General features: G+C 62.1%; 53 protein-coding genes and 1 pseudogene (1 of these 54 running past the window's edge). 22 read left to right on the plus strand and 32 right to left on the minus strand.

Annotation, left to right across the window (positions count from 1 at the left end):
- Positions 1-90: 90 nt before the first annotated feature.
- Positions 91-648: a hypothetical protein gene (locus GOX53_RS21920; RefSeq protein ID WP_171180193.1), complete on the minus strand. Its 558-nt coding sequence runs from the start codon at positions 646-648 to the stop codon at positions 91-93.
- 208 nt (positions 649-856) lie between these two features.
- Here GOX53_RS21920 and fumC point away from each other — a divergent pair, with 208 nt between their 5' ends.
- The 4 genes and pseudogenes from fumC (at position 857) to GOX53_RS21940 (ending at position 3,325) form a co-directional block, all read left to right on the plus strand.
- The gene (fumC, locus tag GOX53_RS21925) at positions 857-2,251 is read left to right on the plus strand and encodes a class II fumarate hydratase (RefSeq protein WP_171180194.1); all 1,395 of its coding nucleotides are present in this window, start codon (positions 857-859) and stop codon (positions 2,249-2,251) included.
- Positions 2,251-2,438, plus strand: a pseudogene (locus GOX53_RS21930) (DUF4169 family protein). Before fumC ends, GOX53_RS21930 begins: the two are co-directional and overlap by 1 nt.
- Positions 2,435-2,656: a ribbon-helix-helix domain-containing protein gene (locus tag GOX53_RS21935; RefSeq protein ID WP_171180196.1), complete on the plus strand. Its 222-nt coding sequence runs from the start codon at positions 2,435-2,437 to the stop codon at positions 2,654-2,656. The pseudogene GOX53_RS21930 and the gene GOX53_RS21935 overlap by 4 nt, the downstream one beginning before the upstream one ends.
- 60 nt (positions 2,657-2,716) lie before the next feature.
- Positions 2,717-3,325 (plus strand): DNA-3-methyladenine glycosylase I, encoded by a 609-nt coding sequence (locus tag GOX53_RS21940; protein ID WP_171180198.1) that lies wholly within the window; start codon positions 2,717-2,719, stop codon positions 3,323-3,325.
- A gap of 136 nt (positions 3,326-3,461) precedes the next feature.
- Here GOX53_RS21940 and GOX53_RS21945 read toward each other — a convergent pair whose 3' ends face one another.
- From GOX53_RS21945 to GOX53_RS21960, 4 genes are all read right to left on the minus strand, one after another.
- Positions 3,462-4,349 (minus strand): fructose bisphosphate aldolase, encoded by an 888-nt coding sequence (locus tag GOX53_RS21945; RefSeq protein WP_171180200.1) that lies wholly within the window; start codon positions 4,347-4,349, stop codon positions 3,462-3,464.
- Between the two features lie 71 nt (positions 4,350-4,420).
- Positions 4,421-5,770, minus strand: coding sequence for a cytochrome P450 (locus GOX53_RS21950; protein WP_171180201.1), 1,350 nt, complete (start codon positions 5,768-5,770; stop codon positions 4,421-4,423).
- Complete coding sequence (locus tag GOX53_RS21955; RefSeq protein ID WP_171180204.1) at positions 5,767-7,008, minus strand: hypothetical protein; 1,242 nt, start codon at positions 7,006-7,008, stop codon at positions 5,767-5,769. Before GOX53_RS21955 ends, GOX53_RS21950 begins: the two co-directional genes overlap by 4 nt.
- Before the next feature lie 135 nt (positions 7,009-7,143).
- Positions 7,144-7,896 (minus strand): cytochrome c biogenesis CcdA family protein, encoded by a 753-nt coding sequence (locus tag GOX53_RS21960; RefSeq protein WP_171180206.1) that lies wholly within the window; start codon positions 7,894-7,896, stop codon positions 7,144-7,146.
- A gap of 116 nt (positions 7,897-8,012) precedes the next feature.
- On the opposite strand from GOX53_RS21960, the gene GOX53_RS21965 reads away from it, so the two are divergent.
- Positions 8,013-8,246: a sulfurtransferase TusA family protein gene (locus GOX53_RS21965; RefSeq protein WP_171180208.1), complete on the plus strand. Its 234-nt coding sequence runs from the start codon at positions 8,013-8,015 to the stop codon at positions 8,244-8,246.
- Positions 8,247-8,286: 40 nt separating this feature from the next.
- Here GOX53_RS21965 and GOX53_RS21970 read toward each other — a convergent pair whose 3' ends face one another.
- The 6 genes from GOX53_RS21970 to purC all read right to left on the minus strand — a co-directional run bounded on the left by GOX53_RS21970 (position 8,287) and on the right by purC (position 16,594).
- Positions 8,287-11,073, minus strand: a complete 2,787-nt coding sequence (locus tag GOX53_RS21970; protein WP_171180210.1) for a ribonuclease E/G — start codon at positions 11,071-11,073, stop codon at positions 8,287-8,289.
- A 555-nt stretch (positions 11,074-11,628) separates the two neighbouring features.
- Positions 11,629-12,963, minus strand: a complete 1,335-nt coding sequence (locus GOX53_RS21975) for a sigma-54 dependent transcriptional regulator (protein WP_171180212.1) — start codon at positions 12,961-12,963, stop codon at positions 11,629-11,631.
- Between the two features lie 15 nt (positions 12,964-12,978).
- Complete coding sequence (locus tag GOX53_RS21980; RefSeq protein WP_171180214.1) at positions 12,979-14,757, minus strand: ATP-binding protein; 1,779 nt, start codon at positions 14,755-14,757, stop codon at positions 12,979-12,981.
- Positions 14,758-14,793: 36 nt separating this feature from the next.
- Positions 14,794-15,462 carry a phosphoribosylformylglycinamidine synthase subunit PurQ gene (gene purQ, locus GOX53_RS21985; RefSeq protein ID WP_171180217.1) on the minus strand — a complete coding sequence of 223 codons (669 nt, stop codon included), beginning with the start codon at positions 15,460-15,462 and terminating at the stop codon, positions 14,794-14,796.
- A 53-nt stretch (positions 15,463-15,515) separates the two neighbouring features.
- Complete coding sequence (purS, locus tag GOX53_RS21990) at positions 15,516-15,746, minus strand: phosphoribosylformylglycinamidine synthase subunit PurS (protein ID WP_171180219.1); 231 nt, start codon at positions 15,744-15,746, stop codon at positions 15,516-15,518.
- A gap of 92 nt (positions 15,747-15,838) precedes the next feature.
- Positions 15,839-16,594, minus strand: a complete 756-nt coding sequence (gene purC, locus GOX53_RS21995) for a phosphoribosylaminoimidazolesuccinocarboxamide synthase (protein WP_171180222.1) — start codon at positions 16,592-16,594, stop codon at positions 15,839-15,841.
- A 187-nt stretch (positions 16,595-16,781) separates the two neighbouring features.
- Here purC and GOX53_RS22000 point away from each other — a divergent pair, with 187 nt between their 5' ends.
- Together GOX53_RS22000 and bmt are read left to right on the plus strand one after the other, a co-directional pair.
- Positions 16,782-17,102 carry a DUF1476 domain-containing protein gene (locus GOX53_RS22000; protein ID WP_171180224.1) on the plus strand — a complete coding sequence of 107 codons (321 nt, stop codon included), beginning with the start codon at positions 16,782-16,784 and terminating at the stop codon, positions 17,100-17,102.
- 124 nt (positions 17,103-17,226) lie between these two features.
- Positions 17,227-18,243 carry a betaine--homocysteine S-methyltransferase gene (gene bmt / locus GOX53_RS22005; protein WP_171180225.1) on the plus strand — a complete coding sequence of 339 codons (1,017 nt, stop codon included), beginning with the start codon at positions 17,227-17,229 and terminating at the stop codon, positions 18,241-18,243.
- A gap of 109 nt (positions 18,244-18,352) precedes the next feature.
- Here bmt and GOX53_RS22010 read toward each other — a convergent pair whose 3' ends face one another.
- The 11 genes from GOX53_RS22010 to GOX53_RS22060 form a co-directional block, all read right to left on the minus strand.
- Positions 18,353-19,912: a trypsin-like peptidase domain-containing protein gene (locus GOX53_RS22010; protein WP_217351878.1), complete on the minus strand. Its 1,560-nt coding sequence runs from the start codon at positions 19,910-19,912 to the stop codon at positions 18,353-18,355.
- 42 nt (positions 19,913-19,954) lie between these two features.
- Positions 19,955-20,731, minus strand: a complete 777-nt coding sequence (locus GOX53_RS22015; RefSeq protein ID WP_171180229.1) for an enoyl-CoA hydratase-related protein — start codon at positions 20,729-20,731, stop codon at positions 19,955-19,957.
- Positions 20,732-20,807: 76 nt separating this feature from the next.
- Positions 20,808-21,263, minus strand: a complete 456-nt coding sequence (locus tag GOX53_RS22020; protein WP_171180230.1) for a cytochrome c-type biogenesis protein — start codon at positions 21,261-21,263, stop codon at positions 20,808-20,810.
- Positions 21,260-23,224, minus strand: coding sequence for a heme lyase CcmF/NrfE family subunit (locus GOX53_RS22025; RefSeq protein ID WP_171180232.1), 1,965 nt, complete (start codon positions 23,222-23,224; stop codon positions 21,260-21,262). The genes GOX53_RS22020 and GOX53_RS22025 overlap by 4 nt, the downstream gene beginning before the upstream one ends.
- Positions 23,225-23,300: 76 nt before the next feature.
- Complete coding sequence (locus tag GOX53_RS22030) at positions 23,301-23,879, minus strand: holin family protein (protein ID WP_171180234.1); 579 nt, start codon at positions 23,877-23,879, stop codon at positions 23,301-23,303.
- Positions 23,870-24,481: a holin-associated N-acetylmuramidase gene (locus tag GOX53_RS22035; RefSeq protein ID WP_171180235.1), complete on the minus strand. Its 612-nt coding sequence runs from the start codon at positions 24,479-24,481 to the stop codon at positions 23,870-23,872. Before GOX53_RS22035 ends, GOX53_RS22030 begins: the two co-directional genes overlap by 10 nt.
- 141 nt (positions 24,482-24,622) lie before the next feature.
- A complete protein-coding gene (gene ccmE / locus GOX53_RS22040; protein ID WP_171180237.1) occupies positions 24,623-25,069 on the minus strand; it encodes a cytochrome c maturation protein CcmE in 447 nt (148 codons plus the stop codon).
- Positions 25,070-25,076: 7 nt separating this feature from the next.
- Complete coding sequence (argC, locus tag GOX53_RS22045) at positions 25,077-26,105, minus strand: N-acetyl-gamma-glutamyl-phosphate reductase (protein ID WP_171180239.1); 1,029 nt, start codon at positions 26,103-26,105, stop codon at positions 25,077-25,079.
- Between the two features lie 93 nt (positions 26,106-26,198).
- The gene (locus GOX53_RS22050; RefSeq protein WP_171180240.1) at positions 26,199-27,008 is read right to left on the minus strand and encodes a glutamate racemase; all 810 of its coding nucleotides are present in this window, start codon (positions 27,006-27,008) and stop codon (positions 26,199-26,201) included.
- A gap of 8 nt (positions 27,009-27,016) precedes the next feature.
- Entirely contained in the window at positions 27,017-27,895 is an 879-nt protein-coding gene (locus GOX53_RS22055) for a lysophospholipid acyltransferase family protein (protein ID WP_171180241.1), read from the minus strand.
- 78 nt (positions 27,896-27,973) lie between these two features.
- Positions 27,974-31,393, minus strand: coding sequence for an indolepyruvate ferredoxin oxidoreductase family protein (locus GOX53_RS22060; RefSeq protein ID WP_171180242.1), 3,420 nt, complete (start codon positions 31,391-31,393; stop codon positions 27,974-27,976).
- A gap of 171 nt (positions 31,394-31,564) precedes the next feature.
- Here GOX53_RS22060 and GOX53_RS22065 point away from each other — a divergent pair, with 171 nt between their 5' ends.
- The 7 genes from GOX53_RS22065 to grxD all read left to right on the plus strand — a co-directional run bounded on the left by GOX53_RS22065 (position 31,565) and on the right by grxD (position 39,712).
- Complete coding sequence (locus GOX53_RS22065) at positions 31,565-32,470, plus strand: LysR family transcriptional regulator (RefSeq protein WP_171180243.1); 906 nt, start codon at positions 31,565-31,567, stop codon at positions 32,468-32,470.
- Positions 32,471-32,755: 285 nt separating this feature from the next.
- Positions 32,756-35,020, plus strand: coding sequence for a mechanosensitive ion channel family protein (locus GOX53_RS22070; protein WP_171180244.1), 2,265 nt, complete (start codon positions 32,756-32,758; stop codon positions 35,018-35,020).
- Between the two features lie 27 nt (positions 35,021-35,047).
- Entirely contained in the window at positions 35,048-36,187 is a 1,140-nt protein-coding gene (locus GOX53_RS22075) for a BamA/TamA family outer membrane protein (protein ID WP_171180245.1), read from the plus strand.
- A gap of 87 nt (positions 36,188-36,274) precedes the next feature.
- On the plus strand, positions 36,275-38,434 hold the full coding sequence (gene purL, locus GOX53_RS22080; RefSeq protein WP_171180247.1) for a phosphoribosylformylglycinamidine synthase subunit PurL: 2,160 nt from the start codon (positions 36,275-36,277) through the stop codon (positions 38,432-38,434).
- Between the two features lie 169 nt (positions 38,435-38,603).
- The gene (locus GOX53_RS22085; RefSeq protein ID WP_171180249.1) at positions 38,604-38,840 is read left to right on the plus strand and encodes a BolA/IbaG family iron-sulfur metabolism protein; all 237 of its coding nucleotides are present in this window, start codon (positions 38,604-38,606) and stop codon (positions 38,838-38,840) included.
- Between the two features lie 229 nt (positions 38,841-39,069).
- Positions 39,070-39,363, plus strand: a complete 294-nt coding sequence (locus GOX53_RS22090) for a hypothetical protein (RefSeq protein WP_171180251.1) — start codon at positions 39,070-39,072, stop codon at positions 39,361-39,363.
- The gene (gene grxD, locus GOX53_RS22095) at positions 39,350-39,712 is read left to right on the plus strand and encodes a Grx4 family monothiol glutaredoxin (RefSeq protein WP_171180253.1); all 363 of its coding nucleotides are present in this window, start codon (positions 39,350-39,352) and stop codon (positions 39,710-39,712) included. The genes GOX53_RS22090 and grxD overlap by 14 nt, the downstream gene beginning before the upstream one ends.
- Here the strand turns inward: grxD and GOX53_RS22100 are convergent, their stop codons facing one another.
- The 3 genes from GOX53_RS22100 to GOX53_RS22110 are packed head-to-tail and all read right to left on the minus strand — an operon-like array spanning position 39,713 to position 41,423.
- On the minus strand, positions 39,713-40,039 hold the full coding sequence (locus GOX53_RS22100; protein ID WP_254446696.1) for an MliC family protein: 327 nt from the start codon (positions 40,037-40,039) through the stop codon (positions 39,713-39,715).
- A gap of 23 nt (positions 40,040-40,062) precedes the next feature.
- A complete protein-coding gene (locus GOX53_RS22105) occupies positions 40,063-40,458 on the minus strand; it encodes a cell division protein ZapA (protein WP_171180255.1) in 396 nt (131 codons plus the stop codon).
- The gene (locus GOX53_RS22110; protein WP_171180256.1) at positions 40,458-41,423 is read right to left on the minus strand and encodes a hypothetical protein; all 966 of its coding nucleotides are present in this window, start codon (positions 41,421-41,423) and stop codon (positions 40,458-40,460) included. Before GOX53_RS22110 ends, GOX53_RS22105 begins: the two co-directional genes overlap by 1 nt.
- 232 nt (positions 41,424-41,655) lie before the next feature.
- Here GOX53_RS22110 and tkt point away from each other — a divergent pair, with 232 nt between their 5' ends.
- Positions 41,656-43,677, plus strand: a complete 2,022-nt coding sequence (gene tkt, locus GOX53_RS22115) for a transketolase (RefSeq protein ID WP_171180257.1) — start codon at positions 41,656-41,658, stop codon at positions 43,675-43,677.
- Positions 43,678-43,812: 135 nt separating this feature from the next.
- Here the strand turns inward: tkt and GOX53_RS22120 are convergent, their stop codons facing one another.
- Positions 43,813-44,784: a DUF808 domain-containing protein gene (locus tag GOX53_RS22120; protein WP_171180258.1), complete on the minus strand. Its 972-nt coding sequence runs from the start codon at positions 44,782-44,784 to the stop codon at positions 43,813-43,815.
- A 180-nt stretch (positions 44,785-44,964) separates the two neighbouring features.
- Here GOX53_RS22120 and gap (GOX53_RS22125) point away from each other — a divergent pair, with 180 nt between their 5' ends.
- The 3 genes from gap (GOX53_RS22125) (at position 44,965) to gap (GOX53_RS22135) (ending at position 47,254) form a co-directional block, all read left to right on the plus strand.
- On the plus strand, positions 44,965-45,966 hold the full coding sequence (gene gap, locus GOX53_RS22125; protein ID WP_171180259.1) for a type I glyceraldehyde-3-phosphate dehydrogenase: 1,002 nt from the start codon (positions 44,965-44,967) through the stop codon (positions 45,964-45,966).
- A 76-nt stretch (positions 45,967-46,042) separates the two neighbouring features.
- The gene (locus GOX53_RS22130; RefSeq protein ID WP_171180260.1) at positions 46,043-46,186 is read left to right on the plus strand and encodes a hypothetical protein; all 144 of its coding nucleotides are present in this window, start codon (positions 46,043-46,045) and stop codon (positions 46,184-46,186) included.
- A 69-nt stretch (positions 46,187-46,255) separates the two neighbouring features.
- Positions 46,256-47,254 (plus strand): type I glyceraldehyde-3-phosphate dehydrogenase, encoded by a 999-nt coding sequence (gap, locus tag GOX53_RS22135; protein ID WP_171180261.1) that lies wholly within the window; start codon positions 46,256-46,258, stop codon positions 47,252-47,254.
- A gap of 13 nt (positions 47,255-47,267) precedes the next feature.
- Here gap (GOX53_RS22135) and coaD read toward each other — a convergent pair whose 3' ends face one another.
- The 3 genes from coaD to GOX53_RS22150 form a co-directional block, all read right to left on the minus strand.
- Positions 47,268-47,759, minus strand: a complete 492-nt coding sequence (gene coaD, locus GOX53_RS22140; RefSeq protein WP_171180263.1) for a pantetheine-phosphate adenylyltransferase — start codon at positions 47,757-47,759, stop codon at positions 47,268-47,270.
- A 114-nt stretch (positions 47,760-47,873) separates the two neighbouring features.
- Complete coding sequence (locus tag GOX53_RS22145) at positions 47,874-48,311, minus strand: CBS domain-containing protein (RefSeq protein WP_171180265.1); 438 nt, start codon at positions 48,309-48,311, stop codon at positions 47,874-47,876.
- Positions 48,312-48,371: 60 nt separating this feature from the next.
- Positions 48,372-49,274: a LysR family transcriptional regulator gene (locus tag GOX53_RS22150; protein ID WP_171180267.1), complete on the minus strand. Its 903-nt coding sequence runs from the start codon at positions 49,272-49,274 to the stop codon at positions 48,372-48,374.
- 103 nt (positions 49,275-49,377) lie between these two features.
- On the opposite strand from GOX53_RS22150, the gene GOX53_RS22155 reads away from it, so the two are divergent.
- Positions 49,378-50,877 carry a CoA-acylating methylmalonate-semialdehyde dehydrogenase gene (locus GOX53_RS22155; protein ID WP_171180269.1) on the plus strand — a complete coding sequence of 500 codons (1,500 nt, stop codon included), beginning with the start codon at positions 49,378-49,380 and terminating at the stop codon, positions 50,875-50,877.
- 209 nt (positions 50,878-51,086) lie between these two features.
- Positions 51,087-51,668: a L,D-transpeptidase gene (locus GOX53_RS22160; protein WP_171180287.1), complete on the plus strand. Its 582-nt coding sequence runs from the start codon at positions 51,087-51,089 to the stop codon at positions 51,666-51,668.
- Between the two features lie 73 nt (positions 51,669-51,741).
- Here GOX53_RS22160 and GOX53_RS22165 read toward each other — a convergent pair whose 3' ends face one another.
- From GOX53_RS22165 to GOX53_RS22175, 3 genes are all read right to left on the minus strand, one after another.
- Positions 51,742-52,233 carry a fasciclin domain-containing protein gene (locus GOX53_RS22165; protein ID WP_171180289.1) on the minus strand — a complete coding sequence of 164 codons (492 nt, stop codon included), beginning with the start codon at positions 52,231-52,233 and terminating at the stop codon, positions 51,742-51,744.
- A gap of 126 nt (positions 52,234-52,359) precedes the next feature.
- Positions 52,360-53,394: a fatty acid desaturase gene (locus GOX53_RS22170; RefSeq protein WP_171180291.1), complete on the minus strand. Its 1,035-nt coding sequence runs from the start codon at positions 53,392-53,394 to the stop codon at positions 52,360-52,362.
- A gap of 192 nt (positions 53,395-53,586) precedes the next feature.
- Positions 53,587-54,432, minus strand: coding sequence for a class I SAM-dependent methyltransferase (locus GOX53_RS22175; protein ID WP_171180270.1), 846 nt, complete (start codon positions 54,430-54,432; stop codon positions 53,587-53,589).
- A gap of 140 nt (positions 54,433-54,572) precedes the next feature.
- On the opposite strand from GOX53_RS22175, the gene GOX53_RS22180 reads away from it, so the two are divergent.
- Positions 54,573-55,688: a carboxylate-amine ligase gene (locus GOX53_RS22180; RefSeq protein ID WP_171180272.1), complete on the plus strand. Its 1,116-nt coding sequence runs from the start codon at positions 54,573-54,575 to the stop codon at positions 55,686-55,688.
- Positions 55,689-55,894: 206 nt separating this feature from the next.
- On the plus strand, positions 55,895-57,035 hold the 5' portion of the coding sequence (locus tag GOX53_RS22185) for an acyl-CoA dehydrogenase family protein (RefSeq protein WP_171180274.1). It continues 2 nt past the right edge of the window; 1,141 of the gene's 1,143 nt are visible here — the first part of the coding sequence; it begins with the start codon at positions 55,895-55,897; the stop codon is cut by the window's right edge — 1 of its three bases falls inside, at position 57,035.

Here is a 57,035-nt window from a genome sequence, read left to right on the forward strand (position 1 = left end):
GGAACTACTTCAAGGCTGCCGGCTATGTCTCAGGTTAATGGCGGGAGGCTTTAAGTGATACTCGGCGTGTAAAGTTCTTCGCAAAGTGCTTTACTGCTTTTGCAGGAAGGTCTCGACCGACCGCGCCTTTTCCCCGTTGCGCAGCCGGGAAAAGGATAGGTTCAGACCGTTCTCTGCCAGCGTCCGGTCGAATTGTTGCAACTCGTAGCCGCCTTGGTCGTCCACGAACAGCGAATAGACTGTCAGCACATCTCCGTCGATCCGGCCCCAGACAAAGGGTTCGCCCTTCATCGGGTCAAGCTGCACCGCATGGCCGAACACATTGCGCCGCATCGCCGCTGAAAAGATGCCCGAGCGGTCCGTGGGCAGGAAATCGACCGAATACTTGCTTTCTTTCACCCGTCCGTCGGCCTTGTAGGTGATGGTGGCCCAGCTGACATTAAAGCCATCCTTGGTCTCTGAGATTGAAACGCTCATATCCCGAGGCGTGGCCGTACCGTCGACATCTACGACCTCGGCCGATCCCAGATAGTCACCGATGAAGGGTGCGATATCCCCTGCCTGCACCGGGATGGCAAAGCCCAGCAATAGGCCCAAGGTCAGAAACCATCGGGTCAGGCCCGTCCGGATCAGGGTCAATGCGCGCATCAGGACCTCCATCGCCATTGCACAGAATATCTTACAGGGGTCGGGTCCGGGCACAATGACAACTCGGCGTGAGGCCAACGAAAAATTGACGCGCCTCCTTGCCTATACCTTGGCCGCGCTTGCGCATAAGGTGCGCGCAACTGGCCGATTGCGCGATGGCCGCGCTGCGGTTAAACGGCATACGACTGCATACCAGACGGAGTGACAGATGTCTCAGACCCGCACCGAAACCGACAGCTTTGGCCCGCTAGAGGTTCCGTCCGACAAGTATTGGGGCGCGCAGACCCAGCGCTCGATCATGAACTTTCCCATCGGGTGGGAGAAGCAGCCTGTGGCCATCGTGCGTGCGCTGGGCGTGATCAAGAAAGCCTGCGCCATGGCCAACAAGGACAGCGGCAAGCTGGATGCGAAACTGGCCGATGCGATCATTCAGGCCGCAGGAGAGGTGATCGAGGGCAAGTTCGACGACAACTTCCCGCTGGTGGTGTGGCAGACCGGCTCGGGCACCCAGTCGAACATGAACTCGAACGAGGTGATCGCCAACCGCGCCATCGAGATCCTTGGCGGCGTGATCGGTTCCAAGGACCCGGTGCATCCGAACGATCACTGCAACATGGGGCAGTCCTCGAACGACACCTTCCCCACCGCCATGCATATCGCCACCGCGATGAGCGTGCGCGACGTGCTGCTGCCGGGGCTGGATAAACTGGCCGCAGGGCTTGAGCAGAAGGCAGAAGAGTTCAAGGATATCATCAAGATCGGCCGCACCCACACGCAGGATGCCACACCGCTGACGCTGGGCCAGGAATTCGGCGGCTACGCGCATCAGATCCGCCAGGGCATCGCCCGCGTCAAAGCCTGCCTACCGGGCATCTACGAGCTGGCACAGGGCGGCACTGCCGTGGGCACCGGGCTGAATACCCAGAAAGGCTGGGGCGAGACCGTGGCCGCCAACATGGCCGACATCACCGGCCTGCCTTTTGTCACCGCGCCCAACAAGTTCGAGGCGCTGGCCGCCCATGACGCCATGGTCTTCCTGTCTGGCGCTTTGGCCACCATTGCGGGCAGTTGCTACAAGGTCGCCAACGACATCCGCTTTCTGGGGTCTGGTCCCCGCTCGGGCCTGGGCGAGTTGATCCTGCCTGAGAATGAACCGGGCTCGTCGATCATGCCGGGCAAGGTTAACCCGACGCAAGCCGAGGCGCTGACACAGGTCGCGGCCCATGTGATGGGCAACGACGCGGCGATCAAGTTCGCAGGTTCGCAGGGTCATTTTGAGCTGAACGTCTACAACCCGATGATGTCCTACAATCTGTTGCAATCCATCCAGCTTCTCGGCGACGCCGCCGACAGCTTTACCGAGCGGATGCTGCTGGGCATCAAGGCCAATGAACCGCGCATCGACAAGCTGATGAAGGAATCGCTGATGCTGGTCACCGCACTGGCCCCCACCATCGGCTATGACAACGCCACCAAGGTCGCCAAAACCGCGCACAAAAACGGCACGACGCTCAAGGAAGAGGCCATCGCGCTTGGTTTTGTGGATGAGGCAACCTTCGACGCCGTTGTCCGCCCCGAACAGATGATCGGGCCCAAGGGCTGATGGCGGGGTCTGGTTCAGGGCCGGTTAACCTGAACGGGTACCGGAAAGAAAAAGCACGGGCCAAAAAAAGGCCCGCGCGGATCAAAATTCAATCGCTTTCGGGCGCAGCAAAGCCGAAAAGGACCTCGACAAGGCCCGGGCCGCCAAGGAACGTCGGGATCACGACGGGCATGAGTTAGACAAATGAGCGGACGCCCGGTGAAACGCTCGCTCACGCTCAAGGGGCACAGAACCTCGGTCTCGCTCGAGGATGAGTTCTGGCAGGCGTTTCGCGATATCGCGAAGAAAAAACAATTGCCTATCAACGTATTGGCATCCGAAATTGATGTAGATCGAGATCCCGAAACCGGTCTCGCCTCGGCCATCCGCGTCTTTGTTCTGAACTGGTACCGAACCCGGCAATGACATCTTGCAAATCTTTTGGTTTCGTGGCCCAATCACACGAGAACAAAACGGGAATATACCATGAGTGCGACAGTGACCGGCCCGGACGGGCGCCCACGGTGCAGTTGGTGTCAAGCCGCGCCCGAGTTTTTCGACTATCACGACAAGGAATGGGGTTATCCGGTCGGCAACGATCAACGCCTGTTCGAAAAGCTGTGTCTTGAGAGCTTTCAGTCCGGCCTCAGCTGGCGCACCATCTTGGCCAAGCGCGAGAACTTTCGCGCGGCCTTCCATGGGTTCGACTACGACAAGGTGGCCGAATTCACCGATGCGGATGTCGAGCGCCTGCTGCAGGACGCGGGTATCATCCGTCATCGCGGCAAGATCGAAGCGGTGATCAACAACGCTGCCCGCGCGCAGGAGTTGGTGGCGCAAGAGGGCTCAATCGCAGCTTACGTCTGGCGCTATGAGGCGCGGCCCGAGGATCTGCCCGAACCACAGACCGCCTCGACCTCACCCGAGTCGGTGGCGATGTCCAAGGACCTCAAGAAACGCGGCTGGAAATTCGTGGGACCCACGACGGTCTTTGCCTTCATGCAAGCGATGGGGTTGGTGAACGACCACGCGACAGGCTGCGTGATGCGCGAGAAGGCCGCGCAGATGCGGCAGGACTTCACCAAACCTGAGTAGAACGGCGGTCGGACTTCGCCGGTCCCAAGCCGCTTGCAAGCGGCTAAAGCGGTTTTCAAACCGCTTGTTTCAAGGCGTTTGCAAACACCTTGGCCCCCGCCCGCGCCACGGCGCGAACGGGGTTGACACACCAAAATCAGACTGAGGCCTGATAGATCTTGTCGATATTACTGCCGAGCGCTGAGTTGAACTCTGCATCCGACTGCTGTTTCGACAGCCCCTCGGTCAGCGCGCGCGAGAAAGAGGCGATCATCTTGCCGTTCTGGCCCAGCAGATCACAGGCCTCATCGGTCGAATAGCCACCCGACAGCGCCACCACACGCAGTACGCGGGGATGATCGGCCACCTCGTCGAATAGGTTGGCTTTACTGGGCAGGGTCAGCTTCAGCATCACGTCCTGCCCCTCTTCCAGCGCATCGAGGTTCTTCAGCAGCTCTGCCTTCAGGATATCCTCGGCCTCGACCTTGGTTTCCGAATGAATGTTCACCTCGGGTTCGATGATCGGAACCATACCCGCCGCCACGACCTCACGCGCTACGTCGAACTGCTGTGCGACCACGGCGGCGATGCCCTCGGCATTGGCCTCATGGATCACCGAACGTTCCTTGGTGCCGAACACCCCCAACGGAGCCGCCTTGGCCAGCGTCTCGGCCAGCCCCGGGATCGGCTTCATCACCTGCGCACCGTTGACCTGCTCTTCCAGACCCTTGTCGATCTTCAGGAACGGCACCACGCCTTTGACGGACCACAGATAATCGGCCACCTTGCGGCCCTCGATCTCTTCGCCCAGCGTGCGCTCGAACAGGATCGCGCCGATCACCTTCTCCTTGGTAAAATCGTCCGCCAGAATGATCCGCGCGCGCATGTTCTGGATCTCGGCAAACATCTCCTCATCCGAGCTGTACTGCGCCGCATCCACGCCATAAAGCGCCAACGCCTTCGGAGTCGATCCACCACTCTGGTCCAGAGCGGCGATGAAACCCGCACCATTCGTCATCTGTTCGCGCTGATCTGCTTTGGACATATTGCTTTCCCGTTCAATTGATTCCGCTTTTGAAACCCGCATACAGCATGGTTTCCAACGATGGTAGTTTGTTAGCGCTCAACCACGCGCAACCAGATGCCATCGCGTGCCCGTATGGTCAGATGGGCAACCGGCACCGGGTCACGGCCCTCGACCCGCTCAAAGCGGAAATGGCGCAACAGCATGGACAGGATCAGAGGGCCCTCGACCATGGCAAACCCGGCACCCGTGCAGACGCGAGGACCGGCGGAAAACGGAATATAGGCCGTGCGCTGACATTGTTTGCCATTCTCGGTCTGCCACCGGGACGGGTCGAACTCATCCGGACGTTCCCAGAGTCGCTCATGCCGGTGCAGGTGCCAGGGGCTGAGCACGATCTGCGCGCCCCTTGGCACCTCGCGATCCCGAAAGCGTTCCGGGCATGTAGCCTCGCGCACCATCATGGGCACCGGCGGATAGAGCCGCAGCGCCTCGCGAAACACATCTCGGCTGATGCGTAGTTTCGACATCACCGAAAACGAGCTGTCATCCAGCGCCTTTGCCTCCTCAGCCAGCCTGTCCTGCCATTCGGGGTAGATCGCCATCAGACAGAGCGCCCAGGCCAGCGCCGAGGCGCTGGTTTCGTGCCCGGCAAGGAAAAAGATCGCAACCTGATCGACCATCTCATCGGTATCGAAACGATCACCGGTCTGCGGATCGGCCGTGGTCATGATCTTGGTAGCCAGATCGTCAGGCGCGGTACCGTCTTCGATCCGCGCTATGCGCTCGGTTGTGAGTTGTCGGATCAGATCTCGGATCTGGGCTGCATTGTCCCGCGTTGCGCGCGAATGGAACCGGGGCACCCAGCGCGGCACCGGGATGAAGGCGGCCAGGTTCAGAAGCGGCTGCTCGCGCTGATAGGCGCGAAAGCGGGTGAACACACGGGCGGCCACCTCATGCTCGATGGGGATCGAGAACAGGGTGCGAAAGATCACATCCGCCGCGGCGTGGCTGGTAACCTCCTCGATCTCGGTCACCTGCCCCACCTGCCCCCGCAGCCGCGCCACACAGGCCTCGGACGCAGCCCACATCGCCGGGAATGTATCCTTAAGCCGCCCACCCTCGAAGGCCGGGTCGATGATGCGGCGCTGGCGCTTCCAGGTCTCGCCATTGGTCAGAAACACCGACTCGCCCAGCAGCGGGCGCAACCCCTCACGGATGCGGTCGGATTTGGGGAAATCGTCGGGGCGGGTCTTCAGAACCGTCTCGACCAGTTCCGGCTGGTTAATCAGGTATGAGCGGAAAAAGGGCGTGCGGAACTCGGCCATCCACGCCCGGTAGAGACGCGCGGGCTGCGCCGACAGGATGTCCTGCCGGAACAGTTTCAGGTACCGCCAGAGCGAGACCTTGTCCGGGCGCGAGGGCGGTTTCGGCGGCCTCATGCGGGCGCCATCGAGGTATATTTGCTGACTGCCACGTCGATCCGCGATTTCGACGGCGCGCGGTTTTCGTAGCGCTCGGCCAGTGTCAGCGGCCCGGCGGTGATGCGGAAATAATCGTAGTCCCCGGGTTGGTCGAAAGCGCAGAGATACTGAAAATGCAGCCGGAAAAAGCGCCAGCGCAACTCGGCCCAGCGATCCGGCGACAGCGTCTGAGTGAAGGCTGCGGAGAAGACCAGCGGCCAGCGTTTACCCTCCGCCGCCACCCCGCTCACCGTCACCGGATCGCACAGCGCAAAGGCGCAGCCGTCGCCGGGGGCCGACACATCGACCCAAGCCAACTCCTCACGAGTGCAGAGGTAATGCAGATCGGCCCGCAAGCGATGCGCCTCAGGCAGAAACGACACCATCGGCACCACCTGCCCCAGCGACAAAAACCCCAGCGCCGGGCCATCTGCTGGCACACGCCCCGCCCGGATCAGATCGGCCAGCACCGACACCCCCAGATGCGCGCCCGAGCTGTGGCCCACCACCAGCACCTCATCCACTTCCCCGGCCAGCGCCCCTGCAATCAGATCGCCGAACTCGGCCATTCGCACCTCGAGTTCGGGCGGATTGGCCCCGCCCGATTGTGCCGAATAGGCATAGTCATGCATCAGGTAGTACGCGAACAACTTACCGTCCCGCGCCCGGAACCAGCGCAGGATCAGAACCGCAACGCCTAAGCCAGCCATTAGCCCGACCGCACGCAGCGCCACCCCCGGCAACCAAGGCTCAGCCAGCGTAACCAGCGATGCCAACGCCCAGCCAGCCAACGCTGCCAGCACCAATTGTAGCAGCAGCATCCCCACCGGATAGAGTGCCGCGATCACCGGCCCCTTGCGCAACCGCATCAGCCGCCACAGCGCGCCCGACACCACATAAATCCAAGCCGTCCGGGCCAGTTGCAGATAGGTTGCAGGGATTGAGTTGGACATGCTCTGCCGCACGATATCCGACCAGACCAGCGCCTCGATATCGGTTTCGGTTGTCACCCCATCCTGCATGGACGTCACAAGCCAGCCATAAGGCCCCTGCCCGCTTTTAGATTTCAGATCAAGTTCATAGCCCGAAATCTTCGCCTGCGCCGCGCCCTCACTCCGATAGAGTTCGCGATATCGGCGCGGATGAATCGGATCGTAGCCGGGAATATAGAACACCCGGCGGCGGCGCACCTGTTTCTGCGGCGTCTGACTGCTCATGGCCTTGTCCTCTGCCGCGCAGCCTAGCGCAGCAACCCGGGAAGTTTAACCCCGTGATCTTCTTCTGTTTATAAATATCCTCGGGGGGAATCGTGCATCGCACGATGGGGGGCAGACAGCCCCCCCTTGCCACGCTCAGCCAAGCGTGGCGAGGCCGGGGAAAGTCTCCAGCAGCCACCAACTGAACTCGGTAAAGAGGCCCGAAATCAGCATGACGCCGACAAACAGCAAGAGCGCGCCCATCGCCTTTTCGATCTTGCCCATATGCGGCTTGATCCGGTTCATCACGGACATCGAGCGGTTGAGGAACATCGCCGCCAGCAGGAACGGAATACCCAGCCCCGCCGCATAAACCCCCAGCAGCAGCGTCCCCCGCGCCACCGAGGCCTCAGACGCCGCCAGCGATAGGATCGCACCCAGCTGCGGGCCGATGCAGGGCGTCCAGCCAAAGGCAAAGGCCAGCCCCAGCAGATAGGCGCCAAAGACCGAGCCTCCGGCATCGCCGGTCTCCATCCGCGCCTCGCGATCCAGTAGCGGAATGCGGAACACACCCAGGAAGTGCAGCCCGAAAATAATCACCACCGCACCTGAGATCTTGGCGAAAAGCACCTGATTCGACAGCACAAAGGCGCCAAAAGCCGAAGCGGTGAACCCCAGCAACAGGAACACCGTCGACAGGCCCAGCACGAAAAACAGCGCCGTCAGCGTCGCCTTGCGCCGTGCCCGGGCCTGATCCTGCATCTCATTGATCGTCACCCCGCTCATGTAGGCGAGATAGGGTGGCACGATCGGAAGAACGCACGGGCTGAGAAAGCTGATCACCCCGCCGAGCATCGCGATGAACATGGCGGGCAGCAGTCCCGCGTCGATGATGTCTATTCCGAACATGTCTTTGCACATATGTCATCCGCGCAGCCGCGTCACGATGCCATGCGGTCACATCCTCGTGGTCCGCGAGGGGCCACCCGCTGGACAGGGGCGGCGCGGACGAATATCTGCGGGATATGAGTGACGTGACCGAAACACTGGACGCGTTGGGCCTCTTGTGCCCTCTGCCCGTCCTCAAGGCCCGCAAACGGTTGAAATCCCTGCCGCAAGGGGCGCTGCTGCGTGTGCTGGCCGATGATCCGGCGGCAATCGTGGACGTGCCCCATTTCTGCGCCGAGGCAGGTCACGCACTGGTCTCGCAAGGTGAGGAAAACGGGCACCAAACCTACCTGATCCGCAAGGGCGGATAAGAAAAAGGCGGGCTTCACAGCCCGCCTTTCATTCGCTCGCCTAGTTTCCCAGCGACCACCATCCGCGCCGTTTCGGCTTGGGCGGTTCCGCCGGTTGCGCAGGCTCTTCAGCCACGGTTTCCAGCACCGGCTCGGCCTCCTGCGGGGCTTCGGCCGCTTCGGGCTCTGCAACCTCTTCCTGAGGCTCTGCCACCGGCTCAGACGGCTCATCCTCGGGCGCGGCTTCCGATTGCTCGGCTGCGACCGCAGGCTCTTCGCTGGCTTCAGCTGCCGGTTCTTCCTCGACGACGGCCTCTACAGCCTGCGCCTCCTCAACCGGCGCCTCCGCCATCTCTGGCTCGGTCACGCTGTCTGCAGCAGGCTCCTCAGCAGGTGCAGCGGCGTCCTCGGCCACGGCCTCAGCAGCAGCTTCTTCTTTCTTGGCCTTGCTCTTGCCGCGCGACGAACGGCGCCTCTTGGGCTTGGGCTTCTCAGCCGGCTCATCCTTATCCGTCGCAGCGTCGGCGTTGGCCTCTTCGCCCGCTTCATCCTCGGCAGTCGCACTTTCGTCCTGCGCCTCGGTCACCTCGGGCGTATCTGCTCCGCCACCACCCTTCTTGCGGCGACGGCGACGGCGCTTGCGCTTGGGCTTGGGCTCCTCCTCGGACGGAACCACTTCTTCCTCGACCTCATCGGCAGCATCGACCTGATCCATGATCGAGGCATCCACCGACACCACCGGCGCGCTGGCCACCGGCACTACCCGGCTGGCGGTCTTGAACTTCTCCATCGAGAAATCGGGGCTCACTAGATGGATATCGCCCTCGATCCGCACCGAAAGGCCATAACGCGCCTCGATCTGCGCGATATGCTCGCGCTTCTGGTTCATCAGGAAGTTGGCGATACCGACCGGGCAACGCACCAGCACCTCGCGGCTCCGGCGGCGGGTACCCTCTTCCTCGATCTGTCGCAGGATGGTCAGCGCCATATTGTCGTCCGAGCGGATCAGGCCCGTGCCGTGGCAGGACGGGCACGGCTGCGTCGTCGCCTCGATCATGCCGGGGCGCAGACGCTGGCGGCTCATCTCCATCAGGCCAAAGCCCGAGATCCGGCCCACCTGGATGCGGGCACGGTCGGTCTTGAGCTTCTCCTTCATCCGCTTTTCGACCGCCGAGTTGTTCTTGCGCTCGTCCATGTCGATGAAGTCGATGACGATCAGACCGGCAAGGTCGCGCAAACGCAGCTGGCGCGCCACTTCCTCGGCAGCCTCCAGGTTGGTCTTGAGCGCGGTTTCCTCGATCGAGCCTTCCTTGGTGGCCCGTCCAGAGTTCACGTCGATTGCCACCAGCGCCTCGGTCACGCCGATCACGATATAGCCGCCGGATTTCAGCTGCACCGTCGGGTTGAACATCGAGCTCAGGTAGCTTTCTACCTGATAGCGCGCGAACAGGGGCAGAGCCCCTTCGTACCGCTGCACGTTCTTGGCGTGCGACGGCATGATCATCTTCATGAAATCCTTGGCGATGCGATAGCCCGCCTCGCCCTCGACCAGAACCTCGTCAATGTCGCGATTATAGAGGTCGCGGATCGAGCGTTTGATCAGATCGCCCTCTTCATAGATCTTCGCGGGGGCGATGGATTTCAGGGTCAGTTCGCGGATCTGCTCCCACAGCCGCTGGAGGTATTCGTAGTCGCGTTTGATCTCGGCCTTGGTTCGCTTGGCCCCAGCCGTGCGGACAATCAGGCCTGCGCCGCTGGGCACGTCGATCTCGGACGCGATTTCCTTGAGCTTCTTGCGGTCGGCCACATTGGTGATCTTGCGGCTGATGCCACCGCCACGGGCGGTGTTGGGCATCAGCACGCAGTAACGGCCTGCGAGCGACAAGTAGGTCGTCAGCGCCGCGCCCTTGTTGCCGCGCTCTTCCTTGACCACCTGCACCAGCAGTACCTGGCGGACCTTGATGACTTCTTGAATCTTGTAGCGGCGCGGACGCGGCTTGCGCGGCGGCCGGATATCCTCGCTATCGTCTTCGTCAGCGACAGATTCGATGCTGTCATCCTTGGACGAGGCGTCAGCCCGGGCCTTGTCCTCGTCGTCCTCTCCATCATCGTCATCGCCTTCGTCGGCGTCGCCGTCACTCTCGTCTGTGGTGTCGGCTGCAGCATCTTCGCTAGCCGCTTCCGCCTCGGGCTCTTCACCCGGGGTTTCCTCGTCACTCTGAGAGGTTGCTTCTGTTTGGCTGCCTGAATCCGATGCGGTTTCAGCAGTTTCCGAGCTGTCCTCCGCAGAGGCATACGCCTCAGCGGCGTCAACCGGCTCCTCAACCGGCGTTTCCGCCACCAATTCCATCGGCGAGGTGCCTTCGGGCACGTCGTGGTCCTCTGCCTCGTCACCATCGGCCAGGTCGATGGTTTCCATGCCGCTGGGTTCCGACGAAACATCCTTGGTTTCGACCGGATCGTCGGTTTTCACATCAGCTGCCTTGGTGCGCGAACGCGACCGGCGTTTGGATTTCGGCTTGGGCTCGTCCGCCTCGTCGCGCGCCTTCATCGCCTCGGCATAGGCGCGCTCCTCCTCCATCAGCGCCTCACGGTCGGCGACGGGGATCTGGTAGTAATCCGGATGGATTTCGGAAAAGGCGAGGAACCCGTGGCGGTTACCGCCATAGTCCACAAAGGCCGCCTGAAGCGAGGGTTCGACCCGGGTTACCTTTGCGAGATAGATGTTTCCTGCAAGCTGGCGCTTGTTTTCGGATTCAAAGTCGAACTCCTCGACCTTGTTTCCGTCCACCACCACAACGCGAGTTTCCTCTGCGTGGGTGGCATCGATGAGCATTTTCTTTGCCATGTGTCCTTGGTGCACCGCGCCAAATGCGCTGACCTGCCCGGCCCTGGTGGACCGAGTGTTTTGGGAATGTCGCTTTCGGGACGGTGTCTTGTCAGGGCGATATCGGACGGCGCGCGGCAGGGTCTGGCACTCTGGCCCCCTGCTCGTTCACTCAATGGTTGCGCGCGCGTCATCGCGGTTCTTCTCCGACAGGCGCGAAAGATGCCAGCGCCTGCCCATTTATTCCTCTCACCCGCAACTCCGGGAGAAGGCACACTATTGCCCCGAAAACGGGGCACAATCGGTCTGCTTTGCCGTTTCAACGGTCATCGCCAACTGCGGCAGAGCAGCGAAACTCAAGAACGGGGCTTATGGGACGTCAATCGGGCCCGGCCCGTCGGTACACAATAAGGGGAGAGTTGTGGAAAAGACAATGGCCAAATCCCGCCTTACGCAATTCCAAATGCAGGCGCGCGCCTCTGCCCCTTCTTCTGTTTGAAAATATCCCGGGGGTGGATTGGCCCAAAGGGCCAAGAGGGGGCTGGCCCCCTCCCCGCCCGGACCGTTTCGCAGCCGTCAGAGGTAATCCGACCGCTGCAGGCCGTATTTGGCCATCTTCTCGTTCAGCGTCCGGCGCGGCAGGCACAGCTCCTCCATAACGGACGCGATTGAACCCTTGTGACGGCGCATGGTGTTGTCAATCAGCATCCGCTCGAACGCCTCGACATATTCCTTCAGCGGCTTGCCTTCGGTGGTCATCACCGGCTGCATCTCTTCATGATCCGACATAAGGAGCGAGGCGATGGTTCCCGATCCGCGTCGCGCCTGCAGCACCGCGCGTTCGGCGATGTTGATCAACTGACGCACATTCCCCGGCCAAGGCGCCTGCAACAGTTGCGCAGCCTCCTGAGCGCTGACCTGCGGCGCGTCACAGCCATACTCCTCGGCAAACTGCTCAGACAGACGGGTGAACAGCGTCAAGATGTCCTCGCCCCGCTGACGCAGCGGCGGCATGGTGATGCGTAGCGCGGCCAGACGGTAGAACAGATCCGGGCGCAGCGCGTCCTCGCAGGTCTTACCCGCCTCCTGCAGGTTCGAGATCGCCACGATCCGAGTCTCGGCAGGCGTGCCCTGCTCGTTCATCACGCTCAACAGCCGCGCCTGCAACGTGTCGCTCAGCGCCTCGATATCCTCGAGCACCAGCGTGCCGCCGCGCGCCTCTTCGATGGCGGGCAGTTGCGCGTCTTCGGGCAGCATCGGACCGAAAAGGCGCTTGGACAGCGTCTCTTCCTCAAGTGCCGCGCAGGAGATCAGCACGAACTTCTTGCCTGCCCGACTTCCCACCGCATGCAGCGCATGCGCCACCAGCGTCTTGCCGGTGCCGGTCTCGCCGTCGATCAGCACATGGCCGTCGGCCTGCCCCAGGTCCAGAATGTCCTCACGCAGACGCTCCATCACCGGGCTGGCGCCGATCAGCTTGTTCATGATTTGCGCCCCGCCCGACAGTTCGCGGCGCAGGGCGCGGTTGTCCAGCGTCAGACGCCGGGCATTGCTGGCACGCTTGGCCAGTTCCGACATCCGATCCGGGTTGAAGGGTTTTTCAAGGAAATCGAACGCACCAACGCGCATCGCCTCGACCGCCATCGGCACATCGCCATGGCCGGTGATCATGATCACCGGCAGGGTGCTGTCGGCGCCCATCAGCTTTTTGAGGAACTGCATCCCGTCCATGCCCGGCATCTTGATGTCCGAGATTACGATGCCCGGATATTCCGGCCCCAACACCTTGAGCGCCTCTTCCGCGCTGGCAAAGGTCTCGGTGTCGTAGCCGGACAGGGCAAGCCATTGGCTGATCGACTGGCGCATGTCCTGTTCGTCGTCAACAATGGCGATCTTCATGGCCTGTGCCATAGTCATTCCTCGTCTTTATTCAGCGGCCTCAAGGCCATCTTTCTCAAGTATCGGCAGCTGCATCTCGAAAACCGCGCCCCCGTGTTGCGCGTTCCGGGCCGTCAGCCGCCCCCCGTGGTCGTTCACGATCCCGGAGGAGATGGCAAGCCCCAGCCCGACCCCGTCCCCCGGCTGCTTGGTGGTGTAGAAGGGCTCGAACAGGCTCTCGATGTCCTCGATGCCATGGCCGTTGTCGCGCACCGTCAGGATCGCGGTCTCGCCCGCCGCCAGGATGATTTCGACATCCGGGTCCGCCACCGATTTGGTGGCATCGAGCGCATTGCGCAGCAGGTTGACCATGACCTGTTCGATCCGCATCCGGTCGCCCATCACCAGCACCGGTTCCTCGGGCAGGATCTGGGTGATCTTGACCTGCCGCTGGCGCAGCTGCGGCTCCATCATCGACAGGGATGAGGCCAGCGCATCGCCAAGATTCACGGGGCTGAACGCATCCGCCCCCTTGCGCGCATAGGACTTGAGCTGCCGTGTAATCGCCCCCATCCGCTCGATCAGTCCATCGATGCGGCCAAAGCTCGCCAACGCCTCTTCGGGGCGGTTGCGGCGCAGCAGCAGGCGCGCACCTGCCAGGTAGGTCTTCATCGCCGCCAGAGGTTGATTCAACTCGTGGCTGACCGCCGCCGACATCTCGCCCAGAGCGGCCAGTTTCGAGCTTTGGGCAAGGGTTTGCTCGGCAACTTCCAGCGTCTTTTCAACCCGTTCCCTCTCAGCAATTTCCCGCTGTAGCCTGGCGTTAAGTGCGCGAAGCTCCGCCGACTCGCGCTGGAACAACGCCATTCGCAACGCCGTTCGGCGGCTGAGCGCATAGAAGGCCAGCGCCAACAGAATCGCAAAGCCCATGATTTCCAGCGCCAGCACCCCGTTTACCCGCTCGCGGATCGACGCGTAGGTGGTGAACGAGGTCATCTGCCAGCCGCGGAACGGAATGCGGGTTTCCATCCGCATCACTGCCTCGCCCTGCAGGTAGGCGTCCGCGGGAACCGCGGTCCAATCGGTGGTAGCCCGGATCGCGCGCTGGATGGCGCTCTGTGCCGGCTGCCTAAGAAGGGCCGCGTTTTCATCGAGGCCGCGCCATTGCGGCTCAGTGGACAGAATGATCGTACCGGTGCTGTCGGTGACCATCACCGCGTCCGAGATACCCGCCCAGGCACGTTCGAACTTGTGCAGGTCCACCTCGACCACGATGACACCCAGCACCCCGGCCCCTGCTTCAAGCCTGCGGGCATAGGTAAAGCTGTACCCGCCCGCCTCGCGCGGGATTACCGAGAAAATCGTGGCATTTGAGCGTACGGACTCGACGAAATAGGGTGCACCGCGATGCATCTCGCCCAGCCGGTTGCGATCCGTTGCGGCCACACTCCGCCCATCCCGGTCCAGCAGCATCAGCGAGGCGGCGCCGATTTCTTCGACAAAAGAGATCAGCCGCTGGGTCGACAGAGAGAAGTTGTTCGATTGCAATGCCGAGATCAGCGTGGGATCGCGCGCCAGAAGCTGCGGAACGATGGCATTGCGCCGAAGTTCGCTCAGCAGGTTGCCGGAATAGAGCGCCAGCCGCAGCTCGGCCCGGTTGCGGGTGCTTTCGGTGAATCTGTTCGTCAGCAGACGATTGGTGATCCAGACGGTCGCGGCAGTCGCCACCAGCAGCACTGCAACCACCGTCCGCAGCCGCCAGCCAATAGACCCGGCTCGCAGCCAGGACCAACGCGACGGGCGCGCAAGATGTTCGTCTGCACTCATGGCCCGAAGCTAAGCCGCCGGGGCCGGCTACTCAAGTCACGCGGGCGTCAGAACACCCGCCAATGCGCGGAAGAGCGCCGCCCCGTCGGTGCCGCCATGGCCCGGATCGGCGGCACGCTCGGGATGCGGCATCATCCCGAGAACGCGCCGGTTTTCCGACAGGATACCGGCAATATCGCTGCACGACCCGTTCGGATTCTCGGTATAGGTGAACGCGATCCGGTCCTGATCGCGCAATGCGGACAATGTCGCGTCATCGGCGAAATAGTTTCCGTCGTGATGAGCAATCGGAATGCCGATCACGTCGCCCGCATTATAGCCTTCGGTAAAGGCGCTGGCCGAAGTCTCGACCTTCAGCCCCACGGTGCGGCAGATATACTTAAGCCCCGCATTGCGCAGCAGAGCGCCGGGCAGGATGCCGGTCTCGGTCAGGATCTGGAAGCCGTTGCAGATACCTATGGCATAGCCGCCGCGCTCGGTATGCTCGACCAACGCCTTGCAGATCGGCGATTGCGCCGCGATGGCGCCGCAGCGCAGGTAGTCACCATAGGAAAACCCGCCCGGCACGCCGACGATGTCCACGCCCGCTGGCAGTGCTGCATCCTTGTGCCAGACCATCTCAACCTGAAACCCGGCCTGCTCAAAGGCCACGGTCAGATCACGATCGCAGTTCGATCCGGGGAATACGACAACGGCTGCACGCATGGCAGAACCTCCTGGGTCTCAAATTCGGGAATGACGGAGATGCCGCCCGGGCATCAGACCAGCTTGATCTCGTAGCGCTCGATCACGGTGTTGGCGAGCAGTTTTTCACACATCTCGGTCACATCCGCCTCAGTCGCGCCCTCAGCCAGTTCCAGGTCGATCACCTTGCCCTGACGTACGCCTTCGACCTTGTCGAACCCCATGGCCCCCAGCGCATGGCGCACCGCTTCACCCTGCGGGTCCAGCACTCCGTTTTTGAGCATCACATGCACCCGTGCCTTCATCTCGTCTCGTCCCTCAAGTCTGCAAAGAAGCCCATGCCGCTTCTTCTTGCCAAAAATACGCAAAACCCGCGCCCGCCACCGGGCGCGCGGCCTCAGTTGATCAGTGTGGGCTTGGCCACCGCGCTCTTGGGCATCACGCCCAGACGCCGCGCCACCTCGGAATAGGCGTCGGTCAGATTGCCCAGATCGCGGCGGAACACATCCTTGTCCAGCTTCTGTCCCGTCTCGATGTCCCATAGGCGGCAGCTGTCGGGGCTGATCTCATCGGCCACCACCAGACGTTGGAAATCGCCGTCGTAAATTCGGCCGATCTCGATCTTGAAATCCACCAACCGGATGCCGACAGCCAGCATCACCCCGCTCAGGAAATCGTTGACCCGCAGCGCCAGGCTCAGGATGTCGTCCATGTCCTGTTGTCCGGCCCAGCCGAACGCGGCGATATGCTCTTCGGTCACCAGCGGATCGCCAAGGCTGTCATCCTTGTAGCAATATTCCACGATCGGGCGCGGCAGCTGGGTGCCCTCGGCGATGCCAAGACGCTTGCTCATCGAGCCGGCGGCATAGTTGCGCACGATCACCTCGAGCGGGATGATCTCGCAATTGCGCACCAGTTGCTCGCGCATGTTCAGGCGGCGGATGAAATGGGTCGGCACACCGATCTGATTGAGGCCGGTCATGAAGAACTCGCTGAGGCGGTTGTTAAGCACGCCCTTGCCTTCGATCACGTCCTTCTTTTCCGCGTTAAAGGCGGTGGCGTCGTCCTTGAAATACTGCACGATGGTGCCCGGCTCGGGGCCCTCATACAGGATCTTGGCCTTGCCTTCGTAAATCTTCTTGCGACGCGCCATGAGCGACCTTTCCAGTCTGAGGTGAGGGAATGAGTCCCTCTCCGTGGGGCCCTCATAGTCCAAGCCCCCCTGTCCCGCAAGTTCATGCGACCCGAGGGGCTTTGACGCAGCGCAAATCCCTTGCACCGGGCGTCCCGTACAGTCATATCATCAGGAAAGAAGTTGTAACCCACGAGGTCCCCAACCAATGACCACATTCGACGAACGTGAAGCCGCGTTTGAAAACAAGTTCGCGCATGACGAAAAGATGCAGTTCATTGCCCGGATGCGCCGAAACCGCTTTATGGCCGTATGGGCCTCGACCCTCAAAGGCGAACCTGTTGAAAAAGCTCGGGATTATGGTCAGGAACTGGTCCGCGCCGACCTGCAGAACGTCAGCGAAGACGATGTCGTGGAGGCGGTGAAGGGTTACCTGGGTGACCTCGCCGACGAAGCGAAGATTCGCGAGAAGATGGCGGAGCTGCTGGTCGAAGCCAAGGAGCAGGTCATGTCAGAGGCCGAGATCTAAGGTTGCCGCTGCCCTCCTCATGATCTTCATGAGATTTATGAATTTGCTTTGACACCCCGTCCGTGAGAGACGGGGTGTCTCACATTTGGCACCCTTCGGGTGCCGTGCATCGGGATTCAGAAAAATGACCAACGCCTTTGCATCCATGCTCGACAGTCATGATGTCATCCTCGCCGATGGCGCAACCGGAACCAACCTGTTCCAGATGGGGTTGCAGTCGGGCGATGCACCCGAGCTTTGGAACACCGACGAGCCGGATAAGATCATCGCACTCTATCGGGGCTCGGTCGATGCGGGCAGCGATCTGTTTCTGACCAACACCTTTGGCGGCACCGCCGCCCGGCTCAAGCTGCACGACGCACAAGACCGGGTGCGCGAGTTGAACCAGGCCGGGGCTGAACTGGGCCGCGCCGTGGCCGACAAGGCCGGGCGCAAGGTGATCGTGGCGGGTTCGGTCGGCCCGACGGGTGAGATCATGGAGCCGGTAGGCGCCCTGACGCACGCCCATGCCGTCGAGATGTTCCATGAACAGGCCGAGGGCCTGAAAGAGGGCGGCGTTGACGTTCTGTGGCTCGAAACCATCTCGGCACCGGAAGAGTTCCGCGCTGCCGCGGAGGCATTTGCTCTGGCCGACATGCCCTGGTGCGGCACCATGAGTTTCGACACTGCAGGCCGCACCATGATGGGCGTGACCTCGTCAGATCTAGCGCAACTGGTTGAGACCCTGCCCAACCCGCCGCTGGCCTTCGGCGCCAATTGCGGCACCGGCGCGTCGGATATCCTGCGCACCGTGCTGGGCTTTGCGGCACAAGGCACCGAGCGTCCGATCATCTCCAAGGGCAATGCAGGCATTCCGAAATATGTCGATGGCCACATCCATTATGACGGCACGCCCGATCTGATGGGGCACTACGCCGCCATGGCGCGGGATGCAGGCGCCACGATCATCGGCGGCTGCTGCGGCACCATGCCGGACCATCTGCGCAAGATGCGCGAGGCGCTGGACACCACCGCGCGCGGCGAACGCCCGACACTGGATCAGATCACCTCGGCGCTGGGGCCGTTCACCTCGGCCTCAGACGGCACCGGTGATGAGGCCGCAGCCCCCGAACGGCGAGGCCGCCGTCGCCGCCGGGCCTGAGGCGCGACATTCGACATTTCGCGACCAAGGCGTTTACAAACGCCTTGAAGCGGTTTCGAAACCGCTTAAGCCGCTTCCAAGCGGCTTCCTGGCCCTGAATTCAATGGACTTATTGACTTTCGACCGCAGCGCCCAGCAGGGCCCGGACCTGCGCCACCGGTACACCGAGGTTCGAGCCGCCAAACTCCGGGATGATTGCCGCGTTCACAGCCACCACCTCTCCCCGCAGGTTCAGGACCGGCCCGCCACTGCCGCCATGGGTGGTCTCGGCATCATAGACCACCGCCGCCCCGGTTGCCTGTCCGACGATTCCCCGGCTGGACAGGGGCGACATCCGCCCCGCCTCAGAGAGGCGCGCGGCCACCTGCCAGAACCCGGTTTCGCCCTTCTCGCGCAAGGCCTCGACAAATGCCTCTCCCGACTGTGCCAGCAGCGACATGAGGCCAGTCGGATAGCCCATCACCAGCACCTCCTGCCCGGGCAAGGGCACCTGCTCGGCCAGAGACAACCCCTCGGGCAACACCTCCTCGCCCACCGGCACCAACAGCGCCAGATCGGCGGTGTCGCTCAATGCCCTGACCGACAATTCCATCGGGCCGACACGCTCCGGGAAATAGGCGACAAAGCGGATCATCACCGGCTCCATCGCCGCACCGCCCATGCGCACCCCGGGCTCATCATCCCAGGGCAGCGCCACGTGGCGGTTGGTGACGATCACGCCTTCGTCGCGCAGCACAAAGCCGGTGCCGTTAAACTGCACTTCGGCCACAGGTCCGTTGCCTTCGACCGACAGCATCGGCCGGCCATTGGGCAACCGCATCGGCACTCCATCTCCGTCCACAACCTGCCGCAGCATTTGCTCGCTTTCGCGATGGCGCAGCCCGTACCCGCCCTGCAGGAACGCCACTGAACCTGCCGCTCCACCGATCACCCGCATCTCGGCGCCCGAACGTGCCTCGAGCGTTTCCAGCCGCTCGGCATTGACCGTGAGCCGTGCGCGCAACTCCTCTTGCAAGGCTGTCAGATCGCCGGGCCGGATCGTGTCGCGCTGGGTCTCGGAGAGCGCCGCCGCCACTGCATCGACCTGAAACTGGCGACTTTCGATCTGCGCACGCAGGCTCCGGTCGGTTCGGAATTGCAGCGCCACCGCGATGGCCAGCGCCACCAGAGCCGCCAGCACCCCGGCCCGAAACAGCAGCGCGCCATCCGAGGTCACCCGCCCGGCCAACCCGGCGCAGGCGCCTACAGCGCGGCGCGGCAACGACCGGCGGCTGCTGCGCAGGTAGGACACGGTATCGCCCAGAATTTCTCCAATGGTTGGCTTTGGCCGGGTCTGATCGTCGTAGACCCGGAACCGGGACAGCGGGCCGGTCTCGCCAAACTCAATCATGTCGCCCTGCGCCAGTGGCGCCTGCGTCACCTGCTGGCGGTTGACCCACAGTTCGGCCCCCTCGGCGGCATCGACCGAGAACCGCTCACCATCGCGCAAGACCCGCGCCATATGTTGCCCCTCGGGCAGTTGCGCACCGGGCAGCAGAACGCGCAGACCGCCATCGCCGTCCAGCCAGATGTCCATGGCATCGGAGGTGATCCAGGAATAATGGCCGCGATTGCGTCCGGTCAAATGTTCCAGAACAGCGGCACAGGGGCTGGGCGTCGGGGCGGTCATGTCGTCCACATGACGGCCCCTCAGCCCGCGTTTGTCAACGCCTCAGCGACCCTCGAATTTCGCGGGCCGTTTTTCGAGGAAGGCCACCACGCCCTCGGAAAAATCACGCGTGCGGCCGCACTCGCCCTGCAAATGCGCCTCGGCTGCGAGTTGGTCCGGCAAGTTCCGATCATACGTCCCCCGGATCGCCTTTTTGATTGCCGCAAAACCAGCTGTCGGGCCATTTGCCAGATAGGCGGCCCGTTTGCGCCAATGGGCGTCGAAATCGTCATCGGCCACCGCCTCCCAGATCAAGCCCCAATCGTCGGCCTGCCGGGCGCTGATCTTGTCCGCAAAGAGTGCGGCACCCATCGCCTTGGCCATACCCATCTGGCGCGGCATGAACCAGGTGCCGCCCGCGTCGGGCATCAGGCCGATCCGCGCGAAGGCTTGCAGGAAATAGGCGCTTTCGGTGGCGATCACCACATCGGCACACAGCGCCAGATTGGCCCCGGCGCCCGCTGCCGGGCCGTTCACCGCCGCAATCGTCGGCACTGGGCAGTCATAAACCGCTTCGAGCATCGGCTCATATTCATCCCGCAGCGACCGCTCCAGATCGATCTTGCCGGTGCTCGACGCATCGCCCAGATCCTGACCGGTGCAAAAGGCGCTCCCGGCGCCGGTGAGCACGACGGCGCGTGCATCTTGTGCAGCGGCATGCATGGCATGGGTGATCTCGGCCCGCATCTGCGCGGTCAGCGCGTTCATCTTGTCCGGGCGGTTGAGCGTCAGGACGGCCAGAGCGTCGGTGATGTCGAGCCTGATGGTGTCATACTGCATGGGAAGCCCCCTCGCCTGCATTCCGTTTGGCGGCAAACTGGCGCAAGTTGACGTCCGGGGAAAGTGGAACCGCGCGTCACTCGTCGAGAATTTGGCGCAAACGCTCTTTCTCGGCCTCGCTCAGCGCAGCGTTCTCCTGACCCGCAGGCACCCGCGCCCGGGCGCGCAGATAGCCCCAGCCCACGCCCGCAGCGATCAACAGCATCACCGGGCCCGCCAGCCACAGAAACCAGTTGGCACCCGACGTTGTGGGCTTCAGCAGCACGTATTCGCCATAGCGATCGACGATGAAGGCCATCGCCTCTTCGTCGCTGTCACCCGCCACCAGCCTTTCCCGCACCAGTAGGCGCAGGTCGCGGGCCAGATCGGCATTGCTTTCGTCGATGCTCTCGTTGCGGCACACGAGGCAGCGCAGTTCCTTGCTCAGCTCGCGCGCGCGTTCCTCGAGCACCGGATCGTCCAGCACTTCGTCCGGCTGCACCGCCCAGAGCGGGCTGGTCAGCAGCATCAAGATCACGACCAGACGTTTCATTCCGCGGGCACTCCCTTTGCGGGGGTCTTGCGTGCGCCCGCGGCTACGCGGAATCGCCGGTCGGACAGGCTGAGCGCGCCGCCAAGCGCCATCAGGATCGAACCGGCCCAGATCCAGTTCGCGAACGGTTTGATGTAGGTCCGCATGGTCCAGCTGCCGTCATTCTGCCGGTCGCCGATCACCACGTAGACATCACGCAGGATGCGGTAGTCGATGGCCGCCTCGGTCGTGGGCATCCGGGCCACCGGATAGTCGCGTTTCTCAGGGTTCAGCGTAGCGATCTGGCGCCCGTTGCGTTCCAGCTTCACGAAGCCCATGGTCGAGTAGTAATTCGGCCCCTGCACCCGCTGCACGTCCTCGAGGGTCAGGGTGAAATCCCCCACCTCGAACGGCTCACCCATGCGGGCAACACGGATATCCTCAACCTCCCAGGCCATCAGCCCGGCAATGGCGAACATGGTGACGCCCAGCCCGGTATGGGCCACCGCCTTGCCCCAATCGGCGCGCGGCAGGCGCATCATGCGGCGCAAGCTGCCCTTGCGCCCAGTGCGGGACCACAGGTCGATCACGGCACCAAAGGTGATCCAGGCCCCCAGGAACAGTCCCACCGGCCCCAACGCACTACGCTCGGTCTGCATTGCCCAGACCAGCAGCGCCAACGCCAGCGCCAGAACGAACGCATAACGCAACGACCACGCCACCCGGCCCAGCCTGCCCCGCTTCCACGGCAGCATCGAGCCCAGTGGCAGGATGATCCCCAGCGCCACCATGAAGGGCGTGAAGGCCGAGTTGAAGAACGGTGCACCCACCGAGAGTTTGCGGTCAAACCCCATCTCGGCCACGATGGGCCAGAGGGTGCCGAAGAACACCACGAAACAACTGACCGCCAGCAGGATGTTGTTCACCACCAGCGCGCTTTCGCGGCTGACCATGCCAAAGACACCCTTGGCCTCCATCGCCTGCGCCCGCGCTGCAAAAAGCGTCAGCGCGCCGCCAACAAAGATGGCGAGAATGAACAGGATGAAGACGCCCCGCTCAGGATCGTTGGCAAACGCATGGACTGAGGTCAGCAGACCCGAACGCACGATGAAAGTGCCGACCAGCGAAAAGCCAAAGGCGATGATAGCCAGCAGGATGGTCCAGCTTTTTAGCGCCTCGCGTTTTTCCACCACGATGGCCGAATGCAACAGCGCCGCCGCCAGCAGCCAGGGCATGAACGAGGCGTTCTCGACCGGGTCCCAGAACCAGAACCCGCCCCAGCCAAGCTCATAGTAGGCCCACCACGATCCCAGCGCGATACCGATGGTCAGAAATACCCAGGCCGCCAGCGTCCAGGGCCGGACCCAGCGGGCCCATGCGGCGTCCACGCGCCCCTCGATCAGGGCCGCCACCGCAAAGCTGAACGCCATGCTAAGGCCCACATAGCCGAGATAGAGGAACGGCGGATGGAACGCCAAGCCGGGGTCCTGCAGCAACGGGTTCAGATCCTGCCCGTCAAAGGGCGGCACCGCCACCCGCAGGAACGGGTTCGACGTGAAGAGAATAAAGGCGAAAAACGCCACCGCGATGGCCGATTGCACCGCTAACACCCGCGCCTTCAGCGACGGCGGCAGCCCGCCCCCGAACCACGCCGCCATGGCGCCGAACAGGGTGACGATCAGCACCCAGAGCAGCATCGACCCCTCATGGTTCCCCCACGCGCCGCTGATCTTGTAGAGCATCGGCTTGGCCGAATGACTGTTCAGCACCACCAGCCGCAGCGAGAAATCCGAGGTGACAAAGGCCCAGACCAGCGCCCCGAAGGCAAAGGCGGTCAGAAAGAACTGCGCATTGGCGGCAGGTTCCGCGACGGCCATCCAGCCGGACCAGCGTTTATGGGCGCCTACCATGGGTACCACCATCTGCACGATGGCGACCATGAAGGCGAGGATAAGGGCGAAGTGACCAAGCTCAGTAACCATGGGCCGAGGTATAGTCCGCAGCCCCGGCGGGCGCCAATCACTTTCGCCGCATTCCGGCGCACATAGTGTCGCGGTCTCAGGCGCGTTTCAGCTTGCGCCAATCCTCCAGCGCCTTGTTCTCATCCGGCTGAACCGCCGCCAGTTGCAGACCCGCATCCGGGCCAGGGTCGGCGACACCGGGGCTATCTGCACGCATCTCGCGCAGGGCGGCGATATTGGCCATCACCTGCGGCGCCCGCGCCATGGTCGTGGCCAGATCGCGCTGCAAATCCTGCGCCTTGGCCTGATGCCGCGCGCCGAAATAAAAGGACACGATGACGCCCAGCAACCACCAGAGCGGCTCGGGCACCAGTGCGATGCCCTGCATCCGCTCAGCAAACCACAAGGGATCGACCATCGCCGCCACGAAAAGGCCCAGCGTCCCAAGCGCCAGCGCCGGGCGTGGCAGACGGTTGAGCCCGTCCATGAACCGGTCAAATCCTCCCTGCCTGGGCACCGCAAACTCGCGGCCCAGCTGCGCCATCGCCTTCCCCTGCATCTGTGCCGCCCGCTGCGCCCCGGCGTCGGCGTTCTCGCGGAACACCTCCGCCGTTTCGCGCACCACATTGCGCCCGCCGCCAAAGAGCAGCCCCAGAACGCCCGCAATCAGCCCCATGCCGACACCCTCCTCTGAAACTCGGCCTCGCTCATCCGGTAACGCGGCGACATGAACTCCTCGGCGCGCCGGATCCAGCCACCCTTGCCACCCACCCGGGTGCGGGCATATTTGCGGCTCGCGGGCCGCCGGTCGGCCAACCGGAGATAATAATTCCGCCGCGCCACCCCGTAAGCATCCCGTAGGGCCACCGCATCCGGTTCTGCTGCCGCGCGCACGGCGCGCAGGGTCTGCGGCCCGATCACCCCGTCGACCGACAGCTCATAGCCCATCTCCCGCAACAACCGCTGCAGGATCTTCACCGCATGGGCTCCGGCATTCACATACATGTCAAAGAGCGACGCCTGCAGCGCGCCCGGCATCTCACCAATGCGCGGCCGCGCGAAATAGTGATCCAGAAAGATCTCCACCGCCTGCGCCTGGCTCAGCGACCGCACATCGGCCACATCCACGCGCCTGTCACCTGTCAGATCAAGCCCCAGCCGGCGCATCGTGTGGATGGTCACACCGTATTTCGTCGCCCCGCCCGGATCATCGGGGTCATTCACAAACCCGCCCTCCCGCGCCACGATCCCTTCCGCAATCTGCCGTACTGTCTGCATCGATCCAATCTCCGCTGCCTCACGAAAAACCGTCCAACAACACAATTACTTCACCGCAAACGAAAAGGGCGCCGCTTACGCAACGCCCTGACTTCATCTTTTCAAAAATACTCCCGCCGGAGGCACGCGGCGCAGCCGCGTTCAGCTTTCCTCGGCCTCCTGATACACCCCTTGCTCCTTGAGCGCGTCCACAACTTCTTTCGGCATGTAGGTCTCATCGTGTTTCGCAAGAATTTCAGTAGCTTCAAAAACACCATTCACGTAACTTCCGGTGCCAATCATGCCCTGATTCTCGGCAAAAAGATCCGGCAGCACCCCGGTGAACACCACCGGCACGCTTTCGCCGCCATCAGTGACCGAAAACCGCACGGTCTCGCCCTCGCCCCGCACCAATGTGCCCTCCTCCACCAGGCCACCAATCCGGAACACTTCACTTGGCTGCGGCGGCTCAGCGATGATCTGGCTGGGCGCGCGGAAAAAGTTGATGCCGTCGCGCATCGCGTACCCAATCAAACCCGTCGCCAGTGCAAGGGCCACCACGGCCAGCAAGATCACCTGTATGCGACGTCGTTTCTTGAGCGATTTCATTCCGTCCTCACGGGAAAAGCGGGGCCATCATCAGCCCCTGGGTTTCATCCTCACCTAACATCAGGTTGGCGTTCTGCAAGGCCTGCCCGCTGCTACCTTTTGTCAGGTTATCCAGCGCGCCGATCACGATGGCGCGCCGCTCGATCCGGTCTGCGGCGACCCCGATGTGGCAGAAATTCGAGCCTCGCACATAATGGGTCGAGGGCGTTTCGCCAAAGGGCAGCATCCGGATGAACGGCTCATCCTCATAGGCCGCGCACAGTGTTTCATAGACACTTTGCGGATCGCCATGCACGTAAGTAGTCGCCAGAATGCCCCGGTTGGCCGGGACCAGATGCGGCGTGAACTGCACCTGCACGGTGCGCCCGGCGATCTTCGAGAATTCCTGATCGAACTCCCCCAGATGCCGGTGCGTGCCGCCGACAGCATAGGCGTTGTAACCCTCGCTCAGTTCGGCATGCAGCAGGTTTTCCTTCAGGCTCCTCCCCGCCCCCGAGACAGCGCATTTCATGTCGAGGATGATGTCATCGAGATCGATCACACCAGCGGCGATCAGAGGCCGCAGCACATATTGCCCGGTCGCCGCGTTGCACCCGGTGCCCGCGACCAACCGGGCACCCGTGATTTCCTCGCGGTAGAACTCGGTCAGGCCATAAACCGCCTCTTCCTGCTGCTCCAGCGCCAAATGGGGGTTGCCGTACCACTTCTGATATTCCGCCGAATCGCGCAGCCGGAAATCCGCTGATAAATCAACGATCTTCAGGGTGCTGGGCAACGCCCGGATCACCTCTTGCGAGGTCTTGTGCGGCAGCGCGCAAAAGCACAGATCGACCTGAGAGAAATCGATCTCGGAGATTTTGCACAGCACCGGCAAGTCCAGATGTCGCAGATGCGGAAACACCTGCGCCATGCTCTGCCCTGCCTTGCGCTCGGCGGCGAGCGCCACGATGTCCATGTTCGGGTGCTCGGCGATCAGCCGGACCAATTCCGCGCCGGTATAGCCAGAGGCGCCAAGGATTGCGATTTTGTGGGTCATGTCAGACCTCTTCTTTGGGATGTCACATGTCTTGACCGCCGATGTGACGGTCACGGGAATAGAAAAAGGCTATGAGACCGTCCTTGACCGAAGTCAGGCGGCCTGGAATGTGATTTGTCGTCGGAGGAACTGCGTCGCCCGATCGCTGACAAAGCCCGGCTTGCCGGTGGTCAGAAAACCGCATTCGCCCTCGCCGTTCATGTCAGGATGCCGCTGCAGGTAATCAGCCAGACTGTCCGCCACCAGCGATCCCTGACTGAACACCTTCACATCCGGGCCCAGCGCCTCCTGAAAGCACTGCTCCATCAGCGGGTAGTGGGTGCAGCCCAGAATGGCCGCTTGCGGGTGCGGCATCTTGCGTTTGAGCGCGTCCACATGCGAGCGCACCAGCGCCTCGGCCAGAATCATGTCGCCCTCTTCGATGGCATCGACCACGCCGCCGCAGCTCTGCGCCTCGACATCGACACCGATGGCGCGAAAAGCCAGTTCCCGCTGGAACGCCCGGCTCGCCACCGTCGCAGGCGTCGCAAACAGCGCCACATGCTTGACCTCGACCTCGCGCGGGGGGGAATTGTCGCCCCATTGCCGCTCGGTCAGCGCCTCGATCAGCGGCACGAAGACGCCCAGCACCCGTTTGCCCGGCGGCACGCCTTCTTCCTGCATCCGGCGCAGGGCAGCAGCACTTGCGGTGTTGCAGGCGAGAATGACAAGATTGCAGCCACGCTCCCACAGGTCCCGCACCGCTTTGCGGGTCAGCTGATAGATATCCTCGGCATCCCGCACGCCATAAGGCGCATGATCACTGTCGGCGTAATACAGGAAATCCACCTCCGGCAGACGTTTCTGCGCGGCGTTCAGGACGGTTAGCCCGCCCAGACCGGAATCAAAGATGCCTACTGCCATTTGCCCCTTCAGGCGCGATGCCGTTCCTCGAATTCATAGCCGTAGTCATAGGACTCCAGCGGCTCCGGGGACAGCTCATACGTGGCTTTGCGCAGAAAATCCATCATCTTGCGCGTGTCCTTGCGCATGGGGTCCAGAATGTCGCGCCCGATGGGCTCTCCGATTACCACCTTGACTGGCGTATCGACCCGTTTCCTGAACTCCTTGATCAACAGCCCCGTGCGCAGCGTGCTGTGCAAATGGCTGGCGATCTGAAACAGGCGCGAGGTATGTCCGTCGAAGAACACCGGCACCACGGTGGCGTCGGATTTGGCCACCATGCGCGCGGTAAAACCCCGCCAGCCCGGGTCCATCGGGTGGGCAAAGGGCGTCACGCCGGTACTGACCGTGCCGCCGGGGAATATGCCGATGGCGCCGCTCTGACCCAGATAATCCAGTGCGGTCCGGCGGGTCTCGATGTTCAGCTTCATCGCCTCCTTTGTCTCATCAAACGAGATCGGAAGGATGATGCGGTTGATATCCTCGGCCTTGCGGAACACCCGGTTTGCGAGAATGCGGAAATCACCCCGGGTTTCAGACAGGATATGGCCCATCATCAACCCGTCAAGGATACCATAAGGATGATTGGCGATCAGGATCAGCGGTCCCTCCTTGGGAATGTTCGACAGCGCCCCGCCGATCACCTCAAGCGTCAGCCCATAGCGCTCGGCCATCACCGACCAGAAATCGCGGCCCCTGGCCACCTCACGTTCGTACCCGTTGGCCCGTTTGATCAGGCTTAGCCGCCCGGTTGTGTTCTCCATCAGCCGGATCACGGCCCGCCCGCCTTTGGTGGCCGCGGAATGGGCATAGGTGATATCGCGGGCGATATGGCGGCGCGAGGGCATGGCGGTCTCCGAATTGCTGCCCGATAGATAGGGATGGGCAGCAATTTTGCATAGCCTTCGTGACAGGGCTGTGACGGTTTATTCCGCCGCCTTCTTCATCTCAGGCCCGCCCTGCCGGATCAGCTCCAGCAATTCCTCGCGCCGTTTCGCGGCCTTGGCCTCGTTCACCATCTTCACCGGGCCAAAGCCTTTTATGTCCAGCGGCAGTTGGGCCAACGCAGTAATTGCGTCGCGGGTCTCAGACGTGAGTTTCGGCAGGACCTCTTTCATGTCTTTTTCATATTGCCGGATCAACGCCCGCTCCATCCGGCGGTCGGCGGAATAGCCGAAGACATCCAGCGGCGTGCCCCGCAATCCCTTCATCCGCGCCAACACCTTGAGCGGCCCCAGCATCCATTCGCCGAACGCGCGTTTCTTGGGCCGCCCATCCGGCCCCTTGCCACCCAGAATCGGCGGCGCCAGATGCATCGTCATCTTCAGATCACCGTCGAACTCGGCCCTGGCCTTGTCGCGGCTGTCGAGCAGCAGGCGCGCGACCTCATATTCGTCCTTGTAGGCGAGCAGCTTGTGATAGCCCTTGGCGACCGCCTCCTTGACCTCGGCATCCTCGATCCCATCGAGCAGTTTGGTATAGCGCTTGACCAGCCGTTTGCCCTGATACGCAAGCAGATGATCGGCGCGGAAAGCGATCTTCTCGTCCAGCGATTTCGGCAGTTCGACCACATTGGGTTTGAGAACCTTGGCCACCTCTTCCGGGTGCAGCACGGCCCAGCGCCCGATCTCGAACGCGCGCTTGTTGCGTTCAATCGCGGTGCCGTTCAACTCGATGGCCTGCACGATGGCCTCATGGGTGATCGGCAGAAGCCCCCGCTGCCAGGCCGCGCCAAAGACCATCATGTTCGAATAGATCGAGTCGCCCATCACCGCGCGCGCCAGATCCGAGGCATCGAACATGTCCAGCCGCTCTTTAAGCCGCGCCTCCAGCGCCAGCGAAAGACGCCCGGTGGGAATGCGGAACTCGGTATCGCGGGTGAAATCGCCGGTGATGATCTCGTGGCTGTTGACCACCGCGCCGGTGCGCCCGGTCTGCGTGAGGCCCAGCGTCTTGGCCCCAGCGCTCACCACCAGATCGCCACCGATCAGCGCGTGTGCTTCGCCGGTGGCCACACGAATGGCCGAGATATCGTCGGGGTTATCGGCCAGACGGCAATGGATATGCACCGCACCGCCCTTCTGGGCGAGGCCCGCCATCTCCATCATGCCAGCGCCCTTGCCGTCGATCTGCGCCGCCTGCGCCAGCACCGCGCCGATGGTCACCACGCCGGTCCCGCCGACCCCGGTAATCACCACGTTATGGGTGCCCTTGATCTGCGGCAGCTCGGGCATCGGCAAATCCGGCAGGTCGATATCCGTCGTCGCCTCTTTCCGCAGCTTCGCGCCCTCCAGTGTCACGAAGGAGGGGCAGAAGCCACTGAGACACGAGAAGTCCTTGTTGCAGCTCGACTGGTCGATGGCGCGTTTGCGGCCCAGTTCCGTCTCTTGCGGCACGATCGAGACACAGTTCGACTGCACCCCGCAATCGCCGCAGCCCTCGCAGATATCGGTGTTGATGAACACCCGCTTGTCCGGGTCGGGGAAGGTGCTCCGCTTGCGGCGGCGTCGTTTTTCGGCGGCGCAGGTCTGGATGTAGACGATGGCCGACACGCCCTCGATCTCGCGATAGCGCTCCTGCACGTTCATCAGCTCGGCGCGTTCGTGGGTGTCGATGCCCGACGGCAGCGCCTTAAAGTTCACATCTTCTTTCTCGTCATAGACCACGGCGATATGTTGCACACCCATGGCCTTCAACTCGTTGACGATGCGCTCGGCGGTCAACCCGCCCTCGTTCTCCTGCCCGCCGGTCATGGCGACCGCATCGTTGTAGAGGATCTTGTAGGTGATGTTGGTGCCCGCCGCCAGCGCCGCCCGGATCGCCTGCACGCCCGAGTGGTTGTAGGTCCCGTCGCCCAGGTTCTGGAACACGTGTTTGGTGGTCGAGAACGGCGCCTCACCGATCCAGTTGGCGCCTTCGCCGCCCATATGGGTGAAGCCGTTCGATTCCCGGTCCATCCATTGCACCATGAAGTGGCAGCCGATCCCCGCATAAGCGCGCGAACCCTCGGGCACCTTGGTGCTGGTGTTGTGCGGACAGCCCGAGCAGAAATACGGCAGGCGCGACGCGATCTCGGTCGCGTTGTCCGCCCGGCGCGCCTCGGCCAGCGCATCGAGCCCTGCGCGCACGCCATCGGTATCGTGCCCCTCTTCGATCAGGATCTTGCCCAGCTTCTCGGCGATCATGATCGGGTCCAGAGCGCCTCGGGTCGGGAACAGTTCTTCGGCATGCATGCCGCCTGCCCCGCCCTTGTACCAGCCATACACCCGCCGGCCCCGGCGGTCGTCAAAGATAGCTTCCTTGACCTGTACCTCGATCAACTTGCGCTTTTCCTCGACGATCACGATCAGGTCCAGCCCTTCGGCCCAGTCGTGAAAGCCCTTCATGTCCAGAGGAAACACCTGACCGATCTTATAGGTGGTGATCCCCAGCCGCTCGGCCTCATCCGCGTCGATGTTCAACAGCGACATGGCGTGCGCCAGATCCAGCCAGTTCTTGCCCGCCGCGGCAAAGCCGATCTTGGCGCCTGGCTTGCCCCAGACCCGCTTGTCGATCTTGTTGGCGTGGCTGAACTCTTCGGCCGCAAAGCGCTTGTAGTCGATGATCCGCGCCTCTTGCGGGGTGCGGTCGTCGATCAGGCGGATGTTCAGCCCTCCCTCGGGCATGTCAAATTTCGGCACCACCAACTGCATCCGGTCGGGTCGGCCATCCACCACCGAGGTCACCTCGATGGTGTCTTTCATGGTCTTGAGACCAACCCATAGCCCCGAGAAGCGCGACAGCGCAAAGCCATAGATGCCGTAATCGAGGATTTCTTGCACGCCCGCCGGGCTGACAATCGGTAGATAGGCATCCATCAGCGCCCATTCGGATTGATGCAGCACGGTCGAGCTTTCGCCCGTGTGGTCATCCCCCATCGCCATGACCACGCCGCCATGCTGGGCGGTCCCGGCCATGTTGGCGTGCCGGATCACATCGCCCGAGCGGTCCACGCCCGGCCCCTTGCCGTACCAGAGGCCGAAGACCCCGTCATGCTTGCCATCGCCCCGCAACCCCGCCTGTTGTGAGCCCCAGAGCGCGGTGGCCGCCAGATCCTCGTTCAATCCGTATTGGAACAGCACGTCATTCTCAGCCAGCTGCTTCTGCGCCCGGTTCATCTGCAGGTCGACCGCGCCCAGCGGCGAGCCGCGATAACCGGTCACCAGCCCTGCCGTGTTCAGCCCCGCCTCAACGTCCCGCGCCTTTTGCATCAGCATCAGGCGGACCAGTGCCTGCGTCCCGTTCAGCAGAACCGGACTTTTGGACAGGTCGAACCGGTCGTTGAGTGAAATCTTCGGCTGACTCATCTGACGTCTCCCCTCGCCGGATTAGTGTGCTATATGTCCCTTCAATATTAGGTCATAATTTCTGACCTGTATAGGTAATTTTTCCAGCTTCCGTAACGATTTCTCGGTTTGAATGTGGAAATTGTTACCTCTTTCATATAGGGCTTCCGGCGCATAACGAAAGTTGCGGCGATGGATTGGGACAAGCTCAGAATATTTCACGCGGTTGCCGATGCAGGCAGCCTGACGCACGCAGGTGACAAGCTGAATCTTTCGCAATCGGCGGTCAGCCGGCAGATCCGCGCACTTGAGGAATCGCTCAATGCAACGCTGTTCCACCGTCACGCGCGGGGACTGATTCTCACCGAACAGGGTGAGTTGCTGTTCGACGCCGCCACCGCCATGTCGAAACGCCTGGACGCCGCCGCCGCCCGCATCCGCGACAGCGAGGAAGAGGTGTTCGGAGAGCTGCGGGTGACCACCACTTTCGGCTTCGGCACGCTCTGGCTCGCCCCGCGCCTGCCGAAGCTTTACGAGAAATATCCCGATCTCAGTATCGACCTGATGCTGGAAGAGCGGGTGCTGGACCTGCCCATGCGCGAGGCCGACGTCGCCATCCGCATGAAGGAACCCAGCCAGGCCGATCTGGTGCGCAAGCGGCTGATGACCGTGCAGATGCTGCTCTATGCCTCGCGCGACTACCTGGATCGGATCGGCACGCCGGACTCCCTGTCAGACATCAAGGATCACCGGCTGATCTGTCAGAATCCATCCTCGGCTCAGGTTGGGGCGGGCGCTTCGCTGGTACAGAACCTGATGACTTACAACCCGCAATCCTTGCTGACGGTGAACAACTATTTCGGAGTGCTGCAGGGTGTGCTGCACAATCTGGGCATCGGCGTACTGCCCGATTATGTGACCGAGGATTTCCCGGATCTTGTGCGCGTCATGCCCGATATCGAAAGCGCGGATGTACCCGTTTACCTCGCATATCCTGAGGAATTGCGGCATTCACAACGGATCGCGGCGTTTCGCGATTTCGTGCAGGAAGAGATAATTTCGCATCGCAAGCAATTGAGGCAAATGGGAAAACTCTAGCTATGCAGCAGAGTCATATCGGACATGTCTCAAATGCCAACTAATTTCCCTTGAATGGCCACAAAGCGATGCCTAAATGGGCAATCGAAGGCGGTGATGCTGTAACGCTCATCATCTTCATACCTCCCTGTTGGACTTCGGCCGAGCTTAGTGCTCGGCCTTTTTTTTTCGCCGAACCCTGCGGCGACCCTCCCAAGATGACCGCCTGAAATCGCTATGCAAATACGGTGTGTCTGCCTATGATTGTGGAAAACAAACAGTAAATCCGCTTTCGAGGGAAAGTTCATGTTCCGATCCGCCCGCCATTTGCTGGCCTCTCTTGTCATTCTATTTCTGTCTTTGCCCGCAGTCGCCCAGGTGTCTGTCACATCCGGCAACGGGGAAGGCACAGTGGCAGCACCGGTTGTTCCCGAGGATCTGACACCCGATCAAGTGGATGGTCTGGTGGCACGGATGTCCGACGATCAGGTGCGTGCGCTATTGCTGGAACGCCTTGATGCGGTGGCCGAAAAACAAGCAGCCTCTGCCGCCGATCACGAGGATCCGATAACCGAGATCAACGAGATCTGGGCCGAAATGGTCGCCTCGTGGACGCATGTCCTGACGACCCTGCCGAATATCTTCAGCAAACAGGCCGAAGCCTTTGGCAACTTCGCTACAACCTTCGGGTCGACGGGCGTGCTTGTCTTGCTGGGTCTGGTCATCTCGGTCCTTGCCATCGGCTATGTTGCAGAGAGGCTGTTCGGCTATCTGACGCGCGGATGGCACGATCAGTCGGAAACTCAGACCGAGGCAGACCTCTGGGGCGCGGTCCGGTACCTGTTCCGCCGCTTTTGCTATGAGATCGCCGGGCTGGTGGTTTTCTATGTCGTGATCCGGGCCGCCGGGCGCGCCATGCTGACGCCGGACCAGATCACCTACGCCGCCCCGTTCGTGTTCTACCTGATCTGGATTCCACGCCTTGGCGCGGCGGTGTCCCGGTTCGTCCTGGCCCCGAGGAAACCTCATTTCAGACTGGTGAATGTGGACGACCACTGGGCCAAATACCTGCACCGGAACCTGATCGGCCTGCTTCTTCTGATCGGCCTCACTCTGTTCGTCCTGCGCTTCAACGCACTCAACGGTGTTACCGGTGAAGACACGCGCATTGGGTTCTGGCTGAACGCGGCCATTCACGTCTATATCGGCGTCATCGCCTGGACCGCGCGTGCGGGTTTGTCACAGATGATGCTGGGCACCGACCCGGACCGCACCAGATTCGACGAGGAGGTTGCCCACTATTACCCCTACTTCGCGATCGGTGTGTCGGTGGTGATCTGGCTTTTGGTCGAATTCCTGGTTGCGCAGAATGACCCGGCTATCCTTGCGGTGCTGGTTCACGGGTCACATTTCACGACCATGTTCTGGTTGTTGATCGCGCCCGCACTTGACACCCTAATTCGAGGGCTTGTGCGCCACCTGCAACCACCGATGTCAGGTGAAGGCCCGCTCGCCGAACGCGCTTATCGGTCGGCCAAGCGCAGCTATATCCGCATTGGTCGCGTGGTCGCGGGCCTGTTCGTCGTCTTCATGATTGCCCGCGCCTGGCAACTGGACTTGCGCCACGTGGCTTCGGCGGGTGTTGGCGCCGAAGTCGGCGGAGCGGTCATCGAGTTCCTGCTGATCATTGCGGTCGGCTATATCATGAACGAGGTGGTCTCGCTCTGGATCAACCGTCGGCTCGCCAAAGAGCAGACCGCAGCGGAGGCGCTGGATGAGGAAGCCGGTGGCGAAGGTGGCGGTGCCGGAGGGTCGCGCCTTGCCACGGTTCTGCCCCTGATCCGGGTCACGGCGCAGATAACCATCGCGGTCATCTTCGGTCTGCTGGCGCTCGGTGCGTTGGGCATCAACATCACGCCGCTTCTGGCTGGCGCCGGCGTTCTGGGTCTGGCCATCGGTTTCGGCGCACAAAAGCTGGTCGCCGACATCGTGGGTGGGATCTTCTTCCTGATCGATGACGCGTTTCGTGTGGGCGAATACGTCGATGTGGGCGGCACCATGGGCACCGTCGAAAAGATTTCGGTCCGCTCAATGCAGCTGCGCCACCACCGCGGCCCGGTTCATACGATTCCCTATGGCGAGATTCAGAAGCTGACGAATTTCAGCCGCGACTGGGTGATCATGAAGCTCAAGTTCACCGTGCCTTTCGATACCGATCCCAACAAGGTCAAGAAGATCTTTAAGAAGATCGGCGCCGAGATGATGGAGGACGAGGTGCACAAGGATGGCTTCCTGCAGCCCTTCAAGTCGCAGGGCGTGTTTGACTTCGACGACGTCGGCATGATCATCCGCGGCAAGTTCATGGCCAAGCCCGGCAAGCAGTTCACGCTACGCAAGGAGATCTTCAACCGCGTCAAGGCCGCCTTCAGGGACAACGGGATCGACTTTGCCCGCCGCGAGGTGCGCGTGGCCATTCCGGGTCTGGACGAGACCGACCTGTCCGAACCGCAAAAGGCCGCCGTTGGTGCCGCAGCAGGAGAAGCGGTCAACCAACAGGTCAACAAGCCATAAGGCGGACGCCCAACGGTTGCGTAGGTCATGCTGCACGCGCTGAAATCATCACTCGGGATGGTGGGCGGCCTGACTTTGGCCGCCGCGTTGTCGATCGCCGGCACACCCTCGCGTTCCCAAGCACCGGGCGTGCTGGATGCCGAGGTCGGTCAGCTGAACAAACCGCACGCGTCCGAGACCGTTGGCGTTCGCAACGGGTCGTTCGTGGTCGCGCCGATTCCGTTTTCGAACCCGACAATTGGGTCCGGACTGATGCTGGGCGCCGGATACCTGTTTCAACTGGACGAAGGCTCGGACCCGTCGGTTATCGGGGCTGCGGTTCTGCGGTCGGATAACGGCTCACAGGCCGCCGGGGCGGCGCTGAACCTCTACCTTCACGACAACCGCTGGATCATCAAGACGCTCTTTGCTCGCGCCGATGTGCAATACGACCTCTATACTGGCGCGGGTATCCTGCCGATCCGGCAGGACGGGGTGCTGGGGCAGATCGGCGTCTCCTATGGCGTGACGCCCGAGCTGTCCTTCGGCCCCAGCTTTCGCTATCTCGACACCACCATCACCCCGGCCTTTGCCGGGCTGCCGCCGATCCCACCCCCGTTCGACCAGTTCCTGGAGGTCGAGATCCTCAATGTCGGTCTGGTCGCCGATTGGGACACGCGGGATGACACCATCTATCCCACACGCGGCCACGCGCTGCATGTCTCGGCGTCACACGGCATCGCGCTCAGCGGGCTGGTACAGGATTACAACAAGGGCTACGTCAACTATTCCCGCTATGTCCCGCTGTCGGACAAGAGCGTGATCGCCGCCCGCGCCTCGGTCTGCGCCGCCTCGGCTGAGGCGCCGTTTTTCGATCAGTGCGGGCTGGGCACCACCGACGGTTTCCGCGGCTTTTCGGCCACCCAGTTCCTGGACCTGCGCGCCGCCTCGCTGCAGCTGGAATACCGGCACCGGTTCACCAAACGCCTCGGCGGCGTCGCATTCGGCGGCGTCGGTCAGGTCGGCCCCGATTTCGGCGAACTGGACACGGGCGGCACCCACAGCGCCTATGGCATCGGCGCCCGCTACCGCGTGTCCAGGAAATTCCCCTTGGACTTCTCTGTCGATGTCAGCCGCAACAGCGAACAGGAAAACACGCTGTATATCTATGTCGGGCAACGCTTCTGACCCCTGCGCCCTTCCGCCCCTTTCCCCCGCCGCGCCCTTGCCCTAAAAGGCGCTCAACTTAGGCCAGCTTTGGGACAGGACAGACGCATGCAAGAGCCCGCCATCACACCGGACCTGATCGCAGCTCACGGGCTCAAGCCCGAGGAATACGACATGATCCTCGAGATCATCGGACGCGAGCCATCCTTTACCGAACTGGGCATCTTCTCGGCCATGTGGAACGAGCACTGTTCCTACAAAAGCTCCAAGAAGTGGCTGCGCACCCTGCCCACCTCGGGCCCTCAGGTGATCTGCGGCCCCGGCGAGAATGCAGGCGTGGTCGATATCGGCGAAGGTCAGGCGGTGGTCTTCAAGATGGAGAGCCACAACCACCCGTCATACATCGAGCCCTATCAGGGCGCGGCCACCGGCGTGGGCGGCATCCTGCGGGACGTCTTCACCATGGGCGCGCGCCCCGTCGCCTCGATGAACGCGCTCAGCTTTGGCGAGCCCAGCCACCACAAGACCCGCCAACTGGTCAATGGTGTGGTTGAGGGCATCGGCGGCTACGGCAACTGCTTCGGCGTGCCCTGCGTCGGCGGCGAGGTCCGCTTCCACCCCGCCTATAATGGCAACTGCCTCGTAAACGCCTTTGCCGCCGGTCTCGCCGACAGCGACAAGATCTTCTACTCCGCCGCCTCGGGCATCGGTATGCCCGTGGTCTATCTGGGGGCCAAAACCGGCCGCGACGGCGTCGGCGGCGCCACGATGGCTTCAGCCGAGTTCGACGACACAATCGAGGAAAAGCGCCCCACCGTTCAGGTCGGCGACCCGTTCACCGAAAAGCGCCTGATGGAGGCCTGTCTGGAACTGATGCAGACCGGCGCCGTGATCTCGATCCAAGACATGGGTGCCGCAGGCCTGACCTGCTCTGCGGTTGAGATGGGCGACAAGGGTGGCCTGGGTGTCAAGTTGGACCTCGACGCGGTACCTCAACGCGAAGAGAACATGACCGCCTACGAGATGATGCTGAGCGAATCTCAGGAACGCATGCTCATGGTCCTGAAGCCCGACAAAGAGGCCGAAGCCCGTGCCGTGTTCGAGAAATGGGACCTCGATTTTGCCATCGTCGGCGAGACAATTGCCGAGGACCGGTTCCTGATCGTCCATAACGGTGAGGTCAAGGCGGACCTGACCCTGTCCAAACTCTCGTCCACCGCCCCCGAATACGACCGCCCGTGGGAGCCGACCCCGGCAGCGGAAGAGCTTGCGGATGTGCCTCAGATCGACCCAATAGACGGCCTGCACGCCTTGCTCGCATCGCCCAACTACGCGGCCAAGCAATGGGTCTACGAGCAGTACGACACTATGGTCATGGCAGACACCGCCCGCACGCCGGGCCTCGGCGCGGGCATGATCCGCGTGCACGGCACCGACAAGGTGCTGGCCTTCACCTCGGACGTGACCCCGCGCTACGTGCGCGCCAATCCCAAGGAAGGCGGCAAACAGGCGGTGGCCGAGGCCTATCGCAACCTGACCGCCGTGGGGGCCAAACCGCTGGCCTCGACCGACAACCTGAATTTCGGCAACCCTGAGAAGCCCGAGATCATGGGCCAGTTTGTTGGCGCCATCAAAGGCATTGGCGCCGCCTGCGCCGCTCTCGACATGCCCATCGTGTCGGGCAACGTCTCACTCTACAACGAAACCGACGGCGCCGCGATCCTGCCCACGCCCACAATCGGCGCCGTGGGGCTGCTCGACCACACCGACGACATCATCGGCAACGAAGTGCGCGATGGTCATGTGGCCCTCGTCATCGGCGAAACCAAAGGCCATCTGGGCCAGTCCGCCCTGCTGGCCGAGGTCTTCAACCGCGAAGAAGGCGATGCACCCGCCGTCGATCTCGACGCCGAGAAACGCAACGGAGACTTTATCCGCGCCAACCGCGCCATGATCAAGGCCTGCACCGATATCGGCGATGGCGGACTGGCGCTGGCGGCTTTTGAACTCGCCGAGGCCGCAGGCGTGGGCGTGCATCTGGACGAAGCCCCGACCGAGATCCTGTTTGGCGAGGATCAGGCCCGCTATCTTGTCGCGTGCAACTTCGATCAGGCCGAGGCCCTGATGATCGCCGCCGGTCAGGCCGGAGTGCCATTGGCTTCGGTGGGCCGCTTTACCGGCGACAGCATCCGCATCGGCGCCTCCGAGGCACCGCTCGAGGAGTTGACCGCCACATTCCGCACCAGCTTCGCCGCCGCCGTCGCCTGACAAGGGCGCAGATCCAATGCTTCTTCTTGCCAGAAATACGCATGGCACGCCCGGCCCCAAAGGCGCGGCGTTTGCGTATTTTCAGCAAGAAGAAGACAAGCGCCGCGCTCCCTTGCGCGCCTTCCCGCATCGCTCTACATCTTGAGAAAGACCTTCAGGAGAAACCTACATGCCGATGAGTGCCCACGAGATCGAACACCTGCTTCGCGAGGCCTTTCCCGATGCGGAGATTCAGGTTGGCGGCAACGATGGCGTTCACATGTCCGCAATGGTGGTGGATGAAAGCTTTCGAGGCAAGAACCGGGTCCAGCAGCAGCGCGCCGTCTACGCCGCGCTGAAGGGCAAGATGGACGGCCCGGACGGCGAGTTGCACGCGCTGGCGCTAACCACGAAAGTGCCTAAGTGACCTTTGCCGGCTGGGTATATCTCACCTGTGCTCTGATCACGTGCATCGGAGTCGTCTTTGCGGTCCGAAGCAGTTTCACTCGAAATCGGCCCAAATCGGGGCGCGGTGTAAAGCCCGGACAGGGAGACACCCTTGTAACCGGAGGCGAGGTTGCCGGACGCGGGCATTCCATTCCTATTCGAGTCAGCAAAGACCCGCAGGACTACGCCAAAGCCATGGCGCCAAAGAAATGAGCGGCTGGCTGCTCTGGATCGCGGGCGGGATTGTCATTCTGGTGGTTGCCGCCGCGCTCTTTGAGGCCTATTTGAAACGCAACGCAAAGCGGCCCCTGTCAGAGATGCGTCCTGAGCCGGATGAAATCAGCAAGGTCGCGGGCATCGAACGCTACGGGCTCGATCCGGTGGCTTTGGCGCAGGCCGAACACCGGAGGCTGGAAGAGGAAGGTTGGGTAAAAGACCTCCCGAACGACGAAACATCTGCCGCGACTGCGCGCGAGAAGGAAACGAAAGATGAGCGAAGCTAAGACCCGCATCGACGAGACCGTCAAAGCCAATGACGTAGTGCTCTATATGAAAGGCACCAAGGAGATGCCGCAATGCGGGTTCTCCTCGCGTGTGGCCGGTGTGCTGAACTACATGGGCGTTGACTACACCGACGTGAACGTGCTGGCCGATGACGAGATCCGTCAGGGCATCAAAGACTATTCTGACTGGCCGACCATTCCGCAGCTCTATGTGAAGGGCGAGTTCGTGGGCGGCTGCGACATCATCACCGAGATGACGCTGTCGGGTGAGTTGGACACACTCTTTGACGAGAACAAAGTGGGCTACAACAAGGACGCCGCCGACAAGATTCGCGAAGCCAACGCCTGATCAGTCAGACCGGCATTCCTTCAGCAGAACCTGCTCGCTGGCGGTGTGATCCGCCGCCAGATAGCTCACGGTTGCGTCCCTGCCCTTGATCCGCAACCAATAGCCATCCTGCTCATCAACCGCCACGTAGCGCACGCCGGATCCGCTGCGCGCCTGCCGCATCGCTACCAGCTTGCCATCCACCATCACGACTGCGAACCCCGGCTCGTCCGATGGATCGATATAGGTGATCGGAAGGGTCACGCCCCACTCACAGGTGAATACAACAGAGCTGACAGCAATCTCAGCCCGCGCATCTGCCGCCATGAGCACGATCAGCGCAAGCATCGGCGCAAGGCCTCTGCCCCGCATCAGGTCTGGCTTTTCTCTTCAACCACGGCGGCCAGCGATTCCGCCCGCGCGGCCAGTTCGGCCAGCGTGTCGGTGACCGAGGGCGGAACCACCGCCACCTCGACCCGCTCCGGCGGGGCCTTGGGGGCGTTGCGCAAAGCCATCAACTCGGCGTCACGCTCGGCCAGTTTGACCTCGACCGCCTTGATCCGGTCCTCGTTTGCCGCCGCCTTGTCGGCCAACATCAGCCCCGCCATCAGCAGCATCCGGGCCTCGGGCATGCGCCCGATCTGATCGGACAGAACCTGCGCCTCGTCATCGAGCATCTTGGCCGCCGCCTGCAAGTAGGATTCCTCACCGTCCTGGCAGGACACGTCAAAACCACGGCCACCAATATGAATGGTCAGTTCCGGCATTACTCAACCTCCCCTTCCGCCAGGTTGGCATTGGCCAACAGCGGCTCAAGCCGCGCCAGCACCGCATGCGCCTCGGCAGCATCGGTGGCCCGGGCAGCGCTTACCGCCTCAAGCTCGGTCTGCACCGCCTTGTTCAGCAGTTCGGCATCAGCCACCCCGGCCTCGCCAGCCTGCCGCAACTCGGCAATTGTTTCGCGCAGCTGATCGTTCGATTTGCGCAAGCGCTGCAGATCACCGTCCAATCGAGACATCGCCTCACCATGGCTGACCCGTTCGGCGCGCAGCATCTCAAGCTCGGCGCTCAGTTCGGCGACCCGCTCGCTATCGGCCAGTTCGGCCTTGAGCGCGGCATTCTCTGTGCGCAGCGCTTCCACGTCTTCCGAACCCTCCGCCTGCCCGCGCAGGGCTTCGATTTCGAGCTTGAGCATTTCGACGTCTTCGCCAGCGTCCAACTGGGCCTTGAGTTTCCCAATTTCAGCCTTCATGGGCTCGATATCTTCAACCGCGTCCAACTGCGCCCGAAGCGTATCGATCTCAGCCTTCAACAGCGGAACTTCATCGCTGCCTTCCAGCACGGCCTTGGCTTCGGCCAGCTCGGCCCGGGCCGCTTCGACCGCCATCAGCTTGGCCGTCGCCTCCACCAAATCCGCCTTGAGGCGCTCCATCTCCTCCGGGTCGACAACCTGTGCCCGCAGTTCTTCCAACTCGGCCTTCAGCGCCTCGGTGTCAGCGTCCCCGGCAGACCCGTCGCGCAACGCGTCAACCTCTTCGGCATGACGTTCCTTCAGTGCTTTCAACCGTTCTTCCAGCTGAGCATTGGCGATCCGCTCTTCTTCCAGCGCCTCGCTAAGGCTTTGATCCGCATCCCCCGCCAGCGCGGGCCGACCGCTCAGCACCTCGACACCGGCGCTGATGCGCTCCATGGCGGCGGTGATACGGCTTTGCAATTCCTCGATCTGGCTCATGCCCCACCTTTGTTTCCAAGGTTCGTATTCGTCTTGGGCGGCCCCGAATCGGCTCCGCCTGGTGATAGCTCTAGTCTAACGAAACGGACGGGAAAATACCCCCCCTTTGCTTTCAAGCACTTGGAGGGCGCTTCTGATGCATACAGACCCCTTTTCGGCCAGTTCCGCTTGCACTTTGGAGGGTGAATGGTATTGAGCCCGCAATCCGCCCGTAATCCAAAGGAAAACTCCCGTGGACCTGACTGCGCTGCGCACCGCGAACCCTGACCACTGGGTCAAGGCCTCGGCCATTCGTGCCCTCACCCTCGATGCCGTCTCGGCTGCCAATTCGGGCCATTCCGGTATGCCGATGGGCATGGCCGACGTGGCCACTGTGCTGTTTGAAAAGCATCTCAAGTTCGATGCCGCGAACCCGACCTGGCCCGACCGCGACCGGTTCATCCTGTCGGCAGGTCATGGCTCGATGCTGCTTTATTCGCTGCTCTATCTGACCGACAACTCCGAGATCACGCTGGACGAGATCAGGAACTTCCGCCAGCTCGGCTCCAAGACCGCGGGCCACCCCGAGAATTTCCTGGCAAACGGGATCGAGACCACCACCGGCCCGCTGGGTCAGGGCATCGCAAATGCCGTCGGCTTCGCCATGGCCGAGGAAATCCAGCGCGCCCAATACGGCAAGAAGATCGTCGATCACTATACCTATGTCATCGCCGGTGACGGCTGCCTGATGGAAGGCGTCAGCCAAGAGGCGATCACCCTTGCGGGCCGTCACGAGCTGGGCAAGCTCATCGTGTTCTGGGACAACAACAACATCACCATCGACGGCACCGTCGACATGGCCGACCGCACCGACCAGGTCCGCCGCTTCACCGCCTCGGGCTGGCAGGTGATCGAGATCGACGGCCACGACCCCAAGGCCATCGACGCCGCCATCGCGCAGGCCAAGAAATCAAAGAAACCCTCGATGATCGCCTGCAAGACGCATATCGCATTGGGACACGCGGCGCAGGATACCTCCAAGGGTCACGGCGCACTGACCGATGCCGATCAGCTCAAGGCCGCCAAGGACGCCTATGGCTGGGCACATGGCGCCTTCAAAATTCCAGCGGATATAAAATCGGCATGGGAGGCCGTCGGCACCCGCGGCGCTGCCGACCGCCAGGCGTGGGAAGAGCGGCTCGCCTCGATTTCGGAACGCAAACAGGCCGAGTTCAACCGGGCCTACGCCTTCGAGGCGCCGAAAAAGCTCGCGGGTGCCATCCGCTCGCTGAAGAAGCAGATCTCGGAAGAGCAGCCGAAACTGGCCACCCGCGCGTCGTCCGAAAAGGTGCTGGGCGTGGTGAACCCGGTGATGTCCGAGACCGTGGGCGGTTCGGCCGACCTGACCGGCTCGAACAACACCAAGACTGCCGATCTGGGTGTATTTCTGCCGGAAAACCGCAAGGGCCGCTACATCCATTACGGCATCCGCGAACACGGCATGGCGGCCGCGATGAACGGCATGGCGCTGCATGGCGGCATCCGCCCCTACGGCGGCACCTTCATGTGCTTCACCGATTATGCCCGCCCGGCGATGCGTCTGGCCGCGCTTATGAAGATCCCGTCGGTATTTGTGATGACCCATGACTCGATTGGTCTCGGCGAAGACGGTCCGACCCACCAGCCGGTCGAGCATCTGGCTATCTCGCGCGCGACGCCGAACACATATGTGTTCCGTCCCGCCGACACCGTGGAAACCGCCGAGGCTTGGGAAATGGCGTTGACCTTCAAGGACAGCCCCACGGTCCTGTCGCTGACCCGTCAGGGCCTGCCCACCGTGCGCACCGCCCACAAGGCCCGCAACCTGAGCGCTCAGGGCGCCTATGTTCTGGCCGAAGCGACCAGCAAGCGTCAGGCAATCCTGATCGCCACCGGCTCCGAGGTCTCCATTGCGCTCGACGCCAAGGCCAAGCTCGAGGCCGACGGCATCGGCGCCCGCGTCGTCTCGATGCCTTGCATGGAGCTCTTTGCCCAGCAGGACGAAGCCTATCGCAAGAAGGTCCTGCCATCCGGCCCGGTCCGCGTCGGCATCGAGGCCGCCGTCCGCGAAGGCGGCTGGGATCGCTGGCTGCTGGGCGAGCGCGGACGCGAGGCCAAGGCCGGCTTCATCGGCATGTCCAGCTTCGGCGCCTCGGCCCCCGCGGGCCAGCTCTACGCGCATTTCGGCATCACTGCCGAGGCCACTGTGGCCAAGGTCAAGGACCTCCTGGGCTAACCCCACCACCAGCGTCCCCTCTCCCCTCGGGGGAGAGGGCCAGGGTGAGGGGCAGCCACGGCTTGTCCAAGCCCGACACCAGCCATCAATCATAATCGAAAAAGGGAGCGGTTCACCGAACCGCCCCTTGCTGTTTCAATGCGCCTTGCTCTTTCCTGAAACCGCCCCCAGAAGCGGCGCGATCACCTTGGTTGCAAACGGGATCAGGATCAGCCCCAGGGCCAGGCCGAACACCCCGTCCATCGTCGCTTTGGAGACCCACTCGACAACTCCGGTCCACTGCTCGGACACCGCATGACCAGCTGCATAGGCCCAATCATGAATGTGATGTCCCAGCCAGGCAAAGCCCAGCACTTCCAGCCCGTGGATGATGATCGAACCACCGACCCACAGCATCGCCGCAGTGCCAACCACCGACAGGATCTTCATCAGAACCGGCATGAACTTCACCAGCCCGTTGCCCAATCCGCGCCCGATGGGCGTGGGGGCATTCTTGGCCAGAAAGAGCCCCACATCGTCCATCTTCACGATCAACCCTACCGAGCCATAGACCGCAACGGTCACCCCGATGCCCACAACGGCCAGCGTCGCCGCCTGCATCCAGACATTGGGCACCTCGATGGCCGCCAACGCGATGGTCATGATCTCCGCAGACAGGATGAAATCGGTCTTGATCGCGCCCTTGACCTTCTGCTCCTCCAGATGGCCCGGATCCTTGACGCTCATATCTTCTTCGATCACGTGACTGCCGTGCGGGAAGAGCACGTGAAAGATCTTTTCCGCCCCTTCAAAGCACAAGTAAGCCCCACCTAGCATCAGCAGCGGCGTGATCAGCAATGGCGCGAAATTTGCCAGCAGCATCGCCACCGGCAACAGCAGGATCAGCTTGTTGAACAGCGATCCGCGCGCAATGCGCCAGATGATCGGCAGTTCCCGCGCCGGGGCAAAGCCCTGAACGTATTTCGGCGTCACCGCCGCATCGTCGATGATCACTCCGGCGGTCTTTGCCCCCGCCTTTCCCGCCGCTGCCGCCACATCGTCAACCGAGGCTGCCGCCACCTTGGCGATACCCGCCACATCATCCAACAAGGCCAGAAGACCACTCATCCGCGCGCCCTTTCACTCATCTGCCGCATCTGAACCCTACCTGATCCGGCGCCAAGCTCAAGCGTTAGCGCAATCGGGACAAGTTTGCGCTAACACTTTAAAAATGCGGCATTTTTCCCCTTTCTGGATCGGCACGTCATCGCTATATGGCGTCGAAATGAGTGTATTCGGAGACGCAAGATGACCATCAAGGTCGGTATTAATGGTTTTGGCCGGATCGGCCGCTGCACCCTGTCGCATATTGCCGCCTCGGGGCGCAACGACATCGAAGTGATCAAGGTCAACGCAACCGGCCCGCTGGAAACCACGGCGCATCTTCTGAAATACGACAGCATCCACGGACGTTTTCCGCGGGACATCATCGTGGACGAAAAGACCATGGATCTGGGCCGCGGCCCGATGCAGATGTTCTCGACTTACGAGATGAAAGAGCTGGACTGGGAAGGCTGTGACGTCGTTCTGGAATGCACCGGCAAGTTCAATGATGGCCACAAGGCCAAGACACATCTGGAGCGCGGCGCAAACAGGGTACTGCTGTCCGCTCCGGGCAAGAACGTGGACAAGACCATCGTCTACGGCGTGAACCACAACGCGTTGCAGGCAGAGGACAGGATGATCTCGAACGGGTCCTGCACCACCAACTGCCTGGCGCCGCTGGCCAAGGTGCTGGACGAAGGCATCGGCATCGAACACGGTATCATGACCACCATTCATGCCTATACCGGCGACCAGCCGACGCTGGACCGCCGACATGACGACCTCTACCGCGCCCGCGCAGCCGCAATGTCGATGATCCCGACGACAACCGGCGCCGCCAAGGCACTTGGCGAGGTGCTGCCGAACCTCAAGGGGCGTCTGGACGGCTCGGCCATCCGCGTTCCGACACCGAATGTCTCTGCCGTCGACCTCACCTTCCGCGCGGCGCGTGAGGTGACCGTGGAGGAAGTGAACGCCATCGTGAAAGATGCCGCCATGGGTCCGATGCAGCGCGTTCTGGGCTACGAGCCTGCGCCGCTGGTCTCGACCGACTTCAACCACACCGAGGAAAGCTCGATCTTCGCCCCCGATCAGACCCGCGTGGTCGACAACCGAATGGTGCGCGTGCTGGCTTGGTACGACAACGAATGGGGCTTCTCGGTCCGGATGGCCGATGTTTCGGTAGCCATGGGCCGGCTAAGCTGAATTCCGCCCAAGCCCTTGAGATTGCACGCCCGCTCAGGTTATCTGAGCGGGCGTTGTGCTTTTTCCGGGGACATAAATGACCAACCAGATCGCCATTTGGCTCGGGATACTGATCCTCGGCACACTGATGTTGGACTATGCACTCTACGGCACCGAGCATCTGCTGTTTCTGGGTAAGAAGTTCTTCGCATTCTTAAACTGGCTCGCCTTCTGGCGCTGAAGGCGCTGCCCCCTTGACTTTTGCCGCGATCTGGAGATGTTAGCGCTAACCCGTTCAGGAGAGCCGAACATGACACTCAAACTCGCTATCAATGGATTTGGCCGCATCGGTCGTGGCGCCCTGCGCGCCGTAATGGAGACCGGGCGCAAGGATGTTGAAATCGTTGCGATCAACGATCTGTCCAACCCGGAAATGAATGCTCATTTGTTCGAGTTCGACAGTGTGCACGGGCGCTACCCTAACCCCGTCAAACTCACGGACTCGCAACTGGACGTTGGCGCAGGCCCGATCCGGCTGACCAGCGAGCGGGACCCCGAGGCGCTGGACTGGTCCGACGTGGATGTGGTTCTGGAATGCACCGGTGTCTTCCGCACGCGTGAAGCCGCCTCGCGCCACTTCGAGAACGGGTCCGGCAAGGTCCTGATTTCTGCCCCTGCCCGGGGCGATGCAGCGGTCAAGACAGTGGTCTACGGCGTGAACGAGCATGAACTGACCGCCGACGACAAGGTTGTCTCGAACGCGTCCTGCACCACGAACTGCCTGTCTCCGGTTGCCGCAGCCCTGGATGCGGGTCTCGGCATCAAGCATGGCAACATGACCACGGTTCATGCCTATACAGCCAGCCAGCCGGTTCACGACACCGCAGGCAAGGACCCCTACCTGTCGCGTGCGGCTGCGCTGTCGATGATCCCCACCACAACCGGCGCCGCGTCAGCCGTCGGTCTGGTTTTGCCCCAGCTTCAAGGCAAGCTGACCGGTCAGGCCATCCGCGTGCCCACCCCCAATGTCTCAGTTGTCGATCTGGTGGTCGAAGTTTCCCGCTCTACCACCGAGGATGAGGTGAACGCTCTGTTTGTCGAAGCTGCAAAAAAAATCCCCGGCGTTCTGGCCGCGGAAAGCCGTCCGCTGATCTCGACCGACTTCAACCACGATGCGCACAGCTCGACCGTGTCATTGCCCGAAACCAAGGTCACGGACGGCACACTGGTGCGCGTACTGGCCTGGTATGACAACGAATGGGGTTTTTCCAACCGGATGTTGGACACCGCTACGGCGATGGGCGCTTAACCCAGAAGCTCTCTTAACCTAGCTGCTCTTTCAGCGCTGCATTGACGCGGGGCGTGACGAATTTCGACACGTCCCCGCCCAAGCGCGCGATTTCCTTGACCAGTTTCGAGGCGATGGCCTGGTGCCGCGCCTCGGCCATCAGAAAGACGGTCTCGACCGAGTCGTCCAACGCGCGGTTCATGCCGACCATCTGAAATTCGTACTCGAAATCCGCCACCGCGCGCAGGCCGCGCACGATGATCTGGGCACCTACGTCATGGGCGCAGTCGATCAGCAGGTTTTCGAAAGGGTGCGCGACGATTTCGGTTCCGGTCTGCGCGGTAAGCTCCGCGCATTCCGCTTCGAGCATTTCCACGCGTTCTTCCAGATTGAAAAGCGGGCCCTTGTCGCGGTTGATCGCGACGCCAATCACTAGCTTATCCACCAGCGCCGTGGCGCGGCGGATGATATCAATATGACCTATGGTGATCGGATCGAAGGTTCCGGGATACAATCCAACCCGCATGACGCCCTCCAGCGCAATAAAATTTCTGCGCAAGCAAACACATCTTTGCCGCAGGTGCAAGAGGAAGTGCCGAACAGTGGCGTCCTTGCAGACAACAGCGCCGTTACGGCAGGCTTAGTGCCCCATGATCATGCCTTCGAGGGCATCCTTCTCCATCTCAAGCTCGGTCAGCTGCGCCTTGACCACATCGCCCAGCGTCACGATGCCGACGAGCTTGCCCTCTTCGACGACCGGCATGTGGCGGAACCGCCCTTCGGTCATCGTTGTCAGGATGTCCTGGACGGTATTCTGCCGCGTGCAGGTGACCACATTTCGGGTCATGTAATTGCCGACCGGTTCGGTCAGGCAGCCGCTGCCATTGGCCGCCAGTTCCCGCACGATATCACGTTCCGACAGAATGCCGCTGGCTGTCTGCCCGTCATCGTCGGATACCACCACGGTCCCAATCCGCTTTTCCGCGAGTACCTTGGACACTTCGGTCACCGTGGCCGAGGACGTCACAGTGAAGACACCCGGCGTTGCCTTGGATTTCAGAATGGCCTGAACCAGCATACGCTTCACCTCCGAAATAAACTTTCATTTTACAAAGCGTTGCCTCATTGGCGGGCCCTGTCAAGATGCTCCGTCGGCCTCCAGCCGGGCCACTTCGTCGCGAATGCCGCGGGTCAGCGCGTCGGCAAACCTGTTCAGGCGCTCGTTGCGGTGATCGCCCTGATGGCGGACAAGATAAAAGCTGCGGGTGAGGCTGATCTGATCGGTCAGGATTTTTCGCAGTTCCGGGTGAAACGGCAGCGTGAAATCATGCGCCACGCCCACGCCTGAGCCCTGCGAAACCTGGCGCAACTGAACGGATACCGAATTCGACGCCAGCGCGACCCGCTCTACCCCTATGTCATTGAGGTAATCCAGTTCGCGGTCAAAGATCATATCAGGGATATACCCGATCATCCTGTGCGCGCTGAGATCGGCAATCGTATGAATAGGCGGGTGTTTTTGCAGATAGTTCCGGGTGGCAACCATGTGCAGCCGGTAATCGCTGATCTTCTGAACTAGCAACTGCCCGGCGGTGGGCGCACTGACAGTGACGGCCATATCCGCCTCGCGCCGCGACAGGTTGATGATGCGCGGCAACGCCAGGATCTGAATATCGAGGTCGGGATTCGCATCGCAGATTTTCGCGCACACCTGCGGCAGTAGATAGTTCGCGCTGCCATCCGGGGCGCCAATCCGGATCTGCCCGCTCAGCGATTCCGTCGGCCCGGCCATCGCGCCTGCGGCTGCGCGCATCGCCTCTTCCGCCTGTAGTCCATGAGCCATTAACCGCTCACCCGCCGGGGTCAGAACATAACCCTGCGGTGATTTGGTGAACAGCGGCGCCTCCAGCGCAAGCTCCAGCCGCGCAACACGCCGCCCCACGGTGGCCGGATCGAACTTAAGAAACCGCCCCGCACCCGACAGGCTCTGTTCGCGTGCCACCACAAGAAAAACTCTCAGATCGTCCCAGTTCGGCTCCATCGGCTATACCTGCATTTTTGCAAAGCTGCTTTGAGACATTGCCTCTGTTCATTGGATTTTTGCAAGCCTATGGTTCGCACAACTTGAACCGGAGGAGTCTGAGATGCAGGAACTGACCCACTTCATCAACGGCGAACAGGTTGCCGGCGCGTCCGGCCGCTTTGCCGATGTCTTCAACCCCGCCACCGGCGAAGTGCAGTCGAAATGCCCGATGGCCAGCGTGGCGGAAACCACCGCCGCCATCGAAAAGGCCGCCGCCGCGCAGCCCGAATGGGGTGCGACGAACCCGCAGCGCCGCGCCCGGGTGATGATGGCCATGGTCGGCCTGATGAACCGCGACATGGACAAGCTGGCCGAGGCGCTGAGCCGCGAGCACGGCAAGACCCTGCCCGACGCCAAGGGCGACCTGCAGCGCGGTCTTGAGGTGATCGAATACTGCATCGGCGCTCCGCAGATGCTGAAGGGCGAATTCACCGACAGCGCCGGCCCCGGCATCGACATGTACTCGATGCGCCAGCCGCTGGGCGTGGTCGCGTCGATCATGCCATTCAACTTCCCCGCGATGATGCCGCTGTGGCACGTCGGCCCCGCGCTGGCCTGCGGCAATGCCGTGGTGCTGAAACCGTCCGAGCGTGACCCCTCGGTGCCGCTGATGCTGGCCGAACTGTTTGTCGAGGCCGGGTTGCCCAAGGGCGTGTTCCAGGTCGTCAATGGCGACAAAGAGGCGGTGGATACCCTGCTCGACAGCGACATCATTCAGGGCGTGTCCTTTGTTGGCTCGACCCCGATCGCGCAGTACATCTATTCCCGTGCCACCGCCAACGGCAAGCGCGCGCAGTGCTTTGGCGGCGCCAAGAACCACATGATCGTCATGCCGGATGCCGACATGGATCAGGCCGCAGACGCGCTGGTCGGTGCGGGCTTCGGCGCGGCGGGCGAACGTTGCATGGCCGTATCGGTTGCCGTGCCGGTGGGCGAGGAAACCGCCGACGCGCTGATCGAGAAACTGGTGCCCCGCATCGAAAAGCTGAAAGTCGGCCCCTACACCGCAGGCGACGACGTCGATATGGGCCCGGTGGTCACCCGCGAAGCGAAAGAGCGGATCATGGGCCTGATCCAGTCCGGCGTCGATCAGGGCGCGGAACTGGTTGTCGACAACCGCAGCTTCAGCTTGCAGGGCTACGAGGACGGCTTTTTCGTCGGCCCGCACCTTTTTGACCGCGTGACCCCGGACATGGACATTTACAAGACCGAGATCTTCGGCCCGGTCCTGTCCACGGTACGCGCGGGCTCCTACGAAGAGGCCATCGGCCTGGCGATGGACCACGAATACGGCAACGGCACCGCGATCTATACCCGCGACGGCGACACCGCCCGCGATTTCGCCAGCCGCATCAATATCGGCATGGTGGGCATCAACGTTCCGATCCCGGTGCCGCTGGCCTATCACACCTTCGGCGGCTGGAAGAAATCCATGTTCGGCGATCTGAACCAGCACGGGCCGGACTCGTTCAAGTTCTACACCCGCACCAAGACCGTCACCGCACGCTGGCCCTCGGGCATCAAGGAAGGTGGCGAGTTCAACTTCAAAGCGATGGACTGACCGTCCCGGTCACACATTGCCCCAAGCCTCGGCCACCCGGCCGGGGCTTTTTCGTTGGTGAGCAAGGTTTCGCCGACCCGGTCCCTTCGGCCCCGACTCACAAAAAAGTCAAACCCGCCGATCTGGCAAAATGCGGGTTTTGATCATAGTTTCGCCTGCAAATTCAGGATTTGAGCAGATTTCCGGAGGCTCCTTTGACCCAATCCCGCATGACCCGCCGCAGCGCCCTGCTGGGTGTCGCCACCACGCTGGCCACCCCTGCCCTCGTCCGCGCGCAGGACGCGTTTCCGTCGGATGAGCCGCCGATCGACACCAAGGTGCCGGTGCGCCGCAATGTCTCGTCCTTCTCGCAGCAGCGCTGGCAGGACCATTTCGATGAGCTGGGTGTGGGCTGTCTGCTGGCCGACATCACCAGCCGGGCGGTGCATTATTGGGGCGGCGATGACCTGACGTACCGCCTCTACCCCTCGTCGGTGCCGATGAGCGAGGAACTGACCAAACGTGGCTACACCGAGGTCGTGCGAAAGCGTGAGAACCCGAGCTGGACGCCCACCGCCTCGATGCGCGAGCGCGATCCGTCGCTGCCACAGCGGGTCGAGGGCGGCGCGGTGGACAACCCGCTGGGCACCCGCGCCATGTATCTGAGCTGGCCTGCTTATCTCGTCCACGGCACCCACGACACCCGCAAGATCGGACGGCAAAGCTCGTCGGGCTGCATCGGGCTTTATAACCAGCATGTCGAAGAGCTCTATGAGCTGGTGCAAGTCGGCACCCAGGTCCGCCTGCTTTGACCCTGTAAAGCAGTTCCCAACAAAAAACCCCGGCCAGCATGGACCGGGGTTTCTTTTTACTCTTGGCCCGGTATCACTCGGGCAGCAGCACCTTGTCGATCACGTGGATCACACCATTCGTGGCCTCGATATCGGCCTGTGTAACCTCGGCCCCCTGCACCTTGACCCCGTTGCGCGCGTTCACACTCAGCCGGTCGCCCTGCACGGTCAGCACCTTGGCCCGCTTGCCCGCGATGTCACCGGACATCACCTTGGCAGGCACCACATGGTAGGTCAGGATCGACACCAATTGATCCTTGTTCTCGGGCATGAGCAGCGTCTCAACCGTGCCCTCAGGCAAGGCCGCAAAGGCCTCATCCGTCGGCGCAAAAACTGTGAACGGTCCCTTGCCCTTCAACGTTCCGGCCAGACCGGCAGCTTGGACTGCCGCGACCAGAGTGCTGAAAGATCCGGCCGAAACCGCGGTGTCGACAATGTCCTTCTGGCTTCCAGCCTGCAGCGGCATCGCCGCCGTTGTTGCAACCGCCGCGGCTCCCAGTACTCCAAGGAATTTGCGCCGAAACATCATGGTGATCTCCTCTCCTGCTTATGATGGAGAGATACGGCAGCCTGGGGAATGCGGATCACTCAAGACGAAAAAAGCAGTAAATATAACAGATTACGCAGAGGCTCACGCATCTTCGAATACCGACTATTCGGACAGTTTCCGCGCCTGAGAGAACGACAGCAGCTTCTTGCTTTTCTCATCCCACAGGTGCAGCCGGGCACAGGCCAGACTTTCCCTTATGGTCATACGGTTGATCTGTGAAAGCTCGGCATGATCACGTAACACTTCGGTCAGCCGATAAAACGGGATGCGGCTGTAAAGATGGTGCACATGGTGAATGCCGATATTGGCGCTGAACCATTGCAGGACGGGCGGCAGGATGTAGTGCGAACTGCCATGCAGGGCCGCATCGTGCAATTGCCAGTCCTCCTCGGTATCCCACTGGGTGTTTTCGAACTGATGCTGCACATAGAACAGCCACACCCCGGCAGTCGCAGCGATCAGCGTGGATGGCAGGAAAATCAGCAGGATCGGCATCAAACCTCCAAAATACCAGATCCCGCCCAAAGCGGCGACAATCGCGAAATTGGTGGCCATCGCGCTGACCCAATACTGAGCGCCATTCATCAACCCAAGCGGAAGCCGGTTCTGCAGCAGAAAAAGATAGCTGGGCCCGAGGCCGAACAGGGTCGCGGGGTGGCGGTACAGCCGGTACATCAGCCGGTTGAACGGTGAAAGCTCCCGATATTCGGAAACTGTCAGCGTGTGAATATCGCCTATGCCGCGCCGACCGAGATTACCCGACGCGCTGTGATGCATCGAATGGGTGCGGCGCCAAACGTCGTAGGGTGTCAGCGTGAAAACTCCAATCACCCGGCCGACCCAATCGGCAACGCCGCGCTGCTTGAAGAACGAGCCATGACCACAGTCATGTTGAATGGCAAACAGGCGCAGCAAAAAGGCCGCATTTAATACCGAGATCGCAAGGGCGAGCCATGGGCTGAGGGACAACGATATCCAAGCCAGCACCCAAAGCGACAAAAAGGGAACCGCGCTGACGCTCAGTTCAAATGCGCTGCGCCACTCATCGGGTTCGCGATAATCCGCAAGCGTTTTGACCCAGTCCCGTGCAGAGGTTGCATCGTGACGAATATGCGGAGAAGTCAAAGATTGAGTCATGCGCCTGCTTTTTTCGTTAACCCGAGAACCGATAGACCACCATCCCAGCATAGCAAGCTTAATCTGCGGTTGGTTCACGATTGCGGTAGAAAAGTGGTTTTATCGGGTTGAACCGGTTGGCTCGACAGATTGCCCCGCCGTGCGCTTCGCCGGTCCGGAAACCACTCGCAAATGCCGGGCGTACTTCTGTTCTTACTGCTTGCGCACCCAGAGGCCTTGTGCCCGGCCTTCGGATAGAAACGGAAGCGCTTTCACTGCGTCCGGGCGGGCCTGTTGCAGGTAGTAACCGGGCCAAAGCAACTCATACCCGCCTCCGTGCAGCAGCGCATGCAGCACGTATTGCTCACCCCAACCCGGGCAGTCGTAGTAGAACCGCTTGGGGTACTCATAAGGCAGGAACACGTCATGCACGTGGATGACAACACCGGGCTTCAGCGCCGGGATGATCCGGCAGAACAGATGCGCCACATCATTGCTCATCCGCACCACATGGCTGGAGTCGATGAACAGCACATCCCCCGCCTCGAGCCCCGCAAACAGCCCGGGATCGACCTCTTCCAGCCGCTTCTGCTCGAAATGATCCACCACATGGGCGATGTCGGCACGCGGATAGGGGTCGATGGCGGTGATCTTCGTCTCCAGCCCGCCGTCAATGATCGCCTGCCGCGTGATGCGGGTCGAGTTACCACAACCCACCTCGATCACCCGTTTCGGCTGATAGCGCCGGATCATCAGATAGAGCGCATCGGCATCCGGGCTGTCATAGTAGCCGTTACCCAGGCGGTACCCGGTCTGATTTCGCGCAGGGTCTTTCAACGCCGCCAGCGCATCCGCATGGGTTTGATAATCTGCGACCAATTGCGAGATATCGAACCCCTCCATGCCCGGCGACAGCGCATAGGCCGGGCGCTCCAGCCCCCCGGCCTGCTCAAACGCCACCAGCCGCGCCCGCTCGTCGCGCTCCGGCATGCGGTCGATCAGCTTGACCCCGAACCGGTCGAGCAATGCGTTGACGCGGGGGAATTTTCTCGGCTTCACGGGGCGGCTCCCTCGGGCTGGTGTCGTGGTGCCTCCTTTGCCTTACCGATGCAACAATCGCAAGGCCGGGTTCCCCGCAACCCTTGGCAAGCCGCGCCAATCCGTATTCACTAAACGGAATTTCGAACGGGAGGCTTACGATGCAGCAGGACTTCACGCTGGGGATCGAAGAGGAATATCTGCTGGTCGACCGAGACTCGCTGCAATTGGCCGAGGCGCCGGACGCGCTGATGCAGGCCTGTCAGAACGATTTCGAAGGTCAGGTCAGCCCGGAATTCCTGCAATGCCAGATCGAGGTCGGCACCCGCCCGCACACCACCGTCGCCGGAGCCCGCGAAGACCTCAGACGCCTGCGCTCCTGCGTCTCGAAACGCGCTGCCGAGCATAACCTTTCGCCAATCGCCGTCTCGTGCCATCCGTTTGCCAACTGGAAGGACCAGCACCACACCCGCAAGGAGCGCTATGACGCGCTGCAGCACGCCCTGGGCGGCGTGGCACGGCGGATGCTGATCTGCGGGATGCATGTGCATATCGGAGTCGAGGATCAGGCCCTGCGCGCCGATCTGATGCCGCAGCTCTGTTATTTCCTACCGCACCTGCTGGCGCTGTCGACCTCATCGCCCTATTGGAGCGGTGAGGACACCGGCCTGTCCTCTTACCGGCTGACCGTGTTCGACAACCTGCCCCGCACCGGCCTGCCGCCGATCTTTGGCAGTTGGGCGGAATACGAGCGCACCACTGGCATTCTGATCGATCTGGGCGTGATCGAGGACACCACCAAGATCTGGTGGGACCTGCGCCCCTCGCATCGCTTCCCCACGCTTGAGACGCGGATCATGGATGTACAGCCCCGGCTGGACCACACCCTGTCGCTGGCCGCGCTGAACCAGGCCTTGGTGCGGATGCTCTGCCGCTTGAAGGAACGCAACCTGCGCTGGCGGCAATACGACCGGTTCCTGATCGGCGAGAACCGCTGGCGCGCGCAACGTTACGGCGTGGGCGAAGGGCTGATCGATTTCGGCGACCGCTCGATCAAACCGATGACCGAGTTGATGGACGAGTTGATGGGGATGCTGGCCGAAGATGCCGAGGCGCTCGGCACCCTCACCGACCTCGCCCGCCTGCGCCGCATTGCCGAGACCGGCACCTCGGCCACCCGACAGCGCCGCGTCCATGCCGAGGCGCTGGCCCGCGGCGACGACCCGGGCCGCGCGGTGGTGCAGCACCTTATCGAGGAATTCCACGCCGATCTCTGAGTGTGGACATGGGCACCGCCCCTCTTGGCCTGTGGCCAATTCACCCCGGGGCACTTATGGCAAGAGGAAGAGTTGAGCCGCCTCCTGTCTGCGGATGGAAGATCACCAAGGCTCGGCGGATTTGCCATTTCGCCGGTTGCAAAACTTCTGTAAGAATTCGGAAATAAACAGTCGTTCAATTCGCAACGCCGGGAGGGAGACAGGCCATGGATTTCGCGCTGACCGAGGAACAAACGGCCATTTTCGACATGGCACATGCGTTCGGGCAGGAAAACATCGCCCCCTTCGCTCGTCAGTGGGAGGCCGAAGGCACCATCCCGAAAGAGCTTTGGCCGCAGGTGGGTGAGCTAGGGTTCGGCGGGCTCTACGTCTCGGAAGAGGCCGGCGGCTCGGGCCTGACCCGGCTCGATGCTACGCTGGTGTTCGAGGCACTGTCGATGGCCTGCCCCTCAGTCGCAGCCTTTCTGTCGATCCACAACATGTGTGCCAAGATGCTCGACACCTTCGGCAGCGACGAGTTGAAGGCGCGGGTGATGCCGGGTGTGCTGAGCCTCAATACCGTGCTCAGCTATTGCCTGACCGAACCTGGTTCGGGCTCGGATGCCGCCGCACTGAAAACCCGCGCCGAACGCACGAATGAGGGCTATACGCTGAACGGCACCAAGGCCTTCATCTCGGGCGGCGGCTATTCCGATGCCTATGTCTGCATGGTGCGCACCGGCGAGGACGGGCCCAAGGGGATCTCCACCGTCTATGTCGAAGACGGCACCCCCGGCCTCAGCTTCGGCGCATTGGAGCAGAAGATGGGCTGGAAAAGCCAGCCAACCGCACAAGTGCAGTTCGACGATTGCAATATCCCGGCGAACAATCTGGTGGGGACCGAGGGCGACGGGTTCAAATACGCCATGGCGGGGCTGGATGGCGGGCGGCTGAACATCTCGTCCTGCTCGCTGGGCGCGGCGCAGACCGCGCTGAACCTGACCCTGCAATACATGTCCGAGCGCAAGGCCTTCGGCACATCCATCGACCAGTTCCAAGCGCTGCAATTCCGGCTGGCGGATATGGAGATCGAAATGCAGGCCGCACGCACCTTCCTTCGCCAGGCCGCTTGGAAGCTCGACCAAGGCGCTCCGGATGCCACCAAGTTCTGCGCCATGGCCAAGAAATTCGTCACCGAAACCGGCTCGAAAGTAGTGGACCAATGTCTGCAATTGCATGGCGGTTATGGCTACCTTGCCGATTACGGGATCGAGAAACTGGTCCGCGACCTGCGGGTGCATCAGATCCTGGAAGGCACCAATGAAATCATGCGGGTGATCGTCTCGCGCCACATGCTGGCCAATCGCT

The sequence above is a fragment of the Ruegeria sp. HKCCD8929 genome (assembly GCF_013031405.1).
In the GTDB taxonomy this organism is placed as follows: domain Bacteria; phylum Pseudomonadota; class Alphaproteobacteria; order Rhodobacterales; family Rhodobacteraceae; genus Ruegeria.

Coding starts and splice junctions, on each gene's coding strand:
- GOX53_RS21920 (WP_171180193.1), bottom strand. CDS start 648: ATGCGCGCATTGACCCTGATCCGGACGGGCCTGACCCGATGGTTTCTG.
- fumC (WP_171180194.1), top strand. CDS start 857: ATGTCTCAGACCCGCACCGAAACCGACAGCTTTGGCCCGCTAGAGGTT.
- GOX53_RS21935 (WP_171180196.1), top strand. CDS start 2,435: ATGAGCGGACGCCCGGTGAAACGCTCGCTCACGCTCAAGGGGCACAGA.
- GOX53_RS21940 (WP_171180198.1), top strand. CDS start 2,717: ATGAGTGCGACAGTGACCGGCCCGGACGGGCGCCCACGGTGCAGTTGG.
- GOX53_RS21945 (WP_171180200.1), bottom strand. CDS start 4,349: ATGTCCAAAGCAGATCAGCGCGAACAGATGACGAATGGTGCGGGTTTC.
- GOX53_RS21950 (WP_171180201.1), bottom strand. CDS start 5,770: ATGAGGCCGCCGAAACCGCCCTCGCGCCCGGACAAGGTCTCGCTCTGG.
- GOX53_RS21955 (WP_171180204.1), bottom strand. CDS start 7,008: ATGAGCAGTCAGACGCCGCAGAAACAGGTGCGCCGCCGCCGGGTGTTC.
- GOX53_RS21960 (WP_171180206.1), bottom strand. CDS start 7,896: ATGTTCGGAATAGACATCATCGACGCGGGACTGCTGCCCGCCATGTTC.
- GOX53_RS21965 (WP_171180208.1), top strand. CDS start 8,013: ATGAGTGACGTGACCGAAACACTGGACGCGTTGGGCCTCTTGTGCCCT.
- GOX53_RS21970 (WP_171180210.1), bottom strand. CDS start 11,073: ATGGCAAAGAAAATGCTCATCGATGCCACCCACGCAGAGGAAACTCGC.
- GOX53_RS21975 (WP_171180212.1), bottom strand. CDS start 12,963: ATGGCACAGGCCATGAAGATCGCCATTGTTGACGACGAACAGGACATG.
- GOX53_RS21980 (WP_171180214.1), bottom strand. CDS start 14,757: ATGAGTGCAGACGAACATCTTGCGCGCCCGTCGCGTTGGTCCTGGCTG.
- purQ (WP_171180217.1), bottom strand. CDS start 15,462: ATGCGTGCAGCCGTTGTCGTATTCCCCGGATCGAACTGCGATCGTGAT.
- purS (WP_171180219.1), bottom strand. CDS start 15,746: ATGAAGGCACGGGTGCATGTGATGCTCAAAAACGGAGTGCTGGACCCG.
- purC (WP_171180222.1), bottom strand. CDS start 16,594: ATGGCGCGTCGCAAGAAGATTTACGAAGGCAAGGCCAAGATCCTGTAT.
- GOX53_RS22000 (WP_171180224.1), top strand. CDS start 16,782: ATGACCACATTCGACGAACGTGAAGCCGCGTTTGAAAACAAGTTCGCG.
- bmt (WP_171180225.1), top strand. CDS start 17,227: ATGACCAACGCCTTTGCATCCATGCTCGACAGTCATGATGTCATCCTC.
- GOX53_RS22010 (WP_217351878.1), bottom strand. CDS start 19,912: ATGACCGCCCCGACGCCCAGCCCCTGTGCCGCTGTTCTGGAACATTTG.
- GOX53_RS22015 (WP_171180229.1), bottom strand. CDS start 20,731: ATGCAGTATGACACCATCAGGCTCGACATCACCGACGCTCTGGCCGTC.
- GOX53_RS22020 (WP_171180230.1), bottom strand. CDS start 21,263: ATGAAACGTCTGGTCGTGATCTTGATGCTGCTGACCAGCCCGCTCTGG.
- GOX53_RS22025 (WP_171180232.1), bottom strand. CDS start 23,224: ATGGTTACTGAGCTTGGTCACTTCGCCCTTATCCTCGCCTTCATGGTC.
- GOX53_RS22030 (WP_171180234.1), bottom strand. CDS start 23,879: ATGGGGCTGATTGCGGGCGTTCTGGGGCTGCTCTTTGGCGGCGGGCGC.
- GOX53_RS22035 (WP_171180235.1), bottom strand. CDS start 24,481: ATGCAGACAGTACGGCAGATTGCGGAAGGGATCGTGGCGCGGGAGGGC.
- ccmE (WP_171180237.1), bottom strand. CDS start 25,069: ATGAAATCGCTCAAGAAACGACGTCGCATACAGGTGATCTTGCTGGCC.
- argC (WP_171180239.1), bottom strand. CDS start 26,105: ATGACCCACAAAATCGCAATCCTTGGCGCCTCTGGCTATACCGGCGCG.
- GOX53_RS22050 (WP_171180240.1), bottom strand. CDS start 27,008: ATGGCAGTAGGCATCTTTGATTCCGGTCTGGGCGGGCTAACCGTCCTG.
- GOX53_RS22055 (WP_171180241.1), bottom strand. CDS start 27,895: ATGCCCTCGCGCCGCCATATCGCCCGCGATATCACCTATGCCCATTCC.
- GOX53_RS22060 (WP_171180242.1), bottom strand. CDS start 31,393: ATGAGTCAGCCGAAGATTTCACTCAACGACCGGTTCGACCTGTCCAAA.
- GOX53_RS22065 (WP_171180243.1), top strand. CDS start 31,565: ATGGATTGGGACAAGCTCAGAATATTTCACGCGGTTGCCGATGCAGGC.
- GOX53_RS22070 (WP_171180244.1), top strand. CDS start 32,756: ATGTTCCGATCCGCCCGCCATTTGCTGGCCTCTCTTGTCATTCTATTT.
- GOX53_RS22075 (WP_171180245.1), top strand. CDS start 35,048: ATGCTGCACGCGCTGAAATCATCACTCGGGATGGTGGGCGGCCTGACT.
- purL (WP_171180247.1), top strand. CDS start 36,275: ATGCAAGAGCCCGCCATCACACCGGACCTGATCGCAGCTCACGGGCTC.
- GOX53_RS22085 (WP_171180249.1), top strand. CDS start 38,604: ATGCCGATGAGTGCCCACGAGATCGAACACCTGCTTCGCGAGGCCTTT.
- GOX53_RS22090 (WP_171180251.1), top strand. CDS start 39,070: ATGAGCGGCTGGCTGCTCTGGATCGCGGGCGGGATTGTCATTCTGGTG.
- grxD (WP_171180253.1), top strand. CDS start 39,350: ATGAGCGAAGCTAAGACCCGCATCGACGAGACCGTCAAAGCCAATGAC.
- GOX53_RS22100 (WP_254446696.1), bottom strand. CDS start 40,039: ATGCTTGCGCTGATCGTGCTCATGGCGGCAGATGCGCGGGCTGAGATT.
- GOX53_RS22105 (WP_171180255.1), bottom strand. CDS start 40,458: ATGCCGGAACTGACCATTCATATTGGTGGCCGTGGTTTTGACGTGTCC.
- GOX53_RS22110 (WP_171180256.1), bottom strand. CDS start 41,423: ATGAGCCAGATCGAGGAATTGCAAAGCCGTATCACCGCCGCCATGGAG.
- GOX53_RS22120 (WP_171180258.1), bottom strand. CDS start 44,784: ATGAGTGGTCTTCTGGCCTTGTTGGATGATGTGGCGGGTATCGCCAAG.
- gap (WP_171180259.1), top strand. CDS start 44,965: ATGACCATCAAGGTCGGTATTAATGGTTTTGGCCGGATCGGCCGCTGC.
- GOX53_RS22130 (WP_171180260.1), top strand. CDS start 46,043: ATGACCAACCAGATCGCCATTTGGCTCGGGATACTGATCCTCGGCACA.
- gap (WP_171180261.1), top strand. CDS start 46,256: ATGACACTCAAACTCGCTATCAATGGATTTGGCCGCATCGGTCGTGGC.
- coaD (WP_171180263.1), bottom strand. CDS start 47,759: ATGCGGGTTGGATTGTATCCCGGAACCTTCGATCCGATCACCATAGGT.
- GOX53_RS22145 (WP_171180265.1), bottom strand. CDS start 48,311: ATGCTGGTTCAGGCCATTCTGAAATCCAAGGCAACGCCGGGTGTCTTC.
- GOX53_RS22150 (WP_171180267.1), bottom strand. CDS start 49,274: ATGGAGCCGAACTGGGACGATCTGAGAGTTTTTCTTGTGGTGGCACGC.
- GOX53_RS22155 (WP_171180269.1), top strand. CDS start 49,378: ATGCAGGAACTGACCCACTTCATCAACGGCGAACAGGTTGCCGGCGCG.
- GOX53_RS22160 (WP_171180287.1), top strand. CDS start 51,087: ATGACCCGCCGCAGCGCCCTGCTGGGTGTCGCCACCACGCTGGCCACC.
- GOX53_RS22165 (WP_171180289.1), bottom strand. CDS start 52,233: ATGTTTCGGCGCAAATTCCTTGGAGTACTGGGAGCCGCGGCGGTTGCA.
- GOX53_RS22170 (WP_171180291.1), bottom strand. CDS start 53,394: ATGACTCAATCTTTGACTTCTCCGCATATTCGTCACGATGCAACCTCT.
- GOX53_RS22180 (WP_171180272.1), top strand. CDS start 54,573: ATGCAGCAGGACTTCACGCTGGGGATCGAAGAGGAATATCTGCTGGTC.